45 protein-coding genes, 3 other RNA genes and 10 pseudogenes (2 of these 58 running past the window's edge) are annotated in these 56,439 nt (G+C 63.3%); 34 read left to right on the forward strand and 24 right to left on the reverse strand.

The annotated features are described in order from the left end of the window. From ftsX to rpoH, 4 genes are all read left to right on the forward strand, one after another. Window positions 1-526 carry the 3' portion of a permease-like cell division protein FtsX gene (gene ftsX, locus J5I97_RS00270; RefSeq protein ID WP_208588305.1) on the forward strand. It extends 425 nt beyond the left edge of the window, so only the last 526 of its 951 coding nucleotides appear in the window; its start codon lies beyond the left edge, outside the window; the stop codon is at window positions 524-526. Between the two features lie 8 nt (window positions 527-534). Continuing rightward, window positions 535-1,377 (forward strand): response regulator, encoded by an 843-nt coding sequence (locus J5I97_RS00275; protein ID WP_208588306.1) that lies wholly within the window; start codon window positions 535-537, stop codon window positions 1,375-1,377. Then, a complete protein-coding gene (ung, locus tag J5I97_RS00280) occupies window positions 1,374-2,099 on the forward strand; it encodes a uracil-DNA glycosylase (protein ID WP_208588307.1) in 726 nt (241 codons plus the stop codon). Before J5I97_RS00275 ends, ung begins: the two co-directional genes overlap by 4 nt. 196 nt (window positions 2,100-2,295) lie before the next feature. Further along, window positions 2,296-3,171, forward strand: coding sequence for an RNA polymerase sigma factor RpoH (rpoH, locus tag J5I97_RS00285; protein WP_002803651.1), 876 nt, complete (start codon window positions 2,296-2,298; stop codon window positions 3,169-3,171). A 337-nt stretch (window positions 3,172-3,508) separates the two neighbouring features. Here the strand turns inward: rpoH and J5I97_RS00290 are convergent. Both J5I97_RS00290 and J5I97_RS00295 read right to left on the reverse strand, forming a co-directional pair. After that, window positions 3,509-4,343: pseudogene (locus J5I97_RS00290) on the reverse strand (NAD(P)/FAD-dependent oxidoreductase); the annotation flags it as partial. 18 nt (window positions 4,344-4,361) lie between these two features. After that, complete coding sequence (locus J5I97_RS00295) at window positions 4,362-6,584, reverse strand: primosomal protein N' (protein WP_208588308.1); 2,223 nt, start codon at window positions 6,582-6,584, stop codon at window positions 4,362-4,364. Between the two features lie 471 nt (window positions 6,585-7,055). Here J5I97_RS00295 and J5I97_RS00300 point away from each other — a divergent pair, with 471 nt between their 5' ends. The 5 genes from J5I97_RS00300 to sppA all read left to right on the forward strand — a co-directional run bounded on the left by J5I97_RS00300 (window position 7,056) and on the right by sppA (window position 12,459). Continuing rightward, window positions 7,056-8,090 (forward strand): hypothetical protein, encoded by a 1,035-nt coding sequence (locus tag J5I97_RS00300; RefSeq protein ID WP_208588309.1) that lies wholly within the window; start codon window positions 7,056-7,058, stop codon window positions 8,088-8,090. Beyond that, complete coding sequence (locus J5I97_RS00305) at window positions 8,074-8,661, forward strand: DUF3106 domain-containing protein (RefSeq protein ID WP_208588310.1); 588 nt, start codon at window positions 8,074-8,076, stop codon at window positions 8,659-8,661. The genes J5I97_RS00300 and J5I97_RS00305 overlap by 17 nt, the downstream gene beginning before the upstream one ends. Window positions 8,662-8,754: 93 nt before the next feature. Beyond that, a complete protein-coding gene (locus J5I97_RS00310; protein ID WP_208588313.1) occupies window positions 8,755-9,024 on the forward strand; it encodes a hypothetical protein in 270 nt (89 codons plus the stop codon). A 72-nt stretch (window positions 9,025-9,096) separates the two neighbouring features. After that, complete coding sequence (locus J5I97_RS00315) at window positions 9,097-10,473, forward strand: MATE family efflux transporter (RefSeq protein WP_208588315.1); 1,377 nt, start codon at window positions 9,097-9,099, stop codon at window positions 10,471-10,473. 84 nt (window positions 10,474-10,557) lie between these two features. Further along, on the forward strand, window positions 10,558-12,459 hold the full coding sequence (gene sppA, locus J5I97_RS00320) for a signal peptide peptidase SppA (protein WP_208588317.1): 1,902 nt from the start codon (window positions 10,558-10,560) through the stop codon (window positions 12,457-12,459). 198 nt (window positions 12,460-12,657) lie between these two features. On the opposite strand, the gene J5I97_RS00325 is transcribed toward sppA, so the two are convergent. Next, window positions 12,658-12,873 (reverse strand): hypothetical protein, encoded by a 216-nt coding sequence (locus J5I97_RS00325; RefSeq protein WP_208588319.1) that lies wholly within the window; start codon window positions 12,871-12,873, stop codon window positions 12,658-12,660. Between the two features lie 104 nt (window positions 12,874-12,977). On the opposite strand from J5I97_RS00325, the gene J5I97_RS00330 reads away from it, so the two are divergent. Both J5I97_RS00330 and J5I97_RS00335 read left to right on the forward strand, forming a co-directional pair. After that, window positions 12,978-13,754 (forward strand): SDR family oxidoreductase, encoded by a 777-nt coding sequence (locus tag J5I97_RS00330; RefSeq protein WP_208588321.1) that lies wholly within the window; start codon window positions 12,978-12,980, stop codon window positions 13,752-13,754. A gap of 450 nt (window positions 13,755-14,204) precedes the next feature. Further along, window positions 14,205-14,279, forward strand: a non-coding RNA gene (locus J5I97_RS00335) — sX9 sRNA. Between the two features lie 98 nt (window positions 14,280-14,377). Here J5I97_RS00335 and J5I97_RS00340 read toward each other — a convergent pair. The 7 genes and pseudogenes from J5I97_RS00340 to hglS (J5I97_RS00370) form a co-directional block, all read right to left on the reverse strand. After that, complete coding sequence (locus J5I97_RS00340) at window positions 14,378-15,763, reverse strand: FAD-binding oxidoreductase (RefSeq protein WP_208588323.1); 1,386 nt, start codon at window positions 15,761-15,763, stop codon at window positions 14,378-14,380. Beyond that, window positions 15,760-15,868: pseudogene (locus J5I97_RS00345) on the reverse strand (metal-dependent hydrolase); the annotation flags it as partial. The pseudogene J5I97_RS00345 and the gene J5I97_RS00340, both read right to left, overlap by 4 nt. A 149-nt stretch (window positions 15,869-16,017) precedes the next feature. Next, a non-coding RNA gene (locus tag J5I97_RS00350) (sX9 sRNA) lies at window positions 16,018-16,093 on the reverse strand. Between the two features lie 124 nt (window positions 16,094-16,217). After that, on the reverse strand, window positions 16,218-17,501 hold the full coding sequence (locus J5I97_RS00355) for a retropepsin-like aspartic protease (protein WP_208588325.1): 1,284 nt from the start codon (window positions 17,499-17,501) through the stop codon (window positions 16,218-16,220). A 71-nt stretch (window positions 17,502-17,572) separates the two neighbouring features. Then, on the reverse strand, window positions 17,573-18,130 hold the full coding sequence (locus J5I97_RS19650; protein WP_238135590.1) for a hypothetical protein: 558 nt from the start codon (window positions 18,128-18,130) through the stop codon (window positions 17,573-17,575). A 205-nt stretch (window positions 18,131-18,335) separates the two neighbouring features. Then, a pseudogene (locus J5I97_RS00365) lies at window positions 18,336-18,479 on the reverse strand (IS481 family transposase); the annotation flags it as partial. A gap of 48 nt (window positions 18,480-18,527) precedes the next feature. Next, a pseudogene (gene hglS / locus J5I97_RS00370) lies at window positions 18,528-19,724 on the reverse strand (2-oxoadipate dioxygenase/decarboxylase HglS); the annotation flags it as partial. Here hglS (J5I97_RS00370) and J5I97_RS00375 point away from each other — a divergent pair. The 7 genes from J5I97_RS00375 (at window position 19,686) to J5I97_RS00405 (ending at window position 26,407) form a co-directional block, all read left to right on the forward strand. After that, window positions 19,686-20,102 (forward strand): hypothetical protein, encoded by a 417-nt coding sequence (locus J5I97_RS00375; RefSeq protein WP_238135591.1) that lies wholly within the window; start codon window positions 19,686-19,688, stop codon window positions 20,100-20,102. The pseudogene hglS (J5I97_RS00370) and the gene J5I97_RS00375 overlap by 39 nt on opposite strands. Before the next feature lie 285 nt (window positions 20,103-20,387). Beyond that, complete coding sequence (locus J5I97_RS00380) at window positions 20,388-20,963, forward strand: hypothetical protein (protein WP_208591475.1); 576 nt, start codon at window positions 20,388-20,390, stop codon at window positions 20,961-20,963. A 25-nt stretch (window positions 20,964-20,988) separates the two neighbouring features. Further along, window positions 20,989-22,098 carry a T6SS phospholipase effector Tle1-like catalytic domain-containing protein gene (locus tag J5I97_RS00385; RefSeq protein ID WP_208588328.1) on the forward strand — a complete coding sequence of 370 codons (1,110 nt, stop codon included), beginning with the start codon at window positions 20,989-20,991 and terminating at the stop codon, window positions 22,096-22,098. Between the two features lie 189 nt (window positions 22,099-22,287). After that, window positions 22,288-22,959, forward strand: coding sequence for a hypothetical protein (locus J5I97_RS00390; protein ID WP_238135593.1), 672 nt, complete (start codon window positions 22,288-22,290; stop codon window positions 22,957-22,959). Between the two features lie 25 nt (window positions 22,960-22,984). After that, window positions 22,985-25,504 (forward strand): phospholipase effector Tle1 domain-containing protein, encoded by a 2,520-nt coding sequence (locus J5I97_RS19655; protein ID WP_238135594.1) that lies wholly within the window; start codon window positions 22,985-22,987, stop codon window positions 25,502-25,504. 135 nt (window positions 25,505-25,639) lie between these two features. Further along, window positions 25,640-25,843 carry a hypothetical protein gene (locus tag J5I97_RS00400; RefSeq protein WP_208588329.1) on the forward strand — a complete coding sequence of 68 codons (204 nt, stop codon included), beginning with the start codon at window positions 25,640-25,642 and terminating at the stop codon, window positions 25,841-25,843. 282 nt (window positions 25,844-26,125) lie between these two features. Beyond that, a complete protein-coding gene (locus tag J5I97_RS00405; protein WP_208588330.1) occupies window positions 26,126-26,407 on the forward strand; it encodes an MBL fold metallo-hydrolase in 282 nt (93 codons plus the stop codon). A 152-nt stretch (window positions 26,408-26,559) separates the two neighbouring features. Here J5I97_RS00405 and hglS (J5I97_RS00410) read toward each other — a convergent pair whose 3' ends face one another. Both hglS (J5I97_RS00410) and J5I97_RS00415 read right to left on the reverse strand, forming a co-directional pair. Continuing rightward, window positions 26,560-27,927, reverse strand: coding sequence for a 2-oxoadipate dioxygenase/decarboxylase HglS (gene hglS, locus J5I97_RS00410; protein WP_208588331.1), 1,368 nt, complete (start codon window positions 27,925-27,927; stop codon window positions 26,560-26,562). 163 nt (window positions 27,928-28,090) lie between these two features. Beyond that, window positions 28,091-28,705, reverse strand: a complete 615-nt coding sequence (locus J5I97_RS00415) for a hypothetical protein (protein ID WP_208588332.1) — start codon at window positions 28,703-28,705, stop codon at window positions 28,091-28,093. A gap of 95 nt (window positions 28,706-28,800) precedes the next feature. Here J5I97_RS00415 and J5I97_RS00420 point away from each other — a divergent pair. Both J5I97_RS00420 and J5I97_RS00425 read left to right on the forward strand, forming a co-directional pair. Continuing rightward, window positions 28,801-28,876: non-coding RNA, sX9 sRNA (locus tag J5I97_RS00420), on the forward strand. A 49-nt stretch (window positions 28,877-28,925) separates the two neighbouring features. Further along, a pseudogene (locus tag J5I97_RS00425) lies at window positions 28,926-29,511 on the forward strand (IS5 family transposase); the annotation flags it as partial. A 28-nt stretch (window positions 29,512-29,539) separates the two neighbouring features. Here the strand turns inward: J5I97_RS00425 and J5I97_RS00430 are convergent. After that, window positions 29,540-29,656 (reverse strand): annotated as a pseudogene (locus J5I97_RS00430) (IS3 family transposase); the annotation flags it as partial. 57 nt (window positions 29,657-29,713) lie between these two features. Then, window positions 29,714-30,084: pseudogene (locus J5I97_RS00435) on the reverse strand (hypothetical protein); the annotation flags it as partial. A gap of 162 nt (window positions 30,085-30,246) precedes the next feature. Here J5I97_RS00435 and J5I97_RS00440 point away from each other — a divergent pair. Further along, window positions 30,247-31,320: a LacI family DNA-binding transcriptional regulator gene (locus J5I97_RS00440; protein WP_208588334.1), complete on the forward strand. Its 1,074-nt coding sequence runs from the start codon at window positions 30,247-30,249 to the stop codon at window positions 31,318-31,320. 80 nt (window positions 31,321-31,400) lie between these two features. Here J5I97_RS00440 and J5I97_RS19660 read toward each other — a convergent pair. Further along, a pseudogene (locus J5I97_RS19660) lies at window positions 31,401-31,552 on the reverse strand (xylose isomerase); the annotation flags it as partial. 134 nt (window positions 31,553-31,686) lie between these two features. Between J5I97_RS19660 and ttcA the strand changes: the two are divergent. Both ttcA and J5I97_RS00450 read left to right on the forward strand, forming a co-directional pair. After that, on the forward strand, window positions 31,687-32,601 hold the full coding sequence (ttcA, locus tag J5I97_RS00445) for a tRNA 2-thiocytidine(32) synthetase TtcA (RefSeq protein ID WP_208588335.1): 915 nt from the start codon (window positions 31,687-31,689) through the stop codon (window positions 32,599-32,601). 63 nt (window positions 32,602-32,664) lie between these two features. Next, window positions 32,665-33,570, forward strand: coding sequence for a recombination-associated protein RdgC (locus J5I97_RS00450; RefSeq protein ID WP_208588336.1), 906 nt, complete (start codon window positions 32,665-32,667; stop codon window positions 33,568-33,570). A gap of 39 nt (window positions 33,571-33,609) precedes the next feature. Here the strand turns inward: J5I97_RS00450 and J5I97_RS00455 are convergent, their stop codons facing one another. Beyond that, a complete protein-coding gene (locus J5I97_RS00455; protein ID WP_208588337.1) occupies window positions 33,610-33,801 on the reverse strand; it encodes a hypothetical protein in 192 nt (63 codons plus the stop codon). Window positions 33,802-33,843: 42 nt separating this feature from the next. On the opposite strand from J5I97_RS00455, the gene J5I97_RS00460 reads away from it, so the two are divergent. Then, the gene (locus J5I97_RS00460) at window positions 33,844-34,629 is read left to right on the forward strand and encodes a SprT family zinc-dependent metalloprotease (protein WP_208588338.1); all 786 of its coding nucleotides are present in this window, start codon (window positions 33,844-33,846) and stop codon (window positions 34,627-34,629) included. A gap of 72 nt (window positions 34,630-34,701) precedes the next feature. On the opposite strand, the gene J5I97_RS00465 is transcribed toward J5I97_RS00460, so the two are convergent. Continuing rightward, window positions 34,702-35,568: an alpha/beta fold hydrolase gene (locus J5I97_RS00465; RefSeq protein WP_208591481.1), complete on the reverse strand. Its 867-nt coding sequence runs from the start codon at window positions 35,566-35,568 to the stop codon at window positions 34,702-34,704. A gap of 2 nt (window positions 35,569-35,570) precedes the next feature. Further along, window positions 35,571-36,536: a ferrochelatase gene (hemH, locus tag J5I97_RS00470; protein WP_208588339.1), complete on the reverse strand. Its 966-nt coding sequence runs from the start codon at window positions 36,534-36,536 to the stop codon at window positions 35,571-35,573. A gap of 154 nt (window positions 36,537-36,690) precedes the next feature. Between hemH and J5I97_RS00475 the strand changes: the two genes are divergently transcribed. The 5 genes from J5I97_RS00475 to J5I97_RS00495 all read left to right on the forward strand — a co-directional run bounded on the left by J5I97_RS00475 (window position 36,691) and on the right by J5I97_RS00495 (window position 39,924). Continuing rightward, entirely contained in the window at window positions 36,691-37,581 is an 891-nt protein-coding gene (locus tag J5I97_RS00475; protein WP_208588340.1) for a lipid-binding SYLF domain-containing protein, read from the forward strand. 73 nt (window positions 37,582-37,654) lie between these two features. After that, window positions 37,655-37,882: a Sec-independent protein translocase subunit TatA gene (gene tatA / locus J5I97_RS00480; protein ID WP_208588342.1), complete on the forward strand. Its 228-nt coding sequence runs from the start codon at window positions 37,655-37,657 to the stop codon at window positions 37,880-37,882. Window positions 37,883-37,897: 15 nt separating this feature from the next. Continuing rightward, complete coding sequence (tatB, locus tag J5I97_RS00485) at window positions 37,898-38,560, forward strand: Sec-independent protein translocase protein TatB (protein WP_208588343.1); 663 nt, start codon at window positions 37,898-37,900, stop codon at window positions 38,558-38,560. Next, window positions 38,557-39,294, forward strand: a complete 738-nt coding sequence (gene tatC / locus J5I97_RS00490) for a twin-arginine translocase subunit TatC (RefSeq protein WP_180314543.1) — start codon at window positions 38,557-38,559, stop codon at window positions 39,292-39,294. Before tatB ends, tatC begins: the two co-directional genes overlap by 4 nt. Before the next feature lie 33 nt (window positions 39,295-39,327). Then, on the forward strand, window positions 39,328-39,924 hold the full coding sequence (locus tag J5I97_RS00495; protein ID WP_238135595.1) for a hypothetical protein: 597 nt from the start codon (window positions 39,328-39,330) through the stop codon (window positions 39,922-39,924). A gap of 113 nt (window positions 39,925-40,037) precedes the next feature. Here the strand turns inward: J5I97_RS00495 and J5I97_RS00500 are convergent, their stop codons facing one another. From J5I97_RS00500 to J5I97_RS00510, 3 genes are all read right to left on the reverse strand, one after another. Then, on the reverse strand, window positions 40,038-40,937 hold the full coding sequence (locus J5I97_RS00500) for a BPSS1780 family membrane protein (RefSeq protein ID WP_208588344.1): 900 nt from the start codon (window positions 40,935-40,937) through the stop codon (window positions 40,038-40,040). Between the two features lie 76 nt (window positions 40,938-41,013). Further along, window positions 41,014-41,748 (reverse strand): glutamine amidotransferase, encoded by a 735-nt coding sequence (locus J5I97_RS00505; protein ID WP_208588345.1) that lies wholly within the window; start codon window positions 41,746-41,748, stop codon window positions 41,014-41,016. A gap of 596 nt (window positions 41,749-42,344) precedes the next feature. Continuing rightward, window positions 42,345-44,159: a GspE/PulE family protein gene (locus tag J5I97_RS00510; RefSeq protein ID WP_208588346.1), complete on the reverse strand. Its 1,815-nt coding sequence runs from the start codon at window positions 44,157-44,159 to the stop codon at window positions 42,345-42,347. Window positions 44,160-44,250: 91 nt separating this feature from the next. Between J5I97_RS00510 and glyQ the strand changes: the two genes are divergently transcribed. Continuing rightward, window positions 44,251-45,159, forward strand: a complete 909-nt coding sequence (glyQ, locus tag J5I97_RS00515) for a glycine--tRNA ligase subunit alpha (protein WP_208588347.1) — start codon at window positions 44,251-44,253, stop codon at window positions 45,157-45,159. 189 nt (window positions 45,160-45,348) lie between these two features. Continuing rightward, a complete protein-coding gene (gene glyS, locus J5I97_RS00520; protein WP_208588348.1) occupies window positions 45,349-47,532 on the forward strand; it encodes a glycine--tRNA ligase subunit beta in 2,184 nt (727 codons plus the stop codon). Here glyS and J5I97_RS20450 read toward each other — a convergent pair. Together J5I97_RS20450 and J5I97_RS00525 are read right to left on the reverse strand one after the other, a co-directional pair. Next, window positions 47,514-47,748: pseudogene (locus J5I97_RS20450) on the reverse strand (IS30 family transposase); the annotation flags it as partial. The gene glyS and the pseudogene J5I97_RS20450 overlap by 19 nt on opposite strands. A gap of 178 nt (window positions 47,749-47,926) precedes the next feature. Next, window positions 47,927-48,202, reverse strand: a pseudogene (locus J5I97_RS00525) (transposase); the annotation flags it as partial. A 674-nt stretch (window positions 48,203-48,876) separates the two neighbouring features. Here J5I97_RS00525 and J5I97_RS00530 point away from each other — a divergent pair. The 3 genes from J5I97_RS00530 to J5I97_RS00540 all read left to right on the forward strand — a co-directional run bounded on the left by J5I97_RS00530 (window position 48,877) and on the right by J5I97_RS00540 (window position 55,542). Beyond that, the gene (locus tag J5I97_RS00530) at window positions 48,877-49,257 is read left to right on the forward strand and encodes an I78 family peptidase inhibitor (protein WP_208588349.1); all 381 of its coding nucleotides are present in this window, start codon (window positions 48,877-48,879) and stop codon (window positions 49,255-49,257) included. Window positions 49,258-49,459: 202 nt separating this feature from the next. Then, a complete protein-coding gene (gene gltB, locus J5I97_RS00535) occupies window positions 49,460-53,932 on the forward strand; it encodes a glutamate synthase large subunit (RefSeq protein WP_208588350.1) in 4,473 nt (1,490 codons plus the stop codon). 128 nt (window positions 53,933-54,060) lie between these two features. After that, a complete protein-coding gene (locus tag J5I97_RS00540; protein WP_208588351.1) occupies window positions 54,061-55,542 on the forward strand; it encodes an FAD-dependent oxidoreductase in 1,482 nt (493 codons plus the stop codon). A gap of 141 nt (window positions 55,543-55,683) precedes the next feature. On the opposite strand, the gene J5I97_RS00545 is transcribed toward J5I97_RS00540, so the two are convergent. Continuing rightward, a protein-coding gene (locus J5I97_RS00545; protein ID WP_208588352.1) for an NAD(P)-dependent alcohol dehydrogenase crosses the window boundary here: on the reverse strand, window positions 55,684-56,439 show its 3' portion. 303 nt of this gene lie beyond the right edge of the window; the window shows 756 of its 1,059 coding nt (coding positions 304-1,059); its start codon lies off the right edge, out of view; its stop codon occupies window positions 55,684-55,686.

Consider the following 56,439-nt stretch of genomic DNA (forward strand, 5'->3'; position numbering starts at 1 on the left):
CACTCCGACCGATGCCGCCCACGATGCGCAACTGGCCGGCGCGCTGCAGGCCTTGCCGCAGACCGACCAGGTGCAGCATGACGTGTTGTGGCGCAAGCGCCTGGACGGCTGGCTGCGTTTTGGCGAGCGGCTGGTGCAGGTGCTGTCTGCATTACTGGGCATCGGCGCAGTGCTGGTGGTCGGCAATACGGTGCGGCTGGATATTCAATCGCGACGCGAAGAAATTGGCGTGCTGCAATTGCTGGGGGCCAGCGATGGCTTCATTCGCCGCCCGTTTCTGTATCTGGGTGCGTGGTACGGGCTCGGTGCCGGCGCTGTTGCGCTCGCTCTGATTGCTGCCTCCGGGCTGGCGCTACGCGCGCCGTTGGCGATATTGGCCGATAGCTATGGCAGTTCCTTTACCCTCCACGGGCTGGATCTGCCGCATTCTGTGATGGTGCTGGTCGGCACCCTGGTCCTGGGTTGGCTGGGTGCCTGGCTGGTGACCGGCCATTTCCTTCGTCAGACCCGTCCCACCGAAACTTGATGCCTGCCATGCACCCATCAGATCTCAAGCACCTGATCAGCGCCGCGCCGCGCGTGATGGTGGTAGATGGCTCCAAGCTGGTGCGCAAGCTGATTGCCGATGTGTTGAAGCGTGATCTGCCGAACGTGCAGGTGATCGGGTGCTCCAGCATCGCCGAAGCACGCCAGGCGCTGGAAGCCGGTGCGGTGGATCTGGTGACGACCTCGCTGTCGCTGCCCGATGGCGATGGTTTGAAGCTGGCGCGCAGCGTGCGCGAAGCGGCGAGCCAGGCGTATGTTCCGGTGATCGTGGTCTCCGGCGATGCGCAACAGCACCTGATCGAGCGCCGCTTCACCGAGTACGTCACCGATTATTTCGACAAGGCGCTGGGTCATGAGGCCCTGGCGACCTTTATCCGCGGCTACGTGCAGCCCGAGCCGGTCGTCGGCGCGACCGTGCTCTACATCGAAGACAGTCGCGTGGTGGCCGAAGCGACCAAGCGCATGCTCGAGCGTCAACGCCTGAAAGTGGTGCACGTGCTCACCGCCGAAGACGCCTTCGCGCTGCTCACCGCCGAATCACTGGGCCGCACCGAGCGCCGCATCGACCTGGTACTGACCGACGTGACCCTGAAAGGCGAGCTCAACGGCCGCGACGTGGTCGAGCGTATCCGTATCGATTTCGCCTACGGCAAGCGCCGTCTGCCGGTATTGGTAATGACCGGCGACACCAATCCGCGCAACCAGTCCGAACTGCTGCGCGCTGGCGCCAACGATCTGGTGCAGAAACCGATCGAAGAGCGTCTATTGGTGACCAAGGTGTTGTTCCAGCTGCGCTTGGCGCGTCTTGAGGATCAGGCTGTCACGTTATGACCGAAGCGGAGGGGCGTATTCAGCTGGAACCGTCGTGGAAGGCGCGCGTGGGCGATTGGTTGCTGCGCCCGGAGATGCAGGAGTTATCGGGATTTTTGCGCCAGCGCAAGGCGGCTGGCGCGCGGGTGTTTCCGCCCGGTCCGCAGATCTTTGCCGCCTTCGATGCCACCCCGTTCGAGCAGGTCAAAGTGGTGATACTGGGCCAGGACCCGTATCACGGCCAAGGCCAGGCGCATGGGCTGTGCTTCTCGGTGTTGCCCGGCGTGCCGGTTCCGCCGTCGCTGCTCAACATCTATAAAGAGATTCAGGACGATTTGGGCATCGCGCGGCCGGATCACGGCTATCTGATGCCGTGGGCGCGTCAGGGCGTGCTGCTGCTCAATGCCGTGCTGACGGTGGAGCGGGGGCGTGCCGGAGCCCACCAGAACAAGGGCTGGGAAGGTTTCACTGAGCACGTCGTGGAAACCCTCAACCGTGAGCGCGAAGGAGTGGTGTTCCTGCTCTGGGGTAGTTACGCGCAGTCCAAGGGCAAGGTCATCGACCAGACGCGCCACCGCGTGTTAAAGGCGCCGCACCCGTCGCCGTTGTCGGCGCATCGCGGCTTTTTGGGCTGCCAGCATTTCTCCAAGACCAATGAGCATCTGCAGCGACGTGGGGTCAGCCCGATCGACTGGTCGCTGCCGCCGCGCAACGCCCTGGACACCACGTCGGCCGGTGGCTGAACGGAACAGGCGCAAGCCTGTTTCGCAACGAGTTGTCACGGTCTGCACAGGGCTGCGGTGGTAGTTTAGGTGTTGAATTCGGGAGCGATGCCGTAGAATGCCAGGGATGCAAAAAGTCCGAACGTCCTATAAGTGGAACGCTGGGAACTCTTTCTGTACCCGGCAGTCCAATAGTTCGACTGCTAAGATGGTGCCTATGAACCAGACTACCTCGACTGCCCTTGTGGCAAACAACTTGCCGATTCCCAGTGCGCTCGGTTCGCTGGACGCCTACATCGGTGCCGTGCACCAGATCCCGGTGCTGTCGGTCGATGAGGAACAGAATCTTGCCCGTCGCTTCCGCGATGAGCTGGATCTGGACGCCGCGCGCGAACTGGTCCATTCCCACCTGCGCTTCGTGGTGCACGTGGCCCGCGGCTACAACGGCTACGGCTTGCCGCTGGGCGATTTGATCCAGGAAGGCAATATCGGCCTGATGAAGGCGGTCAAGCGCTTCGATCCGGAAATGGGCGTGCGTCTGGTCAGCTTCGCAGTGCACTGGATTCGTGCCGAAATGCACGAGTTCATCCTGAAGAACTGGCGCATCGTCAAAGTCGCCACGACCAAGGCGCAGCGCAAGCTGTTTTTCAACCTGCGCAAGTCCAAGACGCGTCTGGGATGGCTCAATGCGTCTGAAGTTACCGCGGTCGCCAAGGATCTGAACGTCTCAGAACGTGAAGTGATGGAGATGGAGTCGCGTCTGTCCGGTCGCGATATCGGTTTCGATGCTTCGTCCGACGAAGATGATGATCACGGTCCGCCGTCACCGGTCAGCTATCTGGTAGCCAACGATGAAGACCCGTCGCAGGCTTACGAGCGTCACGACAGCGAAGACAACCAGTTGCAGCTGCTGCGCGAAGGCATGGCCGGTTTGGATACGCGCTCGCGCGACATCGTCAAGCGTCGCTGGTTGGATTCCGATTCCAAGGTGACGCTGCAGGAGCTGGCTGATGAATACGGTGTGTCGGCCGAGCGCATCCGCCAGATCGAGGCGAACGCGCTGAAGAAGATGAAGGCATTGTTTGTTGCCTGATCTCTTCGACCATGCGCCAGATGTTGCACAAACGGCCCGGATATCCGGGCCGTTTGCGTTTGTGGCGGTGGGCGCGGAGTCTATAAACGTCTGCTCCCTTGCCGATCTTGTTGCTGCGAATGAGAGCATATGCATTTACGCCATACGTGGACATTTCACTGGATCAAGTGCACTAACAAACCCCGCGCATCGCCCAGCAGACATGGCATCGGGCACTTACCCGACCAAGTAACGCTGCAGCTTCACTACTTCGGCGGCAGGCGCGCTACCGGCAGATGCCGGCCGTGGCGGATCGCCATAAGGCGCAGGCCGGAACATACGCTTGCGCCAGTCGCCTCTGTTTGGCAGCCGGCGCCACGCCCGGTACCGGGTGGCCGGGCACGCTCAGATCCTGCTCCACCAACACGCGTCCGGCTCTATCCAGCGGCACACCCAGCGTGCGCGCCAGCAGCCCAGACGACGGTGCGCGCGCCGGTACGAAGGTGGTAGCCGCTTGCGTCGATATGCGTGACCAGCGCCCCGATATGCACTTCCACGCCCAGGCTCTGCAGCTGCTTGCGCGCCTTGTCGGTGAGATCGTCCGGCAACGAGGTCAGCACACGTGGACCGACTCCGGCCAGACGCACGCGCGCTTGTCGTGGGTCGATGTGGCGGAATTCGTTCTTGAGCGGGTGGCGGGCGATTTTCGCACGTGTGCCTGTCAGTTCAACGCCGGTCGGGCCGCCTCCAACCGCTGCAGAACTCAGCCAGGCGGCACATGCTGCGAGGTCGGATTCGGCCTCGGCACGTTCGAAAGCGAGCGATAATTTGCGCCGCAGTACCAGCGCGTTATACGGCGTCTTCAGGCTCTGCATGTGTTCTGTCGTTGCTGAAATAGGCATGAGTGGCGCCGGTGGCCAGCAGCATGTCGTCGCCGAGCGTGTTGCCATCGGTCAGGACGACCGCGCGGCGCGTTGGTGCGATTTCGGCGACGTCGCCGAGCAGCACTTGGACATTGCGCTGCTCGCGCAGGATGTGCCGCAGCGGCGCGGCAATATCCGGCGCCGACAGGCCGGCGGTGGCGACTTGATATAGCAGCGGCCAGAACAATGGCGGTTCTGGCGGTCGATCAGGCTGATGCGGATGCCGGAATCGTCAAGCGCACGGGTCGCGCCCACCCGGCGGCTGTGCAGTAGTTTTGTTAGCCGCTCTTAATACAAATCGATCGGATCCACATCCAGCGACCAGCGCACGCGCCGCGCTTGCGGCAGCGTATAGATTGCCGGCAGTTGCGCATCGAGCAATCGGTGCAAGGCAGAGCGTTGTTGCGCGGACAACAACAATTGCGTGCGTTGAAAACCGGCGCGACGCGGCATTGGTGCCGGCATCGGGCCATAGCATTCCACTGCTGCAAACGCGGGCGATTCCGCGCTGGTGTCTGCGTTGGTCAAGCCACGCACCGCCATCAGGAACTGATTGGCCGCCGCCACATCCTTGGCTTCGGCGCGGAACAGCGCCAGATGCGCGGAAGGCGGAAAGCCGGCCGCCTCGCGCTGTTGCAGTTCGGCATCGGCAAAGGCGTGATAGCCGCCGTTGACCAGGGTCTGCAGCAAGGGGTGTTCGGGGTGATGGGTTTGCAGCCAGACCTCGCCCAGACGATCGGCACGTCCGGCGCGTCCTGCCACCTGGATCAATTGTTGGGAAAGTTTCTCCGCGGCGCGGAAGTCTGCCGAGAACAGACCTTCGTCGATGCCGACCACCACCACCATGGTCAGCCGCGGAAGGTCGTGGCCCTTGGCCAGGATCTGCGTGCCGACCAGGATGCCGGCTTCGGTGCCCAGGCGTGCCAGTTGGGTTTCCAGCGCATCGCGGCGCCGGGTGGTGCTGCGGTCGATGCGCACGACCGGAAAATCCGGGAATTCCTCGGTCAGGCGTTCTTCCAGCCGCTCGGTGCCGATGCCCTGCGGCTGCAGCGCCAGGCTGGCGCAAGCCGGACAGGCCACTGGTGCGGATTGGCGCGCGCCGCAGTGGTGGCATTGCAGGCGCCGACCACCGGCATGCACGGTCATCGAAGTCTGGTGCAGCGGCGTGCTGCAGCGCTGACAGGCGGCGGTCCAGCCGCAGTCGTGGCAGAGCAGCACCGGCGCATAGCCACGGCGATTCTTGAACACCAGCACCTGCTCGCCGCGCGCCAGGGTGGTGCCGATGCCGGCCAGTACCTCTGGCGACAGGCCGTCCTTGAGCGGGCGCTTGCGCACGTCGAGCACGCGCACGCGCGGCGGACGCGCTTCGCCGGCGCGGCGCGACAGGCGCAGATGCTGGAAGCGGCCGGAATACGCATTGTGCAGGCTTTCCAGCGATGGCGTGGCGCTGCCCAGGATGACCGGCACGTCCAGCGCCTTGCCGCGCACCAGCGCAAAGTCGCGCGCGTGATAACGGATGCCGTCCTGTTGCTTGTAGCTGCCGTCGTGCTCCTCGTCGATCACGATCAGCCCGGCGTTGGGCAGTGGGGTGAACACCGCCGAGCGCGTGCCAACGATCAGCTTGGCCTCGCCGCGCCAGGCCGCGGCCCAGACGCGGGCGCGTTCGCCATCGGACAGGCCCGAGTGCAGCGCGTGCACTGGCACCCCAAGCCGGGCGCGGAAGCGACCCAGCGTCTGCGGGGTCAGGCCGATTTCCGGCACCAGCACCAACGCCTGGCGTCCGGCGGCCAGGCAGTCTGCGATTGCTTGCAGGTAGACCTCGGTCTTGCCGCTGCCGGTGACGCCATCGAGCAGATAAGTGGCAAAGCCGCTGCGCGCGCGGATGGTGTCGGCGGCGGCCTGTTGTTCGTCGTTGAGCGGGGGGCCGCTGCTGGGCCGCGGGGCAATCGTATCGGGAGCCACTGCCACGCGTTCGGCATAGCCGCGCTTGACCAGGCTGCGCGCTGCCTCGCGCCACTGCGGCAGCAGCGGGTCCAGCTTGTCTTCGCCCACTGCAGCGGTCAATAGCAGCGATGCCAACAAGGCGGGTCGACTCCCCGCACGTAGGCTGGCCGCACCGGTACGGCCAGCCTCGGTGAGCTGCCATGCCCAGGCGTGGGTGTCGGCCAACGGCTCACCACGACGCAGCGGGCCGGGCAGTGCGCCGGCCTGTGCTTCGCCGAGCGGTGCGTGGGTGTAACGGGCAAGCCACTGCAGCGAGCGGTCCAGCTCGTCGACCAGCAGCGGCGCGGCATCGCACCACGCCAGCGCCTGCCGCAGGCCCTCGGCTGAGGCCAGTTGCCCAATCTCCACTACCACCCCAACCAATTCGCGCGGGCCGAGCGGCACTCGCACCCGGCAGCCGACCCGCGCCAGATCGGTCAGGGGGGCATCGGCCGGCGGCAGGTAGTCAAACAATTGGGGCAACGGCACCGGCAAGGCGACGCGCAGGGTGGCGACGGTCCAAGACATCCAACCAGTCTACCAACCCGTTCCAGCGCCAGGCAGCGAACCTCAGATCACCCCCAATCCGCGCGCGGGCCTACGGCGCGTTTCTGTGACCGGTGGGATAAATACGACCTAAACCTATGTGAGGGCTAAGGAAACCGGTTTATCCACATTGCCTGTGGATAAACCTGTGAATTAGTCTGGTGCTCCACGCTGTGACGATGGATTCTCCAGCCTCTGCAACCTCTTGGACATTTTTTAGCCAGCACGCATAAGTCTATTATAATATCAACAGCTTAAGCGTGAAACACAATTGCAACAAAGAAAAACCAGCAGTTGACAGACGCCTACTTATCGGTATGTCTGCCGCTGTGCACAACCTGCGCCGATGGCAGGCTCCGCTGGCGTTAGGGCGGAGCGGGGCGAGGTCGATCTGTCAAGCCATCGGCGGGGGGCAATCGCGTCGGTATCATGCCGGCCGATGCTGGAGTTCTCATGACCGTAGTCCCCGATGCCCCTGTGGCCCCTGCCGCGCTGTTGGCCTTCCTGCGCGGTGTCGAACGCCGGGGTCTGGTGCTCGCACAATTGCAAAGCGGCGATGTTGCCGCCGCCGAGCAGGCCTTGGCGGCTACCCTGCGCGCCTTCAACAGCCAAGCTGCGGGTCGGCCGATGGCCGTCTGGCCGATGCGCTTCTGGAGCCTGCTGGCTACCGCACCGCCGCTGCGCCGCGAGCCGATGCCGGGCACTTGGCTGCCTCCGTTCACCGCGTTGGGCCGGATGCAGACCGTTGACCGGCTGGCACTGCTGTTGCGAATCGTGGCAGGGTTGGAAGAGAACGCGGCAAGCGAGGTGCATGGCATCGACGTGGCGGTCTATCGCCAGTCGCTCGCCCGTGCCTGCCCGCGCGATGCAGCCGGCAACCCGGATGCGCAGGCCTGGCGGGTGCTGGCCGAAGCGGTGCAGTCGAAATTGCGCGATCTTACCCCTGCCCAGCTGACCCGGCTGAGTCAACTGCGCGACTCAGCGCTGGCCGGCATGCCGTTGCAGCCAGCAGCGGCTGTGGTTGTACCCACCGAGCCGAGGCAGCCGGCTGCCCCACGCATGCGCGCTGCGCGCCGAGAGCATTGGTCACGCGTCGACCGCCGCCACGCAGGCAACGTGCTGGGCGTGTTGGCGCTGACGCTGCTGCTTGCGGCACTCGGCTGGTGGTGGACCCATCGCCGGCCGGCACTGCCGCCTGAGCCGGTCTCGCAGGCGCCTGCAGGCGTCTTGCATGTGACCGACGCTGCGCCGGTGCTGGTGGAAGAGCTACCCGCGGCACACCGGCCGGATGCGCTGGCAGCGCCCGGCATGGATCCGCGCGACCAAGCGATGCTGGCCGACCCGGATCTGGAGCTGGCACGCGCGGCGGACTTCTACGCCTGGTACGCGGCCGGCCATCCAATGCCGGCCGACGAATCTGGCGCGCACGCCACTGTGGCCGATCAGCCTTCCGCCGCATTGGAGACGGTCGATGACGAAACTAATTAATTGGTGCGGGCTGCTGCTCGCGTTGGCCGGCAGTGCTGCCGCACAAACCTTGCCGACCCCATTGGAAGAAAGCGGTGCCGTTGCGTCTTCCGATGCGCCCATTCCGGCAACGCCGAGCGCCGCCCAGCAGCAAGCGCGTTGGGACGCATTGACGCCTGCGCAGCAGTCCGAGCTGCGCGCCCGCTATGCGGCCTGGAACGGGCTCACCGCCACCGATCGAGTGGTGTTGCGCCAGGCGCGCGAGCGCCTGCATGCCTTACCCGAGGATCAGCAGCGTGCGTTGCGCACGCAGTTCACCGCGATGGACCGATTACATCGCGATGGCTGGCGCCTGGGCTCACAGCTGGGCGCGTTCTATCCGCAGTTGCAGCCGTTGATCGGCTACGTGCCCGCTGCGCAGCGCGACAGCGTGCTGGCGGTGCTGCGCAGTCTGGATGCCGGGCAGCTGGAGCAGCTGGCGGTACTGGCACAACGCACACCGCCACAGGATCGCGATGCCTTGCGCGATGCCTTGCTGGCAGAAGCGCCGGCCACGCGCAGCATCTGGTTGAAGCGCCAGCTGGCGCGGTAGTCGGCAGCGGGGAACATCGCCGCTGCAAGAACGTGCTGCCGCAGCGGATCGCGTTCGACATCGATCCACGCATCGACCTCACGCAGTGACCTGATGATCTTCAACGTAGCTGTCTTCGGCACGATGCTCAGACGCACGCAACGCTTGAAGACGCGCCAGACTCCTCACCATCAGGAATGCGGCGGCAACCGTCACGACAAACAACTCCCCCCGCTCAAGCCAATGTATGTGAGGCCGGTGGCCAGCCAGGACTGCGCGTCCATGCGCCACCGCGTCGGCAGGCGCGTTTTCTTGCCCGCACGCGTGCAGGCGCAACAGGCTCTACCAGCGCACGACAAGGCCGCAGTCGGAAAGTACGCGTAAGATGGCGGGCCCGCGCGACCCGGTGCCAGCGCCTCCCGGCACGGCCGTAGTCCGCGCAGCGATCGGTTTTTCATGTCTGTTGCTTCTGTACCCTCGGCCGTGACGCCAAGCTTCGCCTCGGAAGTGCGCACCACCGGCTTGCTTGCGTTGCCGCTGGTGCTCGGCCACGTCTCCAGCGGACTGCTCGGGTTCGTCGACAATGTCATCGCCGGCCACCACGGCACTGCCACGTTGGCTGCGGTCACCATCGGCACCTCGCTGTTGTGGCTGCCGATGCTGGTGCCGATCGGCACGTTGATCTCGTTGACCGCCTCTGTCTCGCAACTGGTTGGCGCAGGTCGCGAGCGCGAGATCGGGCCGTTGTTCCGCCAGGCGATGTGGCTGTCGCTGGCGTTGGGCGCGGTGATGTTCGCCTTTCTGAGCGCAGTGCCGCCGCTGCTGCCCACATTCGGGATTGCGCCGGACATCGTGCCGGGTGCAACCGATTTTCTGCATGCAGTGCGCTGGGGCGGGCCGGCGCTGACATTCTACTTCTGCATGCGCTATCTCTGCGAAGGTATGCATTGGACATTGCCCACCATGTTGTTGGGCTTTGGCGGGTTGCTGGTGCTGGCGCCGCTGGGCTATGCGCTGACCTATGGCACGTTCGGGATTGCCGAGCATGGTGCGCAAGGGCTGGGCATGGCCTCGGCCATCACGATGTGGGTGCAGGCAAGCGTGTTTGCGCTGTACCTGCGGCGCTCGCGTCGCTTTGCCCATCTGGAGTTGTTCAATCATCTGGAAGGGCCGCGATGGCGCGCCATCGACGGTCTGTTGCGCACCGGTTTGCCGATCGGCATCACTGTGCTGATGGAAGGCGGCCTGTTCATTGTCACCGCCTTGTTGATCGGTCGGCTCGGCTCCACCGAAGCGGCCGCGCATCAGATTGCGATCAACGTCTCGCAGCTGTGTTTCATGATCCCGATGGGCGTGGCCGAAGCCACCACGGTGCGCGTCGGACATGCGGTAGGGTGCGGCGATCCGCTCGGCATGCGGCGTGCGGCATGGGCCGGTTACGCCATCGTGCTTGGCACGCAGGCGCTGTCGGCCAGCGTGCTGTTGCTGGGTCACGACGCCATTGTGAGTGTCTATACCGATGATGTGACGGTGGCCGCGTTGGCATCGGTGCTTTTGCTGTTCGCCGCCACGTTCCAGTTTCCCGACGGCATCCAGGTGCTCTCCAGCGGTGCGTTGCGTGGGCTCAAGGACACCCGCGTGCCGATGTTTTTGGCGATGTTTTCGTACTGGGGCGTGGGCATGCCGATCGGCGCAGGGCTTGGCCTGGGACTGGGTTGGGGACCGCAAGGCATGTGGATCGGCCTGATTCTGGGCCTGACCGTGGCGTCGATCCTGATGGGGCTGCGCTTCCGGCAGACCAGCCGGCGGCTGACTGCCACCGCGGCACCCTGACTTCCAGCGCATGCCGCTCACGCTGCGCAGCCGGTATGCTGGACACCATTAACTTGTATGCAGCGTCTTTCGACGGAGTTTTCCATGAACCACCCCGTGCGTCGCAATCCCATCGCCAGTTTCTTCGTCGGCCTATGGGATGTGATGAATTTCACCCGGCGCCTGATCTTCAACCTGGTGTTTTTCGGCTTTCTGTTTTTGATGCTGCTGCTGTTGGTGGTGGCGATCGCCAGAGGCGACGGCACCAAACCGCTGGCCGAGCGCACCACGCTGGTGATCAATCCTGAAGGCACGCTTGTCGAGCAGTTCAGCGCCGACCCTGTGAGCCGTTCGCTGGCCAAGGCAGTTGGCAACAAGGGTGCCGAAGAAGTGCAGTTGCGTGACCTGATGCGGGTGATCGAGTCGGCCGGCAAGGACCGCAAGATCGAGCGGGTGCTGTTGAACCTGGACAAGCTGCAGCCGCCCGGTTTCGCTTCGCAGCGCGAAGTTGCAGCCGCATTGCAGAAGCTGCGTGCCTCCGGCAAGCAGATCGTGGCTTTCAGCGAGAGTATGAGCCAGGGCCAGTACCTGCTCGCTGCGCAGGCCAACGAGGTCTATCTGGACCCGATGGGCAGCGTGCTGCTGGAAGGTCTCGGCCGTTACCGCCAGTATTTTCGCGAAGGGTTGCAGGACAAGCTCGGTGTGGACGTACACCTGTTCCGCGTGGGCGAGTACAAATCCGCCGCCGAGCCATACATCCTCGATGCGGCCTCGGCCGACGCCAAGGAAGCGGATTTGTTCTGGATGAACGACGTGTGGCAGCGCTATCTGGCCGACGTGGGCACCGCGCGCAAGCTGAGCCCGGCGCAGCTGACCGCCGGCATCGACACGCTGCCCGAAGGCGTGGCGGCGGCAGGTGGCGACCTGGCCAAGTTCGCGCTGCAGCAGAAGCTGGTCGACGGGCTCAAGACCCGCGCAGAGGTCGATGCGCTGCTGACCAAACGTGGCGTGGCCGACAGCGATGCCGACAGTGGCTTCCGCAACATCGATTTTTCCAGCTATCTCACCCAGCTGCAGGCGCAGGGTTCGCCGATGGACAGCCGTCCGCAGGTGGCCGTGGTGGTGGCGGCTGGCGAGATCAGCGATGGCGAGCAGCCGGCCGGCCGTATCGGTGGCGAGTCCACTGCAGCGCTGCTGCGTCAGGCGCGCGACGACGACGAGGTCAAAGCGGTGGTGCTGCGCGTAGATTCGCCCGGCGGTGAAGTGTTCGCCTCCGAGCAGATCCGTCGCCAAGTAGTCGCGCTCAAACAGGCCGGTAAGCCGGTGGTGGTGTCGATGGGCGATCTGGCCGCCTCGGGCGGTTACTGGATCAGCATGAATGCCGATCGCATCTATGCCGACCCGTCGACCATCAGCGGTTCGATCGGTATCTTCGGCATGGTGCCGAATCTGACCCGCGCGCTGAACAAGATCGGCGTGCATACCGACGGCGTTGGCACCACGCGCTTTGCCGGTGCCTTCGACATCACGCGCCCGCTGGATCCTGCTGCCGGCCAGGTCATCCAGGCTGTCATCAACAAAGGCTACGCAGACTTCACTGGCAAGGTGGCGCAGGCGCGTCACCAGTCGGTGGAGGCCATCGACAAGGTTGCGCGCGGCAGGGTGTGGAGTGGTGCGCAGGCCAAGCAGCACGGCCTGGTGGATGCGTTCGGTGGCATGCAGGAAGCGGTGGCCGATGCGGCCAACCGCGCAAAGCTGAGCAAGGGCAAGTTCCGGGTCAGCTATGTGGAAAAGCCGGCCACACCGTTCTCGCAGTTCATGAGCGGATTCGCTGGCAGCCGCATGGGTGCCTGGATGCTGGGCAATTCCGGCATGGCGCGCGCCATGTTGTCGCGCTCGCTGCCGGAAGTGGACACGCAACTACGCTTTGTCGAAGACGCCGTGCACGACAACAAGGCTGGTGGTGCGCCGGTCAAGGCGCTGGCTTACTGCTTCTGTGGGTTCTGACGCGACACGTGTGCGCTAGATTTGTCGACAACGCCGGCCTTGCGCCGGCGTTGTCGTTTCTGCGGTCTCTGTGCGTTTGTAGTGCAGCGTCCGCAACATTTCTCGAGAAATTGCACAAGTGCTAATCCAGAATTTCGCGCGGCAGAGCGAGCGCTTGCAGCCTTTTGGGCCTCCAGGCGCGCGCGCGATGCGGTGCGCTTACTGTGTCGCCGCATCGATTGTCTTGCGCTGATCGTCTTCGGACTGATCGGTCGCCGCCTGCACCGCGTGCGCCCTGTTGAGCGGTTCCTGGATGTGGTCGCGCAAGGCGGTGGCCTGCGGCTCGGGCTTCTGCTCGGTGGGCGCAGGTTGCGGCTGCTGGCAGCCGCAAATCAGCAGCGTCAGGCTGGCCGCAAGAATCCAATGCAGTTTCATCGTCGTGACCTCGCTCGGGGTGGCGGTATCCTACGCTCGGGCCATATGCGCGCGTCAACTGCGCTGCAGCGGCCGTTTCCTGAGTCTTGAAGAGGATCACCCACGTGACAACGCATCGCTGGCGGCTGGATGGACAGACCGCCCTCATCACCGGCGCCAGTGCTGGCATTGGCCTGGCTATCGCGCGCGAGCTGCTTGGCTTCGGCGCGGATCTGCTGATGGTGGCGCGCGATGCCGATGCATTGGCGCAGGCGCGCGATGAGCTCGCCGAAGAGTTTCCCGAACGCGAACTGCACGGCTTGGCCGCCGATGTCTCCGACGATGAGGAACGCCGCGCCATTCTGGATTGGGTGGAAGACCATACAGATGGGTTGCATCTACTGATCAACAATGCAGGCGGCAACATCGCGCGTGCGGCGATCGATTACACCGAAGACGAGTGGCGCGGCATTTTCGAAACCAACGTGTTTTCTGCGTTCGAATTGTCGCGCTATGCACACCCATTGCTGGCGAAACACGCCGCCTCGGTGATCGTCAACGTCGGCAGCGTCTCGGGCATCACGCATGTGCGCAGCGGCGCGCCGTACGGCATGACCAAGGCCGCGCTGCAGCAAATGACGCGTAATCTGGCGGTGGAATGGGCCGAGGACGGCATCCGCGTCAACGCGGTGGCGCCCTGGTATATCCGCACGCGGCGTACCTCCGGACCGTTGTCAGATCCGGATTATTACGAGCAAGTGATCGAGCGCACGCCGATGCGCCGCATCGGCGAACCGGAAGAAGTCGCTGCCGCTGTCAGTTTCCTGTGTCTGCCGGCGGCCAGTTACATCACCGGCGAATGCATTGCGGTGGATGGCGGATTTTTGCGTTTCGGTTTTTAGCGGCTATCGAACGGCTGCGCGGCACACGCGGGTTCTTTGCACTGCATAGTCGCTCCTGAAAACCCTCAAGGCCCAATCGCCGCAACGCTGTTGAGAATTTCCTCAGAGAAGACGTCAAGTGGCGTTTTGAATCCGAGTATGAGGAGCCAGAGCGCTAGGACAATGCAATCCCAGTTTTGCAAGCCTACTACGCCTCCGATGCTGTCATCTGCGGCGATCGCGTATGCGCCAATGTCGATCCCAATGGCCAGCGTGCAGGCGACAAAAGACAGTACCGTCAGGCAAAGCCCAGGACTCAACAATCGCCGCCATGCAGCATGATCGCGTTTAACCACTCAACTACTGCGCTGACGCCATTGAAGACCTCAAGATCTGGGCAACCAAATTGGAGCGGCTATCAAAACGACTGCTTTCACCGCCAGGTGGGCGCGGCCGGCGCTCGGAATCGGCATGTACCACGCTACACTCCGGATCCTCCGCGCCGTCCGCACTCACCTGACGACTGCTCGCTACGTTTTGTTAGCCGCTCTAAATCGTCACCATAAAAAAGGCTGCGATACTTGCGATCGTTATGTGGCCGCTTATAGCAAAGCACTGATTGGGTGCGGGATGACCCGCGCGACTCACAATGGCGGCAGCACCTTACCCGGATTCAAAATCCCATCCGGATCCAGCGCCGCCTTGATCGCACGCATCGCCGCCAGCGTCGGTGCGCTGAAGGCTTGCGTCATGAAGTCGCGCTTGGTCACGCCGATACCGTGTTCGCCCGATAACGTACCTTCCAGCGAAAGCACCAGTGCGAACAAGCGCGGCAATGCGGCTTGCGCGCGTGCATCTTCGTCGGCATCGGCGGGGTCGTACATGATGTTGACATGCAAGTTGCCGTTGCCTGCGTGCCCGAACGCGACGATGGGCAATGCGAATTCGGCGGCGAGCGCTTCCACACCGGCCACCAACGCGGGGATGCGCGACACCGGTACCACCACATCTTCGTTGACCTTGCCCGGCCTGATTGTGCGCAATGCCGGCGACAGCGCGCGGCGCGCGGCCCATAACCTGTCGCGAGCGCTGCCATCGGGGGCCACATCCAGGCTCAATACGCCCTGGCCATCGGCGGCGGCGTGCAGGGCCTGCAATGCGTACGGAAGTGTGTCGTGATCGCCGTCGGCTTCGATCAGCAACATCGCACCTGCTTTGGGCACATCGCTGCCATTGCGCCGCAATAGCGAGATCGCGCTGGCATCCATGAATTCCAGCATCGTCGGCGTGGTCGGTTGCGCCATCAAGCGCGACACCGCAGCTGCGGCGCTGGACGCATCGCGGTACAGCGCACGTATGCCGGCGCGTGCGATTGCGCGTGGAGTCAACTTCAACGTCGCTTCGACGATGATCGCCAGCGTACCTTCGCTGCCGACCAGCAGGTGCGTGAGGTCGTAGCCGGTGGAATTTTTGGTGTATGCACCGCCGCAGCGGATCACCTCGCCGGTGCCGGTGACTGCGACCAGACCGAGCACGTTATCGCGGGTCGCGCCGTACTTCACTGCGCGCGGGCCGCCGGCATTGGTCGATAGATTCCCGCCGATGCTGCAGATCTCCGCGCTGGACGGATCCGGCGGCCAAAACAACCCGTGTGGCTGCAGCGCCTGCTGCAGCTCGCCATTGAGCAGACCGGGTTGCACGATAGCGCAGCGGTCTTCCGGGCGCAGCGCAAGGATGCGATTCATGCGCGCCATCGACACCACCATGCCACCGGAAAACGGCACCGCCGCGCCGGTGGTGCCGGTGCCCGCGCCACGCGCCACGATCGGCACGCCATGTGCGCGACACGCCTGCACGATCGCCACCACATCATCGATATCGCGCGGCAGGGCAACGGCGGCCGGTAATGCCCAGCGACGCGAATCGTCTTCGCCATAACGGCGGCGCGCGTCGGCGCCGGTCAACCAGCCATCGGGTCCAAGCCGCGCGGCCAGCAGCTCGGCCAGCGCGGCGGGAAGTACATCTGTCATGACGCATGATCCTGTGGTGCCGCGCGCTGGATGCATTTCCAACCTAGCACTGCGACTGTAAGCGGCAGCCCAGACCCAATGCAGCTCGGAGAGCATTGAGTCGAGCCTCGGACCGGGTTCTGTTTGTATGATCTGTCTGCCATCACTGTCTTCACCGTTACGGCAGGATGTTTGAGCAAAGCCTGCGTCGTCTGGAAGAAGTGGCGGTAAGTTGTTTGAAAAGCGTCGACCGGCAAGATCTCTGTACTTAGAGCGGCTAACAAAACGTAGCGAACAGTCGTCAGGTGGGTGCGGACGGCGCGCAGGAACCGGAGTGTACGCGTAGTAGATGCCGATTCCGAGCACCGGCTGCGCCCGCCTGGCGGTGGGCGCAGTCGTTTTGTCAGCCGCTCTAAAAGATTCTCGCCAACATGCCTGATGGATACTTGGCAATAAACCCTGCCTGCCAGATATTTTAGCCTTCGATCAGACAGGCACGCCCATGCATGGCATCCAGATGCAATTTGGATCTTGAAATGAAATCGTAACCCATTCGCCATGAAACTGGGAAAACCATTCCCTTCTGATCAGTGACCGAAGCATTTATATTGAATGTCCGCGAATTTAGCACCATCGTCACCGTGGATTCCGCATAGCTTATCGTCCTTTCCCCGAGAAGATCGACGATGCGTTTTGTCCTGAGGTCTTTCTGCGGAAATCCGGTTAAATCAATCCCCGATGCTTCAAGTGATGTGGATGATCCTGTGTCCAGCAGCACCAACTCTTCGCGCCCGCGAATGATTGCGGGTATCCTGGGTGTCATTGGAGAGCCCCAGATCAGGGACGTCAGTCTGAAGTTATCGTTGCAGACTTGGCGTGAGTCGCGCCCTAGAATTTTAAAGCTTTCTTTGGACATCTCCACTGCGCCAAACTGCCGAAGCAAGTCCATTCCGATGATATTGATGGGTACATCATTGCTGGTCGAAAAAGAGACATCCTGCAGAGTCAGCTCTCCCATTTTCAAATCGACCGGGTCGGCCAAGTTAAATAAAACTTCTCTTGATGCGCCGATGGCGTCTCTATTAAAATTATTTGTAATTTTAAGTCCCAGAGAGCGAGCAAATCTTTCATTAAGGATCGATCTCGTAGAGCCAGTGTCCACCACAAAATCCGAGATCACGTCACGGCGCTTGCCATCAAGCCCCCCATGTATGGTTGCCTTCACTACAGGGACGCCACCGGCATTAACAAGAGGTAGAGTGACAGACGTGGTTGTGGTTGGTTTAAGTATTCCTGACTGTCTACGCACCAGAAAGGCTTCAAAGTGTGGCCGGGTAATTGCCTCGGCATCATCACCCGCCTTAAAACTGGGCTTTATGTTTTCCAAGTAGATTTTTCGTACGTCCAGCATCGTACGAGCCCATCCGGCGATATCACCGAGAGCGAGCGAGTTTCCAGCTTGGAGGCTCTTGCATAGATAAAGAGCCCCTGCTCCCTTTTGCGCCAACACCTTGCGATCTTTTAAACACTCTTCAACCGCTTTGTTCGAAGCGTCAAAGTTTGATTCAACCCTGAAGAGTCCAGCTTTCGCCGGTAGTTTGGCAAGGCCGTCACTATTGGAGAGCTTTTCGAGCGGGGAAACCTCTCCCCGTAGCACCATTAGCGTGATACCTGGACCATCCTGTGGAAGGATATTCTCAGCGTAGGTTTGGAAGCAGGTGAGTGTCAAACAAGAGAAGATGAGAAATCTCGTCAACATTTCTTGCTCTTTAATTGGAGAAAGCGCCGAAGTGCGGCGCTCTCGTTCGAATGAGAATCAGCAAGGCCTTATCAAGGCGTGGGTATTGTCAGCGTCGCTTGGCCGCTGTATTGATTTGTCGCGGTGTCATATTTTACGGTGAAATCAAATTTCAACCCGCCACCCCAATCATAGGAGTAAGAGGCATTTAATCCCGAAATTGAAAATTGATCCGTGCTCATCGCCAGGGAATAGCTGCTTCCATTCCAAGTAAAATTGCCGCTCCCCGCCAAGTTCCAGCTGCCATCCGTTAAGTTTACGCTCTCCGAAACGTTAAAGGCGAGGTTATGGTCTGGATTGATCCAGCTCTGAGACGCTTTAGCAATTCCGCTACCATCCAGCTCCGCAGAATCTTTGTACTCCCAACTTTCTCCGGTAACCGTCTCAGCGCCCCCGTTCCCACCACCGCTTCCACCCCCAGTTGGGGGCGGAGGACTTTCTGGTGGCAGCGACGGAGGGAAAGTCGGTGGTTCAGAGGGAGGATTCACCACAATCGGCGGGATCTCCGTAGGTGGTTCACTTGGGTCGACATCTGCTGCAGCGGCTGCACCTGCTACAAGCTGCAATTCATCTTTCGTGAGTTCTCTCATTACAACTTCCTTATTGTTAGCCGATGGCCTAGCGTCTTGATAGCTATCCCGCTGATGTATTTAGATGAGGAGCAGATCAGCATCAGGCAATTTAGGTAGCTTTGCCGTATATTCACATAATTTTCGTTACGTACAAGCTTACCTTCATATATGTTAATATATTATTAATTTGTTGTCGAAATAATGTTCAATACGCCATCCAGAAGCAGACGTGACTGAAGAGATGCACGAAGGCATATCGGTCGGAACTGCAGTTGGTGAACTGAGTGCCTTTATCCGCCAGAACCGTCTGCAAGGTGTAGGGCACCGCCTGGATGAGATTACGCAGGAACTGTGCGGCAACCAGCTTGTGCACAGACCTGACCGGCGTCTGCATTGGCGCTGCGCGGTTGCCTGGCTACACCAGCAACGCCTGCAACGAGGCACCTTCAAGCTGCGCATACAACGCAAACGCGTCATGCACCTGCGCGCCCAGCGCCTGCTCGAAACTGCGCTTGCTCGAATGTGCGGCGTACGCACGTTGTTCGGTGCCGCCGAGGTTTGACTGGAAGATGCCCGCCGCACTCACTGACAAAAAATCTTCATAGATGATCGGATCGGCGCTGACCAGGCCGAGCGCAATCGCGGTTTCTGCGGGCATGGCGGCCACCTGCGCCGGATCGGCGCGGCCGGCATCGGTCAACGCGTAGCGAAAATAACCCAGGCCTTGCTGACGCAGCACCGCCTCATCGTCGGGGAACGCTACAAACGCGGTTTGTAGCCGCGTGGCGTAATCGGCACCGGTGCTGCCCGCACCATCGCTGCCGCGGGCCTGTGCCAACAACGCGTCGTAAAGCGCGCGACCCTTGGGCGTCAGTGCAAGCCCGCGCTGCTCGATTTCGCCGAAGCGCGCGGTATGTGTGCCATATTCGGCCTGTCCACTGTCGCCTAAAAAACGTACCGGTTCTTCCAGCGCCTTGAAGCTGGTCTGGCGCAGCAGGATCGGGATGCGTCGGCGCGGCGGCCCTTCGATCACCGTTTTCGCAGCGATGCCAGCGCGCTGCATCTGCGCCTGCGCCGCATCGATATCCAGTGTGCGCGGGGTCAGGTGATTGATGTGCGGGCCGTGGAAGCTCACTACATCGGCGATCAGCTTGTGGGCTTGGCTCAGCGCGCGATAGGTCTGCAGCGACACGGAAGCATCGCCGTGCCAGCGGAAAGTTTCCAGCGCTTCGGCAACGAACTGCTGCGCCTGCATCGCATCTAGCCCGCCGACACGCTCGCGCTGTTCGATCAACTCCAGGACCCCGGTAGTGAAGATCTGCCGCTGCTCGAGAATCTGCGCCGCCCGCTCGCGCAACGCGGCATCCTCGATCAGTTCCAGCCGCAGCAGCGAAGTGAACACGCGGAACGGATTGGCCGACAGCGCCACTTCGTCGATCGGGCGGAACGCGGTTGAATGCACCGGCACGCCGGCCACCGACAAGTCGTAATAGCCCACCGCGTGCATGCCCATCACCGCAAACAGCCGGCGCAAAGTGGACAGTTCTTGCGCCGTGCCGACCCGGATGGCGCCATGCCGTTCCAGATCCAGCCGCGCGCGATGAGCGTCGCGATACGTTCCCGGTCAAGGACATCGTGCCCCCCCGGTCAATCGCACGACGGGCGTCTGCTCCATCTGGTCCATCCCGGCGCGCATTCGGACATCGGCGGTTCCTACCTGCTCGATGGCCTGGCCGTGCGCAACGGCAACCTGCTCACCGATTACATCAACACCCTCAGCGACACACCCTTCCTGCAACCGCGCACGGTGCACAGCGCACCGGCAATGAACGTCATCCACCGCTCCGAACAGCACCAGGCCTTCTACACCACCGCCGTGGCGGCGGCGCTTGGGCATCGCGTGCATGGCATCCCCTGTCTGGCACGGTCGAGACCCATGTTTCCAACGATGCCCAAGCGCTGGATGCCGGGTTGCACAGCAACGGGGTAGGAAAAATCCTACAAAACAACGGGCAAATTACCGAAGCCCACGGCCAACGGCATGCGCGACGATAGCGACCCTGTGCGAGGCGCCAACGGCCGCTCACGGCTAGGGCGTTGAGCAGCGCCACGCCGGCACCGCGCTACCCTGATCACCTCGCAGGCAGTAGGCTGCCTTTCCCTTCCCACAGGTGGAAACATGGCTGTGCGATTTTCTTTTTTTACGCCGTCCGGTGCAGCGCTCCCTGTCCTGCTGACCGCTGTCTTCGCCCACTCTCTCACTGGATGTTCGCGCATGAATACACCTGGCAATGAGCCGTCCGGCATTCACCTGATCGGCAATATGCCCGTCGATGCCCATAACACCGTGCATATCGATACGCGCAAGCCGATACCATTTGCCGACCATGCGTTCGGGGCAGTCTGTTATGACACCTATGGCTGCAAAGTGTTGTACGACGGTAGGTACGAAGCTAACTTTCCCGACGATGTCAAGCGAATCTCATCGGCGTCGTTAGGGGATGGCTACCCCAGCAATCTTAAAGCCAATACGATCGGCATCCGCAATTTCCCGCACTTTCCGTCCCCCGCCGAGGTGACGTGGCGCTCCAAGGACGGCCAACCACACCATGCCCTGGTCGATCTCGACGCCATCTTCAAGGACAAGGTGATCCTGCATCATGTGCCACAGGATCAGTTGCCGCCGATCCTGCACGCAGATATCTCTCCAGATATCATCTTGGAAGTGAACGACCGAACCATCAATGTTTATATGAAAGCAATGGTGCAGACGACAGTACTACAGAAGCCAGACAACCCAGACAGCGATTTCCGCAACGATCTGATCCTCGCGTACACCAAAACCTACTGATGGCGTCCTCGCCAGGGAGCATGTAATGGGCAACGAACATAACGATGCAAGGACATGGCCGGATGAGGTGGAAACCTACCCGGCGACTGCGCAAGACTTGGCCGCATATGCACATAGTCGCCATGTGTTGGCGCAGTTCCAGGTGCCCTTGCTGGTCGGTCAACACAACCCGCACACCCGTTTATTCGTGGCTTGTTTTGATGGCACAGGTAACGATAAGCACAAGGACCCTCAGCACATTACCAATATCGGAATATTGGATGATCAGGTGCAAATGGCAGTAAGTAACGGCATTAAAAATATCAGCGGCTACTACGTCCCCGGCGTGGGCACCCAGGACGATGCGTTCACCCGCAATCTCGACGGCGCCTTGGGCTATAGCTACGGCCCACGGATGGAAAAGATGTACTTGAAGTTCATCAACCAAGCCAAACAATGGCGCGACCAAGACCCCAAAGTAGAGATCAGCATCGTGTCCACGGGCTTCAGCCGTGGCGCGGTCACCGCGGCCATGTTCACCCGCATGATTCACGAGCGCGGTATCCAGAATCCGACTGACATGAAAATCGCACAGGGCCCGCACCACGAAATCCTCAAACTCACCCCCACCCATCCCCCGCTGGTGCCGCCCGGTCGCACCGCGCAGACCGTCGGCTTGCTGGACCCGGTCGCCACCGGCGACATGAATCTGCACGATGTCCGCCTGCCGCCTTCGGTGGTGTCGGGCTTGCAACTCACCGCCCGCGATGAGCGTCGCGATACGTTCCCGGTCAAGGACATCGTGCCCCCCGGTCAATCGCACGACGGGCGTCTGCTCCATCTGGTCCATCCCGGCGCGCATTCGGACATCGGCGGTTCCTACCTGCTCGATGGCCTGGCCGTGCGCAACGGCAACCTGCTCACCGATTACATCAACACCCTCAGCGACACACCCTTCCTGCAACCGCGCACGGTGCACAGCGCACCGGCAATGAACGTCATCCACCGCTCCGAACAGCACCAGGCCTTCTACACCACCGCCGTGGCGGCGGCGCTTGGGCATCGCGTGCATGGCATCCCCTGTCTGGCACGGTCGAGACCCATGTTTCCAACGATGCCCAAGCGCTGGATGCCGGGTTGCACAGCAACGGGGTAGGAAAAATCCTACAAAACAACGGGCAAATTACCGAAGCCCACGGCCAACGGCATGCGCGACGATAGCGACCCTGTGCGAGGCGCCAACGGCCGCTCACGGCTAGGGCGTTGAGCAGCGCCACGCCGGCACCGCGCTACCCTGATCACCTCGCAGGCAGTAGGCTGCCTTTCCCTTCCCACAGGTGGAAACATGGCTGTGCAACCTTCTTTTTTTACGCCGTCCCGTGCAGCGCTCCCTGTCCTGCTGACCGCCGTCTTCGCCAACTCTCTCACTGGATGTTCGCGCATGAATACACCTGGCAATGATCCGTCCGGCATTCACCTGATCGGCAATATGCCCGTCGATGCCCATAACACCGTGCATATCGATACGCGCAAGCCGATACCGTTTAGTACGCATGCGTTTGGGGCCGTCTGTTATGACGCTTATGGCTGCAAAGTGCTGTACGACGGTAGGTACGAAGCCAACTTCCCTGACGATGTCAAGCGAATCTCGTCGGCGTCGCTAGGGGATGTCTACCCCAGCAATCTTAAAGCCAATACGATCGGCATCCGCAATTTCCCGCACTTTCCGTCCCCCGCCGAGGTGACATGGCGCTCGAAGGACGGCCAGGCACACCATGCCCTGGTCGATCTCGACGCCATCTTCAAGGACAAGGTGATCCTGCATCATGTGCCGCAGGATCAGTTGCCGCCGATCCTGCACGCCGATATCTCTCCAGATATCATTCTGGAAGTGAACGACCGCACCATCAATGTGTATATGCGGGCCTTTGTGGAGACGACTGTTTTGCAGGAGCCCGGTAACAAATATAGCGATTCACGCAACGACCTGATCCTCGCATACACCAAAACCTACTGATGGCGTCTTCGCCAGGGAGCATGTAATGGCAAACCAGCATCATGATGCAAGAACGTGGCCGGATGAGGTGGAAACCTACCCGGCGAGTGCACAAGACTTGGCCGCATATGCACATAGTCGCCATGTGTTGGCGCAGTTCCAGGTGCCCCTGCTGGTCGGTCAACACAACCCGCACACACGTTTGTTCGTGGCTTGTTTTGATGGCACAGGTAATGACAAATACAAGGACCCTCAGCACATTACCAATATCGGAATATTGGATGATCAGGTGCAAACGGCAGTAAGTAACGGCATTAAAAATATCAGCGGCTACTACGTCCCCGGCGTGGGCACACAGGACGATGCGTTCACCCGCAATCTCGACGGTGCCCTGGGTTACAGCTACGGCCCGCGGATGGAAGAGATGTACTTGAATTTCATCCGCCAAGCTCATGAATGGAGAAAACACGATCCGCAAGCCGAAATCAGCATCGTGTCCACAGGCTTCAGCCGTGGCGCGGTCACCGCGGCCATGTTCACCCGCATGATTCACGAGCGCGGTATCCAAGATCCGGTCGGCATGAAAATCGCACAGGGCCCGCACCACGAAATCCTCAAACTCACCCCCACCCATCCCCCGCTGGTGCCGCCCGGCCGCACCGCGCAGACCGTCGGCTTGCTGGACCCGGTCGCCACCGGCGACATGAATCTGCACGATGTCCGCCTGCCGTCTTCGGTGGTGTCGGGCTTGCAACTCACCGCCCGCGATGAGCGTCGCGATACGTTCCCGGTCAAGGACATCGTGCCCCCCGGTCAATCGCACGACGGGCGTCTGCTCCATCTGGTCCATCCCGGCGCGCATTCGGACATCGGCGGTTCCTACCTGCTCGATGGCCTGGCCGTGCGCAACGGCAACCTGCTCACCGATTACATCAACACCCTCAGCGACACACCCTTCCTGCAACCGCGCACGGTGCACAGCGCACCGGCAATGAACGTCATCCACCGCTCCGAACAGCACCAAGCGTTCTACACCACCGCCGTGGCGGCGGCGCTTGGGCATCGCGTGCATGTGGATGCATTGGCCGGCATCGCGATGCGCGAAGGCCGCACCGGCGCCGAGCTGGGTGATGCGGCGCTGCGCGCGCATTATCCGCTGCGCCCGGTGCACGTGTCGGCCGAACAGACCGACCCCACGCTGCCAGCGTTCTTCCGGCAAGCGCCTCATGCGCCTCATGCCGTGGTGGCACCGCCGCTGCCGGCGGCACCGTCCACCCACACCGGATCGACACACGCCGACACGTCTTCGTCGTCCTCTTCCTCCGCTGCCGCCTCCACGCCGCCCCTGGCTGTCGATGCGCACACGCGCATGCAGCAAGACCACGCCGCCCAACAGCACCAGCAGCGCATCCAACAGGCGCAGCAGCACGCACCGCAACTGGCGCCCTCTCACCGGCAGACAATGGCGCAGCCCTCCCATACCGCCCCGGCCACGGAAAAACCGGCCAGCGTGGACAGGCAGCAACAGACGCGGATGGCGCAACCGCAGCAGCAGGAACCGCACACGCAGGCCGCGCGCGCGCAGCAACACCACCTCGCGCAGCAGCATGCCCAGCTGCACCGTCAGGCCATGGAGGCGCAGCAACGCGACGACGCACAGCGCCACACCCAGGACACCCGGCCGCACCCCCACACACAACCTCAAGCCGCCGAGCCGATGCTCTACACCCCGCCGACGCGTCCGCCGGGTTCGGACGAGCACCTCACCGACTTCCGTCACCCGGACCATCCGCTGCACAGGCGCTATACCCTGTTCAAGAATGCGCTGGAACAGTCCCATACCCTGCCCAGGAATGGCGACACATTGCCCTACGGCCCCGCGCAGCAGGAACGGCTGGCGGCCGGGTTCACCGACGCGCTCGGCGCCGAGATGAGATTCAACCACGACATCAGGGGGTTCAAGCAGCACCAAGGCCAACTGCTGGCCTATGAGCAGCCGCCCTCGTTCGACCAAAAGGGCAAGGTGCTCAGGATCGATCCCCAGCACGCATTAGCGCAATCGCCCGAGCAACATGCCGCCACGTGGCGAGCGCGCGAAGCGACCCATGCACCGGCGCCGCCAAGCCGCGCCATCGCCCCGGTCGCGATCACGGCCCAGGACATGCGCCATCCCGCGCATCCGCGCCATGCGCTGTTCGCACAGGCCCGCGAGGCCATCGCCGATGTCCATGAACGCTGGGGCCGGCCCGTGCCCGATGCGGCGCAGTTGGACCGTCATGCCGCACAAGTCGTTGTGGAGACACGCAAGTTGGGCCAGACCGAAGTGGAAAAGATCTACCTGGGGATGCCGCAGGGCCACGCGACCCAAACGCCGCACTACGGGGTGCAATCCAACGGGGAGCTATGGGCGAGAGTCGCTGCGCCGCAACTGACGCAAGCGCCGGACGTCGCCCAGGCCAGCCAGCAATTGCAAACGGTGGAGCAGCAGAACCTCGCCGAACAGGCCATGCAGGCCCAACGCGCCGCGCAAATGCAAGGGCAGATGCAGGGGCAGGCCATGGCGTAGTAACCGGTTACCCATGATCATCCAGGCAATACCGCATGGACAGCCATGCGCCGAACCGCATCACGCCCGACGAGTTCACCACCGCGAGGCGTTGCAGCATCCCGCACACCCTCTTTCCCAAGGAAGACCCTCCCTATGCGTTCGCGCACCAAATTCGTTGTTGCCGTCGTCGCGTTGCTGCCCGTTGCCGTGGCCGGGCTGTCTCTGTCCGGCTTTCTGGTGCTGGCCCTGGTGAATTCACTCGCGAAGTGCAAGGCTGTTGTAGTTGAAAAAGACTTCGGCTGGGCAGAGTGGCCACGCAGTCGGCATGGGGCATGCAGCAGGGCGGCCTGGTTGTAGCCGGGCACAGTGAGAACCACACGGCGCTCGACGTCGAGTTCGTTCAGGCGCGCTCGACAGGAATTGTGAACTCGCCGCCTGGCGACACCAACACGTGTTCCAGCCCGCAATACGTTTCCAGGTCCAGCTACGCAGTTCCGCGGGGATGCCCTTTGCGCTCAGCCATGCGAAACGTATCGTTGAGCAATGGTCGCTGCTTTAGAGTTTCCGGAAGCGTCCTTGCCGCACCTACATACAGGTCCACCTCGCCTTTTCCATGCGCGCTGTGAGCGTGCCCATGTCATGTACCACAAAGCTCGTCCGCAGTTCACGGCCGTGCTGGCCCATGTAGACGCTGTTTTACTGACCCATCTGCATGTCGACCACACCGGTTGGAACACCGTCAGAACAGATAACGGTTGGGCGCCGACCTTTCCAAACGCACGCTACGTCTACGCACGCGCCGAAGAAAACTTCTACGCGACAGCACAAGGTCAAGCGCGTCGCAGCGTGTTTTCTGCACTGGAACTCATGCTTCTGCGCCGATGCTGTCCTGGCGCGCCGCTCGCGCGCCTGGGTGCATGACTACGTTGTAGAAAAGCGGGCCACGTATTTCAGTTCCCATTTCGCCGGGACCTCGGTGGTGCAGGCGACCCGTACCCCCATGGCAGTGGGGTGGTAAATCGAGGGCGACAACTGTTGCCACAGGGCTGCGGTTTGCAGCCGCTGTCGTCTGCCTACCCCAACAACGCCTGCAGCGACGCGCGCTCCAGCTGCGCATACAACGCAAACGCGTCATGCACCTGCGCGCCCAGCGCCTGCTCGAAACTGCGCTTGCTCGAATGTGCGGCGTACGCACGTTGTTCGGTGCCGCCGAGGTTTGACTGGAAGATGCCCGCCGCACTCACTGGCAAAAAATCTTCATAGATGATCGGATCGGCGCTGACCAGGCCGAGCGCAATCGCGGTTTCTGCGGGCATGGCGGCCACCTGCGCCGGATCGGCGCGGCCGGCATCGGTCAACGCGTAGCGAAAATAACCCAGGCCTTGCTGACGCAGCACCGCCTCATCGTCGGGGAACGCTACAAACGCGGTTTGTAGCCGCGTGGCGTAATCGGCACCGGTGCTGCCCGCACCATCGCTGCCGCGGGCCTGTGCCAACAACGCGTCGTAAAGCGCGCGACCCTTGGGCGTCAGTGCAAGCCCGCGCTGCTCGATTTCGCCGAAGCGCGCGGTATGTGTGCCATATTCGGCCTGTCCACTGTCGCCTAAAAAACGTACCGGTTCTTCCAGCGCCTTGAAGCTGGTCTGGCGCAGCAGGATCGGGATGCGTCGGCGCGGCGGCCCTTCGATCACCGTTTTCGCAGCGATGCCAGCGCGCTGCATCTGCGCCTGCGCCGCATCGATATCCAGTGTGCGCGGGGTCAGGTGATTGATGTGCGGGCCGTGGAAGCTCACTACATCGGCGATCAGCTTGTGGGCTTGGCTCAGCGCGCGATAGGTCTGCAGCGACACGGAAGCATCGCCGTGCCAGCGGAAAGTTTCCAGCGCTTCGGCAACGAACTGCTGCGCCTGCATCGCATCTAGCCCGCCGACACGCTCGCGCTGTTCGATCAACTCCAGGACCCCGGTAGTGAAGATCTGCCGCTGCTCGAGAATCTGCGCCGCCCGCTCGCGCAACGCGGCATCCTCGATCAGTTCCAGCCGCAGCAGCGAAGTGAACACGCGGAACGGATTGGCCGACAGCGCCACATCGTCGATCGGGCGGAACGCGGTTGAATGCACCGGTACGCCGGCTACCGACAAGTCGTAATAGCCCACCGCGTGCATGCCCATCACCGCAAATAGCCGGCGCAAAGTGGACAGTTCCTGCGCCGTGCCGACCCGGATGGCGCCATGCCGTTCCAGATCCAGCCGCGCGCGCTCATCGTTGCGCTGCAGCCGTACAGCCAGCGCAGCATCAGCTCTCAGGGTGTCGGCATTGACCTGCGCCACCAGCGTCATCAAGTCGCTGTACAACGGCACCTCAGCGCGATACATGTCGGACATCGCCTGGGCGAACAGGCTGCGGATCTGATCGGGAGAGACAAACACGGTATCGCGCATGAGGTGGTCTTGGCAGAGCCGGCCAACGCCAGGGTTATTGCATTGTCGCCGACGGCGCCATGCGCCGGCCAGCTGCACGGCAGCATCGCGGGGAGCACATTGGCGTGCAGACAGCCGCACAAGCGGCCGACTGCGCTACAGCTTGCCGCTGCGCCAAGCCGCGCTAAAGCCCGGCCTGCGCGGCCGCTTCTGCCGCTTTGCTGGCCTGACGCGCCGCGTCCAGCCGCTGCGCATGATCGCCGAGCTGGCGACGCAGCAACGGGTCCAAGCTGATCGGCCGTTCCCAGCGGTCGTAGCTGGCGACGATGGCATGCCGCAATGCGCGCATGTGCACGGGGTCCGGAGCGACCGACAGGCGCGCGATTACGCCCTCCCAACCATCGTGATGGTCACGGCTGTAGGCACGTACGCTGTCGCGGCACCACAGCTGCACTGTCTGTGCCCAGAAACAGGCGAAATAAATGTCCCCCGCATGCCAGCCATGCACCTGCAGCAGCGCCTGCACGTACCCGCGCGGCGTGCCGGTGTAGCGCGCCACCTCGTCGATGAAACTATCCGGATAGCGCTGCGCGTAGCTGTCCATGTCGGCCAAATGTTGATTCACCCACGCATCGCCGGTGCCGGGCATCATCACTGCCGGCGCTGGGTCTTCTGACGCAGGTGCGGCTGCAGGCGCGGTCTGCGCAGCAGCCAGCGCAGGCAACAGCAGCGCCATTCGTAATGGCAGAGATCGCAACAAGGAAGGGCTTGGCGCAGGCATACGCCGATGATGCCGCATGCCCGCCCCAGTGTCAGGCCGACCGCCGATTTAGAGCGGCTAACAAAACGACTGCGCTTACCGCCAGGCGGGCGCGGCCGGTGCTCGGAATTGGCATGTACCACGCGTACACTGCGGTTCCTCCGCGCCGTCCGCACCCATTTGACGACTGCTTGCTACGTTTTGTTAGCCGCTCTAAGAACGTGTTCAAAGTCTTCCCTACGTATGGGAACCTAGTGAAATGAGGAAGAGCTACCCGAGCGACATCAGTCCCGATCAATGCGACGTCATCAAGCCGCTGTTGGAAAGCGCGCGTAGAAGAACCAGTCCCAGGCGAGTAGACCTGTATGAGGTGTTCTGTGCGGTGTTGTACCTGCTCAGAAGCCGCTGCCAGTGGCGCATGCTGCCCGAGGAGTTTCCTAAATGGCGCACAGTGCATGCGTACTTTGCCATCTGGAGTGAGCCGCGTGAAGGTGGCAGCCTGCTGGAGCAGGCTTTAAAAAAATCAGGTTGGCGCGGCCCGCGCGCGACAGGGGCGCAGCGCTTGCAGCAGATTCTTGATCATCCACGCGCAGAGCGTGAAGAACGCGGACACGGCAGGCTTGAAGGGCGATGACGCGGGCAAGAAGGTGTCGGGGATCAAGCGGCACATCGCGGTGGACACGCAGGGGCTGCCGCACGCGGTGGCAGTGACCACCGCCGAGGTGACGGACCGCAAAGGGGCGTTGCAGGCGCTCGAACGCTGCACATCGGGCCTCAAGCACGTGCAGAGTGTGTTGTGCGATAGCGGCTACGTGGGTCAGCCCTTTGCGCAGGGCGTGCGCGAAACTGATACGCCCAGGGTTCCGTAGACACTCAAGACCCTCGTTGCGCGTAGCGCCGTTCAAACTCTACAGGCGACAGGTCGCCAGTTGAACCATGACGGCGTTTTGGGTTGTAGAACATTTCGATGTAGTCGAACACCTCGGTACGGTCCGGTTCCCATTGGGCAAAAGGCCCGAGCATGCTAGCGAACGGTGTGCCTTCCGGTGAGCCGTTGTTGAGCAGGTACGCAGTGCCATCGGCATCGAAGAACAACAGCCAGTTCCACAGCGAGGCACCGGCATGGCCCCGTTCGGCCAGGCCATCGAGGTTGTGCCAATGATTGAGCATGCGCAGATGCAGCCGCGTTGTCATTCTTCACGCGCCACGTGCAAGGTCGGCGCGTCGCCAATGATCACCAGCTCGCTTGCGCTGTCACGCGATGGCGTGGCGTTGGCCAGCCACTGGTAGCGCAACCATAAATCGTAGCCATCCTCGGCATGTGCACCGGCAGTGGCCAACATGCCGCCACATGGCGGCGCCAGCCACATCAGCACTAACGCACGACAATATCCGCCACAGCATCCCATCAGGCGCATGCGGCATGTTCCAGCGGCGTTGACGTGCTCAGGCGCATGTCGCCGCTCTGCCTGCTTCCCGGTACCATGACTTGCACACGCATGCAGGTACATGGCGCCGGGGGTTGTTGCAACAGCACGTGTGCATCCCGCAGCTTTCGCACTCACTTGAAGAGGCCACGCTTGGAGAAGGTCAGGAAATCGGTCCGCCGCACCAGCCGCGCGACTACCATCGATGAAGTGGCGGCGCTGGCGAAGGTGTCGCCAATGACGGTCTCGCGTGTGGTCAACAATAACCGCAGCGTGCGCGATGCGACCCGCGAGCGAGTCCGGCGCGCGGTCGACAAGCTGGGCTATACGCCCAACCTTGCGGCAAGCGCGCTGGCGGCCGCGCAGAGTACGCGCATCGCATTGATCTACAGCGACCCCAGGGGCGCGTACTTGCGCGAGTTGCTGCTGGGCGTATTGCGGGTGGTATCGGGCACTTCGATCCAGCTGGTGATCGATTGCTGGGACGACCTGGATGCCGACGCCGAGCGCAAGGCCGCACGCAAGCTCGCCAAAGGCGTTGCCGGGGCAATCCTGCCGCCGCCGTTGTGCGAGTCGAAGGCGACGGTATTGGCACTGGTGCGCGCCAAGGTGCCGGTGGTGGCGATCGCCTCCAACCATTTCCTTCCCGATGTGGCCTGCGTGCGTATCGACGAATTCGCCGCTGCCAAGGAAATCACCGAGCATCTGATCGCCCAGGGGCATACGCGCATCGGCTACATCGCCGGGAATCCCAATTTGTCTGCGAGTACGCGTCGTTTCGAAGGTTTCCAGGCTGCGCTGGTCGAGGCAGGGTTGCGATTGGATCGGCATCTGGTGAAGCCGGGTGAATACACCTACAAGTCGGGTTTGATCGCTGCGGAAAAACTGCTGGCGCGCAAACGTCGCCCCAGCGCTATCTTCGCCAGCAACGACGACATGGCCGCCGCTACGATTTCGGTGGCGCATCGACGCGGGCTGGATGTGCCACGCGATCTGTCGGTGGTCGGCTTCGACGATACCTCCGCCGCCACGGCCGTGTGGCCCGAACTCACCACCGTGCGGCAGCCCATCGCCACAATGGCCGATGCCGCGCTGGATATCGTGTTGAAGAGGATTCGCGCCAAGGAGCGCACGGCGAAGATGGTCGATCATGTGGTCCCGCACCTGTTGGTCAAGCGGGATTCGGTGGCCGCGCCGGCTGCGTCGGAGACAACCGAGTCGCCGTAGCGCTGCACGCAACGGTGCGCGCACAGCAGGCGATTACCTGCGCAACATCAACGCGTCAGAGACGGATTGATCGGGTTTTCTTACGCTTGCTGGTGGCCGCTGATCTGCGTCGGCTCACCGCTGCTCGCGGCATACTTGACCACATCCACCACAACGTGCCGGTGCCGTCGGCAAACGCCGCACCAGCGCCGCTGCCCAAGCTGGCGTAACGCTCGGCACGCCACCGTTCCAGCGCGATGGGCTCGCTAGCGTCACGACAGGGCGCACAGGCCCGGAACGACCTGTCATCGGCCGACTGACCGCTCATTTAGCCGCGCACGCTCGGCACCGGCCTGCCGTGCTCGGGGCAGCTACAATGGCCGGCTTATGACCGCTGCCCTGCCGCTGCCCCGCCCTCCTCCGACCGACCCTGCGCCGCGTGACCCACGCCAGCGGTTACCGCCCGAGCAGTTGCGCCTGGCCAAACGCCTGCAGCGCCAGGTGGGCCAGGCGATTGCCGACTTCGGCATGATCGCGGCCGGCGACAAGATCATGGTGTGCCTGTCCGGCGGCAAGGACAGTTACACCATGCTGGACATGCTGTTGCAGTTGCAGCGCAAGGCGCCGGTGCCGTTCACCCTGGTGGCGGTCAATCTGGACCAGAAGCAGCCGGACTTCCCCGCCCACGTGTTGCCGAGCTATCTGCGCAACCTCGGCGTGCCGTTCGACATCGTCGAGCAGGACACCTATTCGGTGGTCAGTCGGGTGATTCCGGCTGGCAAAACGATGTGTTCGCTGTGCTCGCGTCTGCGGCGCGGCGCGCTGTACGCCTATGCGCAGGCGCATGGCGCGACCAAGATCGCGCTCGGCCATCATCGTGACGACATCGTGGCCACGTTTTTCATGAACCTGTTTCACCACGCCCGGCTCGCGGCGATGGCGCCCAAGCTGCACAGCGACGACCGCCAGCATGTGGTGATCCGCCCGCTGGCCTATGTGCGCGAAGCCGACATCGCCGACTACGCGCAGGCGCGCCAGTTTCCGATCATTCCGTGCAACCTCTGCGGTAGCCAGGAAAACCTGCAGCGCCAGCAGGTCGGCAGGATGTTGCAGCAGTGGGACCGCGAGCAGCCGGGGCGTGTCGATCAGATCGCCCGCGCACTGGGCGATGTGCGCCCCGAGCAACTGGCCGACCGCACGCTGTTCGATTTCTGGTCGCTGGGCCGCAGCGACGCAGCAGCGGCCGGTCCCGATTCGAACGCATGGCTGGCCGCCAGCGACACCCCACACGACAGCGACTGACGCGGCCCCTCCGGTCGCGGTCCGCCTTCCACACTCCACGTTTCTTCTTCTTTGGTCTTACGCATGTTCTTTCGCAATCTCACCTTGTTCCGTTTTCCGACCACGCTGGATTTTTCCGAAATCGATACGCTGTTGCCGCAGGTGCAGCTCAAGCCGGTCGGCCCACTGGAAATGAGCTCGCGCGGTTTCATCTCCCCGTTCGGTCGCGACGAGCAGGAAGTGCTTTCGCACCGCCTGGAAGATTTTTTGTGGCTCACCGTCGGTAGTGAGGACAAGATCCTGCCCGGCGCGGTTGTCAACGATCTGCTCGAGCGCAAGGTCGCCGAGATCGAAGAGAAAGAAGGCCGTCGCCCCGGTGGTAAAGCCCGCAAGCGGCTCAAGGACGACCTGATCCATGAGCTGCTGCCGCGCGCTTTCGTCAAGAGCTCGCGCACCGACGCCATCCTGGATCTGCAGCATGGCTACATCGCGGTCAACACCTCCAGCCGCAAGAGCGGTGAGAACGTGATGAGCCAGATCCGTGGCGCGCTCGGCAGCTTCCCGGCACTGCCGTTGAACGCCGAAGTGGCACCGCGCGCCATCCTCACCGGCTGGATCGCCGGCGAGCCCTTGCCCGAAGGCCTGAGCCTGGGCGAAGAGTGCGAGATGAAGGACCCCATCGAAGGCGGCGCGGTGGTCAAGTGCCAGCATCAGGAACTGCGTGGCGACGAGATCGACAAGCATCTGGAAGCCGGCAAGCAGGTCACCAAGCTGGCGCTGGTGCTGGACGACAATCTGTCGTTCGTGCTCGGCGACGATCTGGTGATCCGCAAGCTCAAGTTCCTCGACGGCGCACTGGACCAGCTCGAGCACAGTGACGACGACGGCGCTCGCGCCGAACTCGATGCACGCTTCGCACTGATGAGCGCCGAAGTGCGACGCTTGTTCCTGTTGCTGGAAACGGCGTTAAAACTCAGCAAGGCCGAGTAATGCCGACAGTGGCCGGGCGCCGGTGCAGACGGCACCTGATCAGGCATCGATGGTGCCATCCTGCACGTTGCTGCGCGCCGATCGCGTATCGCGCAGGCCACTGACGTGTCGTTGCTGCGCGCGCCCGGCTAAACGGTCTGGCTGGGTGTCGCGCATTGCGCCAAGTACCGCCGCACGCATGCAAACGTGACCGCGGATCGCCGTCTCGCCACCATCGGACGCATCAATCATTCCGTCCCACCGCCTGACACATTGCAGCGCTATTCTGTGCCAATGTTCAAGTCCGCCCGCCGCCTTATCGCGCCCACACCGCAGGTGGTCGAACGCGACTTCGTGCGCCTTCAATTGGACGGACGCGAGATCGCGGTGCTGCGGGTGCGCGACCCGCGTGCGCGGCGCATCAAACTCAGTGTGGACGAGCGTGGCGCGCGCCTGACCTTGCCGATTCGCGCAAGCTTGGTGTCCGGCGAACGGTTTTTGCTCGCGCATCTGGAGTGGCTGAGTACGCAGCTGTCGCGTTATCGGCAAGTCGATGCATTTCCAGCGCTCGACCGTGGTGTGCCTGGGCAGCTACCGTTGCGCGGTGCGTTGCTGCCACTGAGCTGGCACGAAGGGCGTTATGCGCGCATCGAGATCACCGATAACGGCGCGCAATTCCAGGTGCCTGCGCGATTAGGCGATTCCGGTGTACGCCGCACGCTGAAGGAATTTTACGAAGCGCAGGCACGTGCCGATGTCGGCCGCTGGTTGCCGAGCTATCTGCCCGGCTTGCCGCGCGCACCGGCACGTCTGCGGCTGAAAGTGATGTCCTCGCAGTGGGGCTCGCTCGCACCGGATGGCTCGATGGCGCTGGACCTGGCGCTGGTGCTCGGTCGCTCATCCGCTTTCGAATACGTGCTGGTGCATGAGCTTTGCCATCTGGTGCAGGCCAACCACTCGCCCGCGTTCTGGGCCGAAGTGGAACAGCGCTTCCCCGCCTGGCGCGACGAGCGCAGCTATTTCCACGCACACGGCCGCCAACTCAAGGCGCAATTGCGGCGTTTGTTGCAGGCCGAGTGAGTGGCGTGTGTCGCTGCGTTGCGCAAACACCGCGCCCGTCATGCAGTACACCTGCATCATTCACATCCACCATCAGCCGCGCGGCAGCGGCAACTCGGCCAAAAACCCATTGATCACCGCCGCCACTGCCGCAGGCGCTTCCATATGCACATGATGCGTGCCCGCCAGCAGGTGAAGGCGGGCATCGCGCATCAGCGCCACGCGATGATCGCGCAGGGCATCCGGGAAATACGGCTGCGCCGGTTTGGCGAAGATCGCCTGGGTGGGGCAGGCGACGGACGCCAGCAGTACCTCGATCTGCGCCTCGGTCATGCGGATCGCGGTGGGCAGGGTCAGGCGCGGGTCGCTGCACCAGTTGTAACCACCTTCGACCACGCACACGCCGCGTTCGACCAGCAGCCGTGCGGCCGGCTCGGTGAGCTGGTTGGCCATCATGCGCGCGCGTATCGGCATCTCCATCGACGGAAACACGCGTAATGGCCGCTGCGGCAGCGTGCGTGCCGAGGCCACCGCATCGCGCAGCCGGGTGGCGGTGCTTTCCACCGGTTCGGCCAGTGCGCCCAAGGCCTCGATCGCGATCAATGCTTCGATGCGCTCCGGCGCCGCCGCCGCCAACAAGCTCGCAACGCCGCCGCCTAACGAATGGCCGAGCACGCTGAAGCGCTCCCAGCCTAGTTCATCGGCCACCTGCAACAGAATGCCGATCGCACCGCTGAGCGTGTATTCGGCACCCACCGGCAACCACGCGCTATGGCCGTGGCCGGGCAGATCGAGCAATACCAGATCCAGGTCGTGTGCCTGCAGATGCGCGCTCAGCGGCAGAAAGCTTGCCGCGTTATCGAGCCAGCCATGCAGTGCCAGCACCCGGCGCGGGCCGCGTTCGTGATTGCGCAGCCCAGTGATCCGGCCGATGTCCAGGCCACACGCATACGGCTCCAACCTCACGCGCGGCGCGCCACGGCGGCCAGTGCCTGCGCATGCGCATCGCTGGCGTTGAGGCAGGGGATATAGCTCAGCGTGGCACCGCGCTCGGCCAGCGTTTCGGCAAAGCCCAGCGCCACTTCTTCCAGCGTTTCCAGGCAATCGGTGGCGAATCCGGGGCAGACCAGATCGAAGCTGCGCACGCCGTCTTCGGCCAGTTTCCACAGCGTCGGCTCGGCGTAGGGCTGCAGCCAGCGTTCCGCACCGAAGCGCGACTGGTAGCCCATCTGCCATTCGTCCGCGCCCAGGCCCAGCGCAGCGACGATCGCCTGCGCGCTGCGCTCGCATTGCTGCGAATACGGATCGCCGGCATTGGCCACGCGTTGCGGCAGGCCGTGGAAGGAAAACATCAGCTTTTCACTGCGCCCATGGGTCTGCCAATGCGCGCGGATCGAATCGGCGATCGCAGCGACCCAGCCGGCGTCTTCGCAATATTCCTGAATCACCTCCACCGCAATTTCTGGCGCGCTCGGGCGCCACGCATCCACCACGTCCTGGATCGAGGCGGTGGTGGTGGTGGAATACTGCGGATACAGCGGCAGCACCACGAGGCGCTTGATGCCGCGCGCACGCAGTGCATCCAGCGTCTTGCGCAGCGCCGGGGCGCCGTAACGCATGGCCCACTCCACGTGCCAGTCGGCCATCACCTCTTTCAGACCTTCGGCCAGACGACGCGTGTACACCGCCAGTGGCGAGCCGTCCGGCAGCCAGACTTTGGCGTATTTCTCGGCCGACTTGGGCCCACGGATCGGCAGGATTACCCCATACAGCAGCGGCTTCCAGAACAGCGGCGGGATCGCGACCACGCGGCGATCGCTGAGAAACTCAGCCAGGTAGCGGCGCACGGCCGGGGCGGTAGGCGATTCGGGCGTACCGAGGTTGACAACCAGCAGGGCAGTATCGGGAGTCGTGTTCATGTGCGCCATTCTGGCAGAGCCGGGCAAGGCTGCCGACTACAGCGCACCGATCGTTCTCATTGGCCGCTTCTCAACGCTTGAGTGCGCTCACCACCGATTCATAGCGCCGACACTAACGTCGGTTCTTGATTTATCTTTGACGGAATATCATTTGGAGCTTGTCATGCCTCGTTTGTCGCGCCTGGCCTTGTTGTTGTCGCTGACTTTCGCCGCCGGCCACGCCGTCGCCGGCCCGGAAGAGGACCAACGCGCACGTAATGCGGTGCGGGTGCTCAACGAGATCATGAAGATCCCCGAGCAGGCCATCCCGGACAAACTGCTCGACGAAGCACGCGCTATCGTGGTCATCCCCGACACCCTCAAGGCCGGCTTGGTGATCGGCGGCCGTCGCGGGCACGGCCTGATGTCGATGAAGAACGCCGACGGCAGCTGGTCGCAGCCGGTGTTCGTCAAGCTCACCGGCGGCAGCATCGGCTTCCAGGCGGGCGTGCAGTCTTCCGACGTGGTGCTGGTGTTCCGCAACGACCGCAGCCTGGACAACATCGTCAACGGTAAATTCACCCTTGGCGCCGATGCCGGTGTAGCTGCAGGCCCAGTCGGTCGCAATGCCGCCGCGGCGACCGATGGTGAACTCAAGGCCGAAATCTGGTCGTGGTCGCGCGCCCGCGGTCTGTTCGCTGGCGTCGCGCTGGACGGTGCCGTGCTGCAGATCGACGATGCCGCCGACCTCAATGCCTACGGCGGCGGCGCCACCCCGCGCATGATCTTCGAGGGCCGCACCAACGAGCGCCCGTCCACCGACGTGATCGCCTTCCGCGATCGCTTGGAAGAGGCCACCTACACCGCGCGCGCCAATCGCGGCAGCAATGGCGGGGCCACCGAGCCGCGGCCGGCACCGCCGCCTCCAACGCAGGTTCCGACCACCCCGCCAGCGCCGGTCAACGAAGCCAGCACCGTGCCGATGCAGCCCAGCACCAACCCGCCTCCGCAGCAGGGATTTCAGCCGGTGTCAGAAGGCGAAATTCGCAGCGAATCCTTAGACGGCAACCGATGACGCGCTGTCATCCCCCTGCCCGCTGCGCTGGGGTATCCTGCGTCTTCCTTCTTTGTCAGCGAGCGAGCGGATCATGGGCAGTTTCAGCATTTGGCACTGGCTGATCGTGCTGGTGATCGTGTTGCTGGTATTCGGTACCAAGCGGCTCACCAGCGGTGCCAAGGACCTCGGCAGCGCGGTCAAAGAATTCAAGAAAGGCATGCACGACGACGACAAGCCGGCCGGCAAGCTCGGTGATGACTCCCGCATTGCCGAGCAGGCGCGGGAGGCACAGACCGAACGCGACCGCGACGCGCGCTGATCCGGAGCGGCGTCGGTGTTTGACATAGGTGTTGGCGAACTGACGCTGATTGCGGTCGTCGCACTGGTGGTGCTCGGCCCCGAGCGTTTGCCCAAGGCGGCCCGATTTGCCGGACTGTGGGTCCGTCGTGCCCGCGCGCAATGGGATTCGGTCAAGCAGGAACTGGAACGCGAGCTCGAGGCCGAAGAACTCAAGCGCAGCCTGCGGGATGTGCAGGCCTCTCTGCGTGGGGCCGAAGATCAGTTGCGCAACACGCAGCAGCAGGTCGAGCAGGGCGCGTGCGCGCTGCATGACGATGTGGGTCGCGATATCGATATCCGCAGCAGTGCCACGCCGCTGGAGCTGGCGCATGCGGATGTGTCGGCCGGAGCCAATTCGTCGGTAGGAGGCAACGCTGAGCCAACGCCAGGCTTGGCCGCTGGCGCAGCGGATGCTGCCGGCTCAGCCACTGCGGCACCGCTCATCGCTCAGGCACAGCCCATTGCCCCTGCACCGCATCAAACGCTGATACCGGCCCCCCATGACCCTGTGGTGCCGGCGCCGCACGCCGCGCATCTCACCAGCGCGCCTGCGCAGACGCCGGTAACCGCCACGCCGATCGCGCCGAGTGCATCGACCGAGTTGACTGCGCCGACCGAGCTGACCGCACCGAGCAAGATCCAGGAGAAGCAGCCGTGAGCCTGTTCGACGACGCACAGGCCGAAAGCAGTCTGATCGAGCATCTAGTCGAATTGCGCGCGCGCCTGGTACGCGCGCTGATCGGCCTGGGCGTGGTGCTGCTGGCGTTGCTGCCGTTCTCGCGCGCGATTTATTCATGGTTGGCCGCGCCGCTGATTTCGCAGCTGCCGCTCGGGCAGACCATGATCGCGATGAACCCGGCCGGCGCGTTCTTCGCCCCGCTCAAACTGACCTTCTTCGTGGCGGTGTTCTTCAGCGTGCCGTGGCTGCTCTATCAGGCCTGGGCATTCGTGGCGCCGGGTCTGTATCAGCGCGAAAAGAAGCTCGCATTTCCGCTACTGGCCTCGGCGGTGGCGCTGTTCTACATCGGTTGCGCGTTCGCGTATTTCCTGGTGTTGCCGGCGGTGTTCCACTTCCTGACCACGTTCAAACCGGACGTGATCGCCATTACCCCGGACGCCAATTCGTACCTGGATTTCGTGCTGGCGATCTTTTTCGCCTTCGGCGCGAGCTTCGAGCTGCCGGTGGCGCTGGTGATCCTGGTGCTGCTGGGCTGGGTCACCCCCAAGCAACTGAGCGAAGGCCGCGGCTACGCCATCGTCGGCATCTTCATCCTGGCCGCGGTCCTCACCCCGCCGGACGTGGTCTCGCAGCTGATGCTCGCCATCCCGATGTGCCTGCTCTACGAACTCGGCATCATCGCCTCGCGTGCGGTGGGGCCGAAGGCCGCTTAGTCTGTCTTTGGATATCGCAACGCCGGATCGGAAATGCAAGACACCGTATCAGAGCAGTTGTTCGAAAAATTTTGCGCGCAGCATTTGCTGCAGTGTCGCCGGATAGCTGAAACGTCGAGCAAGACACCCGATTACCACTTGCAAATTGGTGACACGCTCATCGGTGTCGAGATCAAACAGATCGAAAGTGAGCGTGGGATCGATCCGACGGGTGGGACCTGGTCGAGAACCGTCGGTTGGCACGTGCGTCAAAAGATCTCCGAAGCGCGTGCCCAAATGCGTGTGGTTGCTAGTTCAGGCATGCCGGCAGTCCTGCTGATTTACAACGCGGTCGATCCATTTCAGCTATTCGGCACTGAGCAACATGATTTTCTGTGCGCCATGTACGGAGAGTTGACGCTTCAAATCAATCCGTCGGGCCAAGCGATGAGCGGGCCCTTTCATGGCCGTAACGCGCGCCTGCGTGAGGATGCAAACACCTCCTTTAGTGGTGTAGGTCACCTGCGTAGAACACTTGGCGGCGCCGCGGTAACACTTTATGAGAATGCCTTTGCAGCTTATCCGTTGCCATTTCACGCGATCCCGAGCTGTATCGAGGTCGTTCGGGTGGAGATGGCGCAGGCAGATTGAGAGCTGCAACAGGTGTTGTGACTTACGCAGTCATGCACTTGCCGGCGTAGTTGCAGTGCAAACAGCTGTACGGGTAGCTGGCCGAGTGATCGTTGCCGGACACGCGCGGCTACTCAAGCCGCAAACACATCCGGGCGCGACGGCGGGGCGGGCTGTGCGACGGCGCCTTCGTGGCTGAACATCTGCTTCCAGGCAGCATAGACCGAGCCGGCGAACACCGGCATCAGCACCGCCATCAGCAGCAGCTGGGCCAGCCACATCGCCACAGTCTGGCCGGCCACCAGGCCAATGATCAGCGCCACGATCATCACCGCGAAATAGATCGCAAAGATGGCGATGAAGGCCAGCGCAAAGAACACCAGCATCGCCGGCAGGTTGTGCAGGCTGGCGCGCAGGCTGGCGCGCAGCGCGTGGCCGCCGGTGCTGCGGTTGAACATTACCTGTGGCGGCATCACGAACAGCGCCAGCGTCATTGCCGCAAAGGTGGCGATGGTCAGCAGCAGCCACAGCAGGATGCGTCCGGCCGGCAGACTGGCGGCAAGCTGCTCGATCTGCGCCTGGTCGGGCTGTGCGCCGGACTGGGTGATCTGATTGATCTTGACCATTACCTCGGACAACTGTTGCAGCCCGGTGGCACCAATCATAACCAGTAGCAGCACGCCCAGCAGCAGGCCGGCGATCAGCTGCGGCAGCAGCGACACCAGCAGATGCGGCGCGCGACCGTTCTGCAGACCGTGCAGCAGATGCGACGGTTTGGCAACGCGGCCTTCGTCCACTTCGCGGATCGCCCATAACAGCCCGCCCATGAACAGCGGGCCGGCCAGCACCAGCAACAATTGCAAGGCCGGGCCCAGCAGCGGCACCAGCACCGAGAGCGAGACCACCAGGGAGGCGGCTACGCTCCAGATCACCCCCAGCGAGCCAAGCGCTAGCGGCGCCCGCTTCAGCAGCGAGAAACCGGTCAACAGCCATTCTGCGCCGGCAGATGCCGGCACCTTGCGGATTTCGCTCATTCCCATTCCGGATCGATACGCACCGGACCATCCGGCGTAGCCCAATTATCGCTGCTTTTGCGTGTGCGCGGCGGGATCAGCGTTCACTAGTTTGCAGACCGCGTGCATGATGCACGAACCGGCGCAGCAACTTGCGCGCGACCGGCGCGGCGGTGACCTCTTGCGCCAGCTTGCGCGCACACAGGCCATGGCGGGCAATGCACTCTGCGCGCGCCTGCACATACCCGCGCATGTGGTGGGTGGCGAATTCCGGATGGAACTGCACCCCCCAGGTGGCCTGGCCCCAACGGAAGGCGTGGCAGCGGTCCTGGCGCGAGTGTGCCAGCACGATGGCCCCCTCCGGGGCACGCACTACCGTCTGCAAATGCGTGGCGTGCGCCGGAAAGTGCGCCGGCAAGCCTGCAAACAAGGGATCTTGCTCGGCCGGCGGATGCAGCTCCAGCGCGATCGTGCCGGATTCGCGCCCGGCCGGGTTGTAGTCGACTTCGCCGCCCAGCGCGTGCGCCAGCAGCTGGTGTCCGTAGCAGATACCCAGTAACGGCATCCCTTCGTGAGCGGCATCGCGCAGCCATTCGGCACTGCGTTCGCTCCATTCGGCACGGTCGGTGACGAAGGCGGCCGAGCCGCTGACGATGGTGCCGGCAAAGCCGCCGCGGTCTGGCAGGCGGTCGCCATTGGCGACGTCGATGGCGACGGTCTCATGCTCGGCCAGCCCGGCCGCCACGCGGATCCAGTGCGGAAAACGGCCGTATCGCTTCACCGCCGCCACGGGCTGGCCGGTTTCGATGATCAGGAACGGCAGGGCGGACATGTGGGCCAGAATCCAGCAGTGGCGGATGTGCCCGATTGTAGGCAGCCCGCGCCGGTTTTTTCCAACTTGCGTGCCAACGCATCCAGCTAAGGTTATGTCGGATGGTTATGTGTTGATGGTCTGTTGGTGATGGTGGGCCGTGCTGCGCGTGCTGTGCAGGTAAGCGTAATGATGGCTGGGATGGTCAGGGTCACCGGCCGGGGCACGTACCTGGTCAATGGCCAGGCCGCGGTCGCACCGATGGCGACATGCGTGTGCCGACCAACCCTTACCAGCGCTTCGGGCATCTTCATTCCGGCGGGAGAAGGGACGGATTGCAGGCGGGGTGGCTCTCTTCGAATAGGAGTCAAGTCGCCAAGCATTGCGAGACAAGGCCTTGGCGCTTCCCTCTCCCTGCTGGGCACTACGCCCCACTGGCGCGTGCCAGGGGCGCTCGGAGTGAGGGGGAGGGTTGCTCGTGCCGTTCCCCCAGCTTTTGGCGCTCCTCGTCCGCCAGCACGGCGATGGATGCTATGACAGCGAATGTGGGACGGCAGCGGTTGCGAGCCGATCGCCGCGCGTACTCGAAGAACCCCCGGAGCATTCCCGTCGACCGCCTACTCTCGCGGCGGCAGCACCGACAGCACTTCTTCGATGGTGGTCAGCCCGGCGGCGACCTTTTCCAGCCCGGTGCGGCGCAGCGTGCGCAGGCCGTCGCCGCGCGCGGCCTGGCTGAAGCTGGCCAGGTCGGTGTCGGCGCGGATCAGGCTGCGCAACCGCGGGCTCACCGGCAGCAATTCGTACAGGCCCACGCGGCCGAGATAGCCGGTACGGCGGCATTCCAGGCAACCCAACGGGGCGTGCACGTTGAGCGTGTCCGGCAGCGCTTCGCCCGGTTCGCGGATCGCCGCCCAGTCGTCGTCGCTGAGCGTGTGCGGGCGCTTGCAGTGCACGCACAGGGTGCGCACCAGGCGTTGCGCGAGAACCCCATTGAGCGTGGAAGCCACCAGGTAATGCGGCACGCCCAGATCCAGCAAACGGGTGATCGCCGAGGCGGCGTCGTTGGTATGCAGCGTGGACAGCACCAGATGCCCGGTGAGCGAGGCCTGCACCGCCATCTGCGCGGTCTCCAGGTCGCGGATCTCGCCGATCATGATGATGTCCGGGTCCTGGCGCAGCAGCGTACGCACGCCGCTGGCGAAATCCAGGTCGATGTTCTGCTGGACCTGCATCTGGTTGAATTCCGGCGCGATCATTTCGATCGGGTCTTCCACGCTGCACACGTTCACATCCGGCGTGGCCAGGCGTTTGAGCGTGGAATACAGCGTAGTGGTCTTGCCCGAGCCGGTCGGGCCGGTAACCAGCACGATGCCGTGCGGGCGCTCGACCAGCGCGCTCCAGCCGGCAGCTTCTTCGCCACTGAAACCGAGCTGCTCGATGCTTTTGAACGCCGAATCCGGGTCGAAGATGCGCATCACGCACTTTTCGCCGAACGCGGTGGGCATGGTGGACAGGCGCATTTCCACCTCGCGCCCGCCCGGCGAGCGGGTCTTGATGCGCCCGTCCTGCGGGCGGCGGCGCTCGGCCAGGTCCATGCGGCCGAGCACCTTGATGCGGCTGACCACGGCGGTCATCACCGACGGCGGCACTTCCAGCACCTTGTGCAGCACCCCGTCGATGCGGAAGCGCATGCGTCCGGCCTCGCGGCGCGGCTCCAGATGGATATCGCTTGCCCGCTGTTCGTAGGCGTACTGCAGCAGCCAATCGACGATGTGCACGATGTGGTGGTCATCGGCGTTGACGTCGCTGGCGCGGCCCAGTTCCACCAACTGTTCGAAGCTGGGCAGGCCCGCCCCAGGTTCGGCGCTGCGCACATCGCCGCGCGCGCTGCGCACCGATTGAGTGACGCCGAAGAACTCCATCGTGTAGCGATGCAGGTCCAGCGGATTGATCAGCGCCAGTTCGATGCGGCGACGGCTCAGATGCTGCACGTCGGCCAACCATTCCAGCGCAAGCGGCTCGCTGGTGGCGATCAGCACGCGCTCGGCATCCAGCGCCAGCGGCAGGATGCGGTGCCGGCGCGCATAGGCGTGCGAGACCAAGCCAGTGACGGCGGCGACATCGATACGGGTCGGGTCGATGCGCAGATAGCGCAGCCCGGTACGTGTGGCCAGCCATTCGGTCAGTCGTTCCAGGCCGAGTTCGCCGGCCGGCGGCTGAGCGGCGTGCAGCTTGAGGTTGGCCAGCAGCACCAACGGATGTACCTCGCTGGCGTTGCGCACGCCGGCGGCGGAGAACTGCACGCGTTCGTGTTCGTGCGGAACCACCATGGCATCGGCAAGCAAAGCGGCGGCTACCGGGTCGAACATCAGCCGGCCGCGCGGCAGGATCGTCACTGCGCTGTCCGGATCGGCCGTACGCCGCTGTTCCATGCTTGTTCGTCCCCGGCAGCGGTACTCCGCGGCAAAGCGCTGCGGGTCGGCCGGTATACTAGCGCACCCCATTCCGCACGGCCTTTGCTGCATGTCCGATTTTCGGCGCGTTCCAATCACGTTCCAGGGCCTGATCCAGACCCTCAACCAGTACTGGGCCGACCAGGGCTGTGTGCTGATCCAGCCGCTGGACCTGGAAGTGGGCGCGGGCACGTTCCATCCGGCCACGTTCCTGCGCGCGCTGGGACCGGAGCCGTGGAATGCGGCCTACGTGCAGCCCTCGCGCCGTCCTACCGATGGCCGTTACGGCGAAAATCCCAATCGCCTGCAGCGCTATTACCAGTATCAGGTGGCGATGAAGCCCAATCCTGACAACATCCAGGATCTGTACCTGGGCTCGTTGCAAGCGCTGGGTATCGACCCTCTGGTGCACGACCTGCGCTTTGTCGAAGACAACTGGGAGTCGCCGACGCTCGGCGCCTGGGGCCTGGGATGGGAAGTCTGGCTCAACGGCATGGAGGTGACCCAGTTCACCTACTTCCAGCAGGCTGGCGGGCTCGAATGCAAGCCGGTGCTCGGCGAGATTACTTACGGATTGGAACGGCTGTGCATGTACTTGCAGAGCTGCGACGACGTCTACGGCTTGGTGTGGACCTACGGGCCGGATGGCACCCCGGTGAGCTATGGCGATGTGTACCACCAGAATGAAGTGGAGCAGAGCGCTTACAACTTCGAGCACGCGAATGTTCCCGAGCTATTGCATCGCTTCGATGCCTGCGAAGCCGAAGCCAGGCATCTGGTCGAGGTTGGGTTGCCGCTGCCGGCGTATGAGCAGGTGATCAAGGCCAGCCACGCGTTCAATCTGCTCGATGCGCGTCGCGCGATCAGCGTCACCGAACGCCAGCGCTATATCCTGCGCGTGCGCGCGTTGGCGCAAGGGGTGGCGCAGGCGTATTACGCGCAGCGCGAGAAGCTGGGCTTTCCCGGGGTCAAACGCTGATGCTGTTGCCTTCCCCCGCTCGCGGGGGAGGGTGTCCGCAGGGCGGATGGGGTCAGCACGTCTCCGCCGTCCTGGCACGACCCTCATCCGGCGCGGTGCGCCACCTTCCTCCCGCGTGCGGGAGAAGGACATTCCCCAGCCACCTTCGCCCGTTGATGGCAGAAGGGACACACGCAAGGTTCACCTGACATGAGCGAAAAATTTCCCCTGCTGATCGAACTGGGTACCGAAGAGCTGCCGGTCAAGGCGCTACCGGGTCTGGCGCAGGCCTTTTTCGACGGCGTGCTGAGCGGGCTGGAAAAGCGCGGCATCGCCGTCACCCGCGGCGATGCCAAACCGCTATCCACCCCGCGCCGCCTGGCGGTGTTGCTGCCGGGCGTGGCCACCGAGCAGCCGGAGCAGCGCTCCGAAGTGCTGGGCCCGTATCTCACCATCGCCCTGGATGCCGAGGGCAAGCCAACCAGGGCGCTGGCCGGTTTCGCTGCAAAAGCTGGCATCGACTGGACTGCGCTTGAGCGCACCAGCGATGCCAAGGGCGAGCGTTTCGTGCATCGCGCGGTGACGCCGGGCGCGCGCACCGCCGATTTACTGCCGGAGATTCTGCATGAGGCGATTGCGGCGATGCCGATCCCCAAGCCGATGCGTTGGGGCGCGCACGAATATACTTTCGCGCGGCCGGTGCAGTGGCTGGTGCTGTTGTTTGGCGAGGCCGTGATTCCTGCCGAATTGCTGGGCGTGCGTGGCGACCGCATCACCCGTGGGCATCGCTTCATGCATCAGGGCGAAGTGTCGCTGGCCGCGCCGGGCGATTATGTCGATGCGCTGCGCGCCGCACATGTGCTGGTGGATGCGGACGCACGCCGTGCGCGCATCCTCGACGAAGTCGAAGCTGCGGCCAGGCAGGCCGGTGGCCGCGCGCGCATCAGCGACGATAATCTGGAGCAGGTGGTCAACCTGGTCGAATGGCCGTCGGCGGTGCTGTGCAGTTTCGAGCGCGATTTCCTTGCGGTGCCGCAGGAAGCGTTGATCGAAACCATGGAGATCAACCAGAAATTCTTCCCGGTGCTGGACGACGGCGGCAAGTTGACCGAGCAGTTCATCGGCATCGCCAATATCGTCTCCAAGGACGTTGCCGAGGTCGCCAAGGGCTACGAGCGGGTGATCCGTCCGCGCTTTGCCGATGCCAAGTTCTTCTTCGACGAAGACCTCAAGCAGGGGCTGGAGGCGATGGGCGCGGGTTTGGGCAGCGTCACTTATCAGGCCAAGCTGGGCACGGTGGCCGACAAAGTTGCGCGCGTAGCTGCGCTGGCACGTTTGATCGCGCCACAGGTAGGAGCCGATGCCGAGCAGGCAGCACGTGCTGCGCAATTGGCCAAGAACGATCTGCAGTCGCGCATGGTCAACGAATTCCCCGAGTTGCAGGGTATCGCCGGGCGGCATTACGCCAAGGCCGCCGGTGAACCGAGCGAGATTGCGCTGGCCATCGACGAAGCCTACCAACCGCGTTTTGCCGGCGATGACATCGCACTGTCGCCGCTGGGCAAGGTGCTGGCGATTGCCGAGCGTCTGGATACGTTGGCCGGTGGGTTTGCGGCCGGGTTGAAGCCGACTGGCAACAAGGATCCGTTTGCACTGCGACGCAATGCGTTGGGATTGGCGCGGACGGTGATTGAGTCGGGGTTTGATCTGAATATCCGTGCACTTGTCGAAGAAGCGCTTACCCAGATTGCAATGATGGAAAGCTTCTTGAAGTTCCATGCACGTGCACAGGCTTCGGAAAAAGCAGAGAAGGACGGAGTAAAGATATCCGGCATCGAGTTCGATGAGACTGGAGTCCTTAATGGCCTCGCCGACGAACTAGTTGACTTCATCCTCGACCGCTTAAAAGGCTACTACGCAGACAAAGGCGTACCTGCCACGCACTTCAACGCAGTTGCTGCATTGTTCTCGGGCGCGACCCACGGATCTCTCCACGACTTGGATCGCCGTATCGATGCGATCGGCATCTTCGCCACGCTGCCCGAAGCCGAAGCATTGGCCGCAGCCAACAAGCGCATCCGCAACATCCTGCGCAAGGTCGAAGGAGAGATCCCCAGCGATATCGACACCAGCCTATTGCGCGAACCAGCCGAAGAAGCGCTGGCCGAAGCGGTGCAAGCGGCCATCGGCGATACCGGCGATGCATTGCACCGTCACGACTATGTCGCCGTGCTCGCGCGCCTGGCGCGTCTGCGCCCACAGGTGGATGCGTTCTTCGATGGGGTGATGGTCAATGCCGAGGATGCGCAATTGCGCGCCAATCGACTCGCCTTGTTGAAGAAGCTCGGCGACCGCCTCGGCAGCGTCGCCGCCATCGAGCATCTGTCTAGCTGATGCTCGATGACGGCTAGCGGAGCTGCCGCCACCAGTACGCCAACGCAGGAACGATTGAACGCCCCTTGATCAGGTCGCTTTCCCAATACTGGAACCAATCGCTGCTGTACCTGTTCGGGGCGTTACACGATCCGCGGTTTCTCCGGCACCCAGGTGCGTTTAGCGGCGGTTGCGTACTTTCTTCAAGCCACCACCCGGATGCGCGTATATGCTTGAGGGCGAATTCAACTATGGGTCGCAACACCAGCGGTTGTGAAGAGGCACAGGTGAGCTGACCTTTGCCCCTTCACTGGCAAGTGGAGTTGCAAATGGTCATTGGTCGCCTGAGCCTAGAAGGACGATTCCGTCTTCACGCCCTGCGTGGAGCGGTAGCGTCCATGCGCTGCACTGCCCAAAGTGCCAGCATGCAGGTGCACAGCGGTAGTTTGGTGCCTTCGAACATCGCTGCCAGCGATCAGATTGGTCCGATGACGGCACGCGCTGCATTGGTAATAGATTCCAGTACCACGCTTGAAACGCGACCGCGCCCGTCCAGCACAGCAGGGGCAGCGAACCCCTGCGGCCACCGCTATTTGCACACAGCGCGGTAGCACTTGGCCTCGGTACTTTAGGACGCGAAGAACTAGGACATCGACAATCCAGCTCGGAACTGCAGGGCATCGATGCGCATCGCGCCGCCTCGTCGGCTTCAGGTGACAGCAGCATCTACAAATACAAAGCGCTGCGCAGATTCTGCGACTGCTGGCTGAAGGTCAGGGCGAATCAGGAAAACTCTTGCAAACGCGATCCCCACTGAATCCATAGGATCACTTCTAGCAGTCACGGACTGCAGCACAGCAACCTCGCCACGCCGTCTGTCCGGCTACTCGCCGGCGTGCCGGTGGTGCGTCGGCCAACTGCGCCCTCACCTCTTTGGACCACAGCATCTTTTCCCAGCGCGTCTTCACCACCTCAGGGCGGCCGTCACCGCCAGCAATCGCCAGGCATCGCACGACCTGGCACCCAACTCTCAAGGAGAAGGCCGATAACCGCAAGATCCACCGATTCAATCGCGGTGCCGCCACGGTGCTGTTCGGCCCCGTGGCGGTGGCTTCGACAAGGTCACATCCGCCGCGGTCAAAGCGGTGCAGTCGCCGGGTCGGTTCGTGGTCGACAGCACCATTGGCGTAGCCGGGCGATGCGATCCGGCTACCCGTTTGGGTATGCCCAGGTACAACGAACTGGCCTCGATTGTCGAGCGCGGCAAGACACAGGCGGCGTCAACGTAACGACAACTGCGCGTGGGCAGGCAATGCAGGTCATGCGCGTTTATGCTTGAGCATTACCCTGTTATTGGAGTCATCGATGAGGTCTGTCCTGCCTACCACCCGCCTGGCCTGCACTTTGGTCGTGCTGGCTGCATTGACTGCCTGCGGCAAGCCGCAATTGGACGAGCAGGAAGCCGTCTCCGCCAAGGCGCAACAAGCGGCCGAGCAAGCTTCCGCACCGGCACCGGCCGCTGCGCCAGAGCCCCCACCGATCGGCAGCTGCGATGCCACTCAGGTGCAGTCGCTGGTCGGTCAGGCGTTGACCGATGCGGTCAGCGAACAGGCGCGCAGCGATGCTGGCGCCAAGTCGGTGCGCGTACTCAAACCCGGTCAGATGGTGAGCATGGAGTTCAACGGCGAACGGCTCAATCTGGAGGTTGATGCCAAGAACGTCATTGCCTCGCTACGCTGCGGCTGAACAGGCATTGGTGCCTGTCGTTGGGCCGGCGCCAAGCCAGCTGGCACAAGGGATCGCACTAGCCTGCGTTGCAGCTGTAATGGGGTATTGCGGCACCGCATCAACTGTGGTCTAGTCGATCATCCGGTGACCTCCTCGAAACGCTCCAGGGATCGAGCGCTGCAACGTCGTCGCCGCTCTCCTGGATCCCAAAGAGGCAGACATGGCCCCCCGCACTCGCCAAGGGCTCGACAACGACGGTCTCTACAACAGCGCGCGCGATGAGCGCGACGCCTGTGGGTTTGGCATGGTCGCCCAGTTGGACGACCAACCTTCCCGTTCGCTGGTGGACACCGCGATTGCGGCGCTCTCGCGCATGACCCATCGTGGCGGCGTTGCCGCAGACGGGCTCACCGGCGATGGTTGCGGTCTGCTGATTCGCAAACCCGATGCATTTTTGCATGGGCTGGCGCGCGATGCCGGCATTACCCTGGGTACGCGCTACGCCGCTGGCGTGGTGTTTTTGCCGCTGGACGAGGGCGATGCGGCGCGATGTCGGGCCGAACTGGAAACGCAGTTGCACACTGCCGGCGTGCAGTTCTGCGGCTGGCGCGTGGTCCCCACCGATCACAGCGTGTGCGGCCAGTTGGCACGCGATACCTTGCCGCGCATCGAACAGGTATTCGTCGACGCCGGCGCGCAGCAGACCGAAGACGGCTTCACCCTGGCGCTGTTTCTGGCGCGCCGCCGCGCTGAGCAGGCGCTGCTCGGGGTGGACAACTTCTATGTCACCACCTTGTCGCCCAATGGCATCAGCTACAAGGGCATGGTGCTGCCGGACAAGCTGAGCACGTTCTATCCGGATCTGCAGCGCAGCGATCTGTCCTCCAGCGCGATTGTCTTTCACCAGCGTTTTTCCACCAACACGCTGCCGCGTTGGCCGTTGGCGCATCCTTTTCGGTTGCTGGCGCACAACGGCGAGATCAACACCATCGAAGGCAACCGCCGTTGGGCGCAGGCGCGCAGTAAGGTGTGGCAGACCCCGCGCTTCGATATTGCCGAGTTCGACCCGGTGATCTCCATGCACGGCTCCGATTCGCAGAGCCTGGACAACATGCTCGAGCTGCTGATCGCCGGGGGCATGGACCTGCTGCAGGCGCTGCGCATCCTGGTGCCGCCGGCGACCCAGTCGCTGGAATTCAAGGACGCCGACCTGGCCGCGTTCTACGAGTTCTACGGCCTCAACACCGAGCCGTGGGATGGCCCGGCCGGCATCGTCGCCTGCGACAGCCGCTATGCCGCCTGCATGCTCGATCGCAACGGCCTGCGCCCTGCGCGCTGGATGCTGACCTCGGACCGCCATTTCCTGGTCGCTTCAGAAGCGGGCGTGTGGGAATTGCCGGTCGAGCGCATCACCCGCAAGGGCAAGCTTGGCCCCGGCGAGATGATGGCGATCGATCTCAAGCGCGGCGACCTGCTCGATTCCGATGCCATCGACCGCATCAATCGTGCGCGCGCTCCCTACAAGCAATGGCTGCAGCAGGGCGTGACCTATCTGCAGACCGAGTTGATCGACCCCTCGCTGGTGGAAGAACCCTTCAGCGAACAGACCCTGCGCAGCTACCACAAGCTGTTCCAGCTCAGCACCGAGGAAGTGGAACAGGTGCTGCGCCCGCTGGCCGAAACCGAGCAGGAAGCCACCGGCTCGATGGGCGACGACACACCGATGGCGGTGCTTAGCCGCCAGACCCGGCCGCTGTACGACTATTTCCGCCAGGCATTCGCGCAGGTCACCAACCCGCCGATCGACCCGCTGCGAGAAGGCATTGCGATGTCGCTCACCACCCAGCTCGGCAAGGAGACCAACATCTTTCACGCCGGCGCCGAGACGGTGAACCACGTCATCCTCAACTCGCCTGTGCTGAGCCAGCGTAAGCTGCGTCAGCTGTTGAAAATGGAACAATACGTCGAGCGCAATCGCCTGATCGACCTGTCCTACAGTGTGGAAGAAGGCCTCAAGGCCGGCCTGGAACGCATCTGCCACGAAGTGGAAGCGGCCGCGCGCGCCGGAGCGGTGATGTTGCTGCTGTCCGATCGCTACCCGGTGCCGGATCGGCCGATGGCGCATGCGCTACTGGCCACCGGCGCGGTGCATCACCACCTGTGCAAGCTGGGGCTGCGCTGCGACGTCAACCTGATCATCGAAACCGGCACCGCGCGCGACCCGCATCACATGGCCTGCCTGCTCGGCTTCGGCGCCACTGCGGTGTACCCGTATCTGGCCTACCAGACGCTGTTCGATCTGGGTCGGCGTGGCATCCTGCAGCTGAGCAAGGGCGGCGAGCAGTCGCAGATCGGTCGCCGTTACCGCAAGGGCATCTATAAGGGCCTGTCGAAGATCATTTCGAAGATGGGCATCTGCACCATCGCCAGCTATCGCGGCGCGCAGTTGTTCGAGATCGTCGGGCTGGACCCGGACGCGGTGGAGCTGTGCTTTGCCGATACCCCTGCCCGCATCGGCGGCGTAGGCTTGTCGCGGCTGGACACCGAGGCGCGCGAGCTCACCGCACGCGCCTGGAACGACCAGCTCAAGCCGGAAGTGGGTGGCCTGCTCAAGTACGTGCACGGCGGCGAGTACCACATGTACAACCCCGACGTGGTCATGACGCTGCAACGCGCTACCCGCACCGGCGATGCCGGCGATTGGCAGAAGTACGTGGACGCGGTGCACTCGCGCCCGGCCTCCACGCTGCGCGACTTGGTGCAGCTCAAGCGTGCCGATACGCCGACCCCGCTGGCTGAGGTCGCCCTGGCCGAAGATCTGCTGCGTCGCTTCGATACCGCCGCGATCAGCCTGGGCGCGTTGTCGCCCGAGGCGCACGAAGCACTGGCCATCGCGATGAATCGCCTGGGCGGGCGCAGCAATTCCGGCGAAGGTGGCGAAGACCCGGCCCGCTATGGCACCGAGAAGCGCTCCAAGATCAAGCAGGTGGCCTCGGGCCGCTTCGGTGTGACCCCGGAATACCTGGTCAATGCAGAAGTGCTGCAGATCAAGGTCGCCCAGGGCGCCAAGCCCGGCGAGGGCGGTCAGCTGCCCGGCCACAAGGTCAACGAACTGATCGCGCGGCTGCGTTACGCCAAGCCCGGCATCGGCCTGATCTCGCCGCCCCCGCATCACGACGTCTATTCGATCGAGGATCTGGCCCAGCTGATCTACGACCTCAAGCAGGTCAATCCAACCGCGCTGGTGTCGGTAAAGCTGGTCGCGCATGCCGGCGTCGGCACGATCGCCGCCGGTGTGGTCAAGGCCGGTGCAGACCTGATCACGGTGTCCGGCCACGACGGCGGCACCGGGGCCAGCCCGGTCAGCTCGATCCGCTATGCCGGCGTGCCGTGGGAACTGGGCGTGGCCGAATCGCACCAGGCACTGGTGGCCAATGATCTGCGCGACCGCACCATCCTGCAGACCGATGGCGGCCTGAAGACTGGCCTTGACGTGGTCAAGGCTGCGTTGCTGGGCGCCGACAGCTTCGGCTTCGGCACCGCGCCGATGATCGTGCTGGGCTGCAAGTACCTGCGCATCTGTCACCTCAACAACTGCGCCACCGGCGTGGCCACCCAGGACGAACGCCTGCGCGCGGGCTACTTCACCGGCCTGCCGGAACGGGTGGAGCATTTCTTCCGCCTGCTGGCTGAAGAAGTGCGTCAGTGGCTGTCGTATCTGGGCGTGCGCTCGCTGGACGACATCGTCGGCCGCACCGACCTGCTGGAACAGCTGGAGGTCTCGCCGCGTGCCGGGGTCAAGGTCGATCTGTCCCGACTGCTCACATATGCGCCTTACGACGGCAGCCATTGCGCGGCCCAGCGTCTGTACGACTCTCCGGACAGCCTGGCCACGCAGATGGATGGCCTGCTCGCCGCTGCGATCACCAACAAGACCGGCGGCGACCATCGCTTCCTGATCCACAACACCGACCGCTCGATCGGCGCGCGACTGTCCGGCGCCATCGCGCGCGTGCACGGCAACCACGGCATGAGCGATGCGCCGTTGAACCTGCGCTTCCGCGGCACCGCCGGGCAGAGCTTTGGCGCATTCAACGCCGGTGGCCTGCAGCTGGAGCTGGAAGGCGAAGCCAACGACTACGTCGGCAAGGGCATGGCTGGCGGGCGGTTGGTGGTGCGTCCGCCACGCGGCGCGCGCTTCGAGGCGCGCAGCACGCCGATCGTCGGCAACACCTGCCTGTACGGCGCTACTGGCGGCGAGCTGTTCGCGGCCGGGCGCGCGGGCGAGCGCTTTGCAGTGCGCAACTCCGGCGCCCTGGCGGTGGTGGAAGGCGCAGGCGATCACTGCTGCGAATACATGACCGATGGCGTGGTGCTGGTGCTGGGCAAGGTGGGCCTGAACTTCGGCGCCGGCTTCACCGGCGGCCTAGCCTACGTGCTGGATATCGAACGCGACTTCGTGGACCGCTATAACCACGAGCTGATCGACATCCACCGCGTCTCTTCCGAAGGCTTCGAGAACCATCGCCAGCACCTGCACACCCTGATCACCCGCCACCGCGAGCTGACCGGGAGCATCTGGGCGCAACAGGTCCTAGACGAGTTCCGCGACTACATCGGCAAGTTCTGGCTGGTCAAACCCAAGGCCGCCAGCATTGAGTCGCTGACAGAGTCGCTGCGGCGCGCCGCCTGAGTGCTCTCTTCTCCCGCTAGCGGGAGAGGAGTTGGGGGTCAGGGCGTCGACGCGCTCGGTATCCTCATCCGCCCCTTCGGGGCACCTTTCTCCCGGTCGGAGAATAGAATCAGCCACGGATTTCTTTTATGAGCCGCAAGCAAGCCTTCCAATTCCTCGACCTGCCCCGGACCATGCCCGCGCGTATTCCGCTGGAGCTGCGCACGTCCGGTGACTGGGGCGAGTTGTACGGCAAGTTCGACAAGGCCGACGCGCAATACCAGTCCGGCCGTTGCCTGGACTGCGGCAACCCGTATTGCAGCTGGAAGTGCCCGGTGCACAACGCGATTCCGCAGTGGCTGCAGTTGGTGCAGGAAAACCGCATCGAAGAAGCCGCCGCGCTGTGCCATTCCACCAATCCGCTGCCGGAAGTGTGCGGGCGGGTGTGTCCGCAGGACCGCTTGTGCGAAGGCAGCTGCACACTGGAGGAATTCGGCGCGGTCACCATCGGCGCGGTGGAAAAATACATCGTCGATACCGCCTTCAAGATGGGCTGGCGCCCGGATCTGGGCAACGTGCAGCCGACCGGCTGGCGGGTGGCGGTGATCGGCGCCGGCCCGGCCGGCCTGGCGTGCGCCGACCGCTTGGTGCGCGCCGGGATCGAAGCGGTGGTCTATGACCGTTACGAGCAGATCGGCGGCCTGCTGCAGTTCGGCATTCCCAGCTTCAAGCTGGACAAGTCGGTGATCGGCAAGCGCCGCGAAATTCTCGAAGGCATGGGCGTGCAGTTCCGCCTGGGCGTAGAGATCGGCAAAGACGTCAGCATCGAGCAGTTGCTGGGCGAGTTCGACGCGGTGTTCCTGGGCACCGGCGCGTACCGCTACACCGACGGTGGCCTGCCTGGGCAGGACCTGAAGAACGTGCTGCCGGCGCTGCCGTTCCTGGTGCAGAACAGCCGCATCGTCAGCGGCAACGACCCGCATGGCCGGCCGATCGCCGGCTGGGAAGACCAGCTCGCCCTGCCCGATCTCAACGGCAAGCGCGTGGTGGTGCTGGGCGGTGGCGACACCGGCATGGACTGCGTGCGCAGCGCGATCCGTTTGGGCGCGGCCAAGGTCACCTGCGCATATCGGCGCGACGAAGCCAGCATGCCGGGCTCGGCGCGCGAAGTGGCCAACGCACGCGAAGAAGGCGTGCGCTTTTTGTTCAACCGTCAGCCGCTATCGATCGAATCCGGCGCCGACGACGAAGCGGTCGGCGTGAGCGTGGTGGAAACCAGGCTTGGCGAACCCGACGCCAGCGGGCGCCGTAACGCCGTGCCGGTGGAAGGCAGCGAATCTTTGCTGGGAGCGGATGTGGTCATCATCGCGTTCGGCTTCTCGCCGACCCTGCCCGACTGGTTGGCGGCGCAAGGCGTTGACGCCAGCAGCAATGGCCGCATTGTCGCGCCAACCGACGGCAACGGCCGTCTGCCCTACCAGACCAGCAACCCGCGGCTGTTCGCCGGCGGCGACTGTGTGCGCGGTGCCGACCTGGTGGTGACTGCGGTAGCCGAAGGCCGCGATGCCGCTGGCAGCATCGTGCAGTTGCTGGGCGTCAAGGCGCAGGTAAAAGAACCGGCTTCGGCATAAGCGCTGCATCTGTATGCGCAATGGCGCGGTGTTGAGCGCGCCATTGCGCATACGTTCGCCACAGTTTCGCCACAGTCGCATCGAAACCCGCGCAGCCCCATTGCGGGGCTGCGCGGGTTATGCAGGCGATCGCCCGGGCGATCAGGCCGCCTTGTCCAGTGTGGCCATGTCGATCACGAAACGGTACTTCACGTCGCTCTTGAGCATGCGCTCGTAAGCCTCGTTGATCTGGTCGGCGCGAATTGTTTCGATGTCCGAGACGATGTTGTGCTTGGCACAGAAATCCAGCATTTCCTGGGTCTGGCGGATACCGCCGATCAACGAACCGGCCAGCGTGCGGCGCTTCATGATCAGGTTGAACACGCTCGGCGAGGGATGCGCGTGCTCGGGCACACCGACCAGCACCATCGCCCCGTCATGCTTGAGCGCGTTGAGAAACGGGTCCAGGTTGTGCGGCGCGGCCACGGTGTTGAGGATGAAGTCCAGCCTGTTGGCCTGCGCGGCCATTTGCGCTTGGTCCTTGGACACCACCACTTCGCTGGCGCCCAGGCGCAGGGCATCTGCGCGCTTGCCCTCAGAGGTGGTGAATAGCACCACGGTAGCGCCCATTGCCTTGGCGATCTTCACCGCCATGTGGCCCAGGCCGCCCAGGCCGACCACGCCCACTTTCTGGCCGGGACCGACCTTCCAGTGCGCCAGCGGCGAATAGGTAGTGATGCCGGCGCATAGCAATGGTGCGACGGCGGCCAGGTTGTCGGTATGCGAGATATGCAGCACGTATTTCTGATCGACCACGATATGGTCGGAATAACCGCCGTAGGTGTTCTCGCCACCACCGAACATCGGCCCGTTGTAGGTGCCGGTGAAGCCCTGCTCGCAATATTGTTCTTCGCCTTC

The sequence above is a fragment of the Xanthomonas fragariae genome (assembly GCF_017603965.1).
In the GTDB taxonomy this organism is placed as follows: domain Bacteria; phylum Pseudomonadota; class Gammaproteobacteria; order Xanthomonadales; family Xanthomonadaceae; genus Xanthomonas; species Xanthomonas fragariae_A.

Excerpts from the sequence above, each read along its gene's own strand:
- J5I97_RS00275 (WP_208588306.1), top strand. The coding sequence starts at position 535 with ATGCACCCATCAGATCTCAAGCACCTGATCAGCGCCGCGCCGCGCGTG.
- ung (WP_208588307.1), top strand. The coding sequence starts at position 1,374 with ATGACCGAAGCGGAGGGGCGTATTCAGCTGGAACCGTCGTGGAAGGCG.
- rpoH (WP_002803651.1), top strand. The coding sequence starts at position 2,296 with ATGAACCAGACTACCTCGACTGCCCTTGTGGCAAACAACTTGCCGATT.
- J5I97_RS00295 (WP_208588308.1), bottom strand. The coding sequence starts at position 6,584 with ATGTCTTGGACCGTCGCCACCCTGCGCGTCGCCTTGCCGGTGCCGTTG.
- J5I97_RS00300 (WP_208588309.1), top strand. The coding sequence starts at position 7,056 with ATGACCGTAGTCCCCGATGCCCCTGTGGCCCCTGCCGCGCTGTTGGCC.
- J5I97_RS00305 (WP_208588310.1), top strand. The coding sequence starts at position 8,074 with ATGACGAAACTAATTAATTGGTGCGGGCTGCTGCTCGCGTTGGCCGGC.
- J5I97_RS00310 (WP_208588313.1), top strand. The coding sequence starts at position 8,755 with ATGATCTTCAACGTAGCTGTCTTCGGCACGATGCTCAGACGCACGCAA.
- J5I97_RS00315 (WP_208588315.1), top strand. The coding sequence starts at position 9,097 with ATGTCTGTTGCTTCTGTACCCTCGGCCGTGACGCCAAGCTTCGCCTCG.
- sppA (WP_208588317.1), top strand. The coding sequence starts at position 10,558 with ATGAACCACCCCGTGCGTCGCAATCCCATCGCCAGTTTCTTCGTCGGC.
- J5I97_RS00325 (WP_208588319.1), bottom strand. The coding sequence starts at position 12,873 with ATGAAACTGCATTGGATTCTTGCGGCCAGCCTGACGCTGCTGATTTGC.
- J5I97_RS00340 (WP_208588323.1), bottom strand. The coding sequence starts at position 15,763 with ATGACAGATGTACTTCCCGCCGCGCTGGCCGAGCTGCTGGCCGCGCGG.
- J5I97_RS00355 (WP_208588325.1), bottom strand. The coding sequence starts at position 17,501 with ATGTTGACGAGATTTCTCATCTTCTCTTGTTTGACACTCACCTGCTTC.
- J5I97_RS19650 (WP_238135590.1), bottom strand. The coding sequence starts at position 18,130 with ATGAGAGAACTCACGAAAGATGAATTGCAGCTTGTAGCAGGTGCAGCC.
- J5I97_RS00375 (WP_238135591.1), top strand. The coding sequence starts at position 19,686 with ATGCCGTTCCAGATCCAGCCGCGCGCGATGAGCGTCGCGATACGTTCC.
- J5I97_RS00380 (WP_208591475.1), top strand. The coding sequence starts at position 20,388 with ATGAATACACCTGGCAATGAGCCGTCCGGCATTCACCTGATCGGCAAT.
- J5I97_RS00385 (WP_208588328.1), top strand. The coding sequence starts at position 20,989 with ATGGGCAACGAACATAACGATGCAAGGACATGGCCGGATGAGGTGGAA.
- J5I97_RS00390 (WP_238135593.1), top strand. The coding sequence starts at position 22,288 with ATGGCTGTGCAACCTTCTTTTTTTACGCCGTCCCGTGCAGCGCTCCCT.
- J5I97_RS19655 (WP_238135594.1), top strand. The coding sequence starts at position 22,985 with ATGGCAAACCAGCATCATGATGCAAGAACGTGGCCGGATGAGGTGGAA.
- J5I97_RS00400 (WP_208588329.1), top strand. The coding sequence starts at position 25,640 with ATGCGTTCGCGCACCAAATTCGTTGTTGCCGTCGTCGCGTTGCTGCCC.
- J5I97_RS00405 (WP_208588330.1), top strand. The coding sequence starts at position 26,126 with ATGTACCACAAAGCTCGTCCGCAGTTCACGGCCGTGCTGGCCCATGTA.
- hglS (WP_208588331.1), bottom strand. The coding sequence starts at position 27,927 with ATGCGCGATACCGTGTTTGTCTCTCCCGATCAGATCCGCAGCCTGTTC.
- J5I97_RS00415 (WP_208588332.1), bottom strand. The coding sequence starts at position 28,705 with ATGCGGCATCATCGGCGTATGCCTGCGCCAAGCCCTTCCTTGTTGCGA.
- ttcA (WP_208588335.1), top strand. The coding sequence starts at position 31,687 with ATGACCGCTGCCCTGCCGCTGCCCCGCCCTCCTCCGACCGACCCTGCG.
- J5I97_RS00450 (WP_208588336.1), top strand. The coding sequence starts at position 32,665 with ATGTTCTTTCGCAATCTCACCTTGTTCCGTTTTCCGACCACGCTGGAT.
- J5I97_RS00455 (WP_208588337.1), bottom strand. The coding sequence starts at position 33,801 with ATGATTGATGCGTCCGATGGTGGCGAGACGGCGATCCGCGGTCACGTT.
- J5I97_RS00460 (WP_208588338.1), top strand. The coding sequence starts at position 33,844 with ATGTTCAAGTCCGCCCGCCGCCTTATCGCGCCCACACCGCAGGTGGTC.
- hemH (WP_208588339.1), bottom strand. The coding sequence starts at position 36,536 with ATGGCGCACATGAACACGACTCCCGATACTGCCCTGCTGGTTGTCAAC.
- J5I97_RS00475 (WP_208588340.1), top strand. The coding sequence starts at position 36,691 with ATGCCTCGTTTGTCGCGCCTGGCCTTGTTGTTGTCGCTGACTTTCGCC.
- tatA (WP_208588342.1), top strand. The coding sequence starts at position 37,655 with ATGGGCAGTTTCAGCATTTGGCACTGGCTGATCGTGCTGGTGATCGTG.
- J5I97_RS00495 (WP_238135595.1), top strand. The coding sequence starts at position 39,328 with ATGCAAGACACCGTATCAGAGCAGTTGTTCGAAAAATTTTGCGCGCAG.
- J5I97_RS00500 (WP_208588344.1), bottom strand. The coding sequence starts at position 40,937 with ATGAGCGAAATCCGCAAGGTGCCGGCATCTGCCGGCGCAGAATGGCTG.
- J5I97_RS00505 (WP_208588345.1), bottom strand. The coding sequence starts at position 41,748 with ATGTCCGCCCTGCCGTTCCTGATCATCGAAACCGGCCAGCCCGTGGCG.
- J5I97_RS00510 (WP_208588346.1), bottom strand. The coding sequence starts at position 44,159 with ATGGAACAGCGGCGTACGGCCGATCCGGACAGCGCAGTGACGATCCTG.
- glyQ (WP_208588347.1), top strand. The coding sequence starts at position 44,251 with ATGTCCGATTTTCGGCGCGTTCCAATCACGTTCCAGGGCCTGATCCAG.
- glyS (WP_208588348.1), top strand. The coding sequence starts at position 45,349 with ATGAGCGAAAAATTTCCCCTGCTGATCGAACTGGGTACCGAAGAGCTG.
- J5I97_RS00530 (WP_208588349.1), top strand. The coding sequence starts at position 48,877 with ATGAGGTCTGTCCTGCCTACCACCCGCCTGGCCTGCACTTTGGTCGTG.
- gltB (WP_208588350.1), top strand. The coding sequence starts at position 49,460 with ATGGCCCCCCGCACTCGCCAAGGGCTCGACAACGACGGTCTCTACAAC.
- J5I97_RS00540 (WP_208588351.1), top strand. The coding sequence starts at position 54,061 with ATGAGCCGCAAGCAAGCCTTCCAATTCCTCGACCTGCCCCGGACCATG.